This window comes from Pseudonocardia sp. N23 (genome assembly GCF_002583555.1).
Lineage (GTDB): Bacteria > Actinomycetota > Actinomycetes > Mycobacteriales > Pseudonocardiaceae > Pseudonocardia.
In genome coordinates, this window is record NZ_BEGX01000155.1 from 55,458 (window position 1) to 111,961 (window position 56,504).

Sequence of the window (56,504 nt, forward strand, 5' to 3'; positions counted from 1 at the left end):
TCTTGTTGATCGCCTGCGCGTAGTACTGCGCGAAGAGCCCGTCGGCCGGCACGGTGACCTGCCAGGTGAACGACGCCTTGACCTTCTCGGCCTGGGCGACGTTGGTGTAGTCCCAGTCCAGGACGATCGGGGTCTGGCCGGACTCGATCGTCGCCGGGGTCGGGTCGATCTTGAGGAGGTTGCCGCTCTTGGCCAGTTTCCCGAAGAAGTCGACGCCGGGCTGGATGTTGTCCAGCGACCCGCCGTTGGCCAGCGCCGCTGCCCACACCGACGCGAAGCCGGCCGCCGCCTGGGTCGGGTCACCGTTGATCGCGACCTTGCCCGAGTAGTCGGGTTTGGCCAGGTCGGCGATCGTGGTGGGGCAGACGGGGACGAGCTTGGTGTTGCAGCCGATGGAGATGTAGCCGCCGTAGTCGTTCACCCACGCGCCGGACGCGTCCTTGTTGCCCGCGGGGATGTCGCCGAACGTGGCCACCTGGTACGGCGCGAACAGGTCGACGTTGCCGTTGGCGAACGCCTGGCCGAGGTCGAGCACGTCGGGCGCCCGGTCCTGCGTGCCGAGCTGCTTGACGGAGTTGATCTCGTCCTGGCTCGAACCCTCGGGGTTGGCCGACTCGACCTTGATGCCGTACTTGTCGCCGAAGCCCTTGATGATCGCGCCGTAGTTGGCCCAGTCCGGGGGCAGCGCGATGACGTTGAGCGTGCCCTCCTTCTTGGCCGCGGCGACGAGTGCGTCCATGCCACCGCCGGCCTGCGCCGACGTGGTGGTCGCCCAGTTCGTCCCGTCGGACGACGACGCGGTGCCGCCCCCGGACCCGCTCGACGAGCTGACACAGGCGGTGGCCAGCCCGAGCACCGCGGCGAGCGCGACCCCCGCCGCGGCTCTGTGCATCCTCTTCATCGTTCTCCTCGGTCTGCGTGGGCCGTGCCGTCACGAGCCCGGGGAAGCCTCGCCGCCGAGGGTTGCCGGACGGTGTACGTCACCCGTCCGGGTGGTGCAGCGCCGAGGTCCGGGCCGGTACACGGCACGGTGCGGTCATCATCGCCCGTCGCGGCGCGGTCCGCCCGGGCCGATACCGAGGTGTGATCGGAGACCGGACTCACCGAGGCCGGTCTGTCGGGCGAGCACGATCGCCTGGGCCCGGTCGGCGACCTGGAGCTTCGACAGCACGGTCGAGACGTTGTTGCGGACCGTCTTGGACGACAGGACCAGGCGCTGGGCGATCTGCCCGTTCGACAACCCTGCGGCGACGAGCTCGAGCACGTCGCGCTCGCGCGCGGTGAGCTGGGGGAACGGCTGCGTATGCAGGCGCCTCCCGGCGAGGTGGCCGAACTGGCGGGCCACGGTGTCCGCGACACCCGGACCGAAGATCACCTCGCCCGCAGCGACCGCGGTGATGGCGCGCAGGATCCCGTTCTGGTCCGCACCCTTGACCAGGTAGCCACGTGCGCCCGCGAGGACGGCGGCGACCACGTTCTCCTCGTCGTCGTGCATGCTCAGGACGAGGACGCCGGTGCCGGGCACCCGGGTGACGATCCGGCGGACGGCCTCCACCCCGTCGGTCCCCGGCATCTGCAGATCCATCACCACGACGTCCGGGCGCATGTCGACGACGGCATCGAGCGCGGCGTCCCCGTCGGCGACCGTGCCGACGACCTCGACGGAGCCCGTGGACTCCAGCAGCATGCGCAGCCCGTCGCGGTAGACCGGGTGGTCGTCCGCGATCAGCACACGCGGAGCGGCGGTGTTCGTCATGGGAGCGCTCCATGTCGGCTCGGTGCGTCGCGGCCGGCGGGATGGCACGGCAGCACCGCGCGCACCAGCGTGCCACCCTGGGGCGCCGCGCCGATCGTGACCCGCCCACCGAGCTCCTCGGCCCGCTCACGCAGCGACACGAGCCCGACCCCGGAATGGGCCCCGTCCGGAATGCCGACCCCATCGTCGGCGACGACGACCTCCAGCCGTTCGCCGGCGGTTCGTGCGCAGACGCGCACCCGGGTGGGCGCGGCGTGCCGGACCGCGTTGGCCAGCGCCTCCGCGACGATGTGGTAGGCCGCCTCCTCCACGGCCGCCGGCAGCGCATCCGTGCCGCCGACCGTCTCGACCTGCACGTCGGTGGCCCCGCCGAAGCGGCCGGCCAGCCGCCGCAACGCGCCGTCGAGGCCCAGCTGGTCGAGGGCCGGTGGCCGGAGCAGGTGCGTCACCCGGCGCAGGCCGGCGACCGCTGCGGCGAGGTCCTCGCCCACGAGGTCGAGCGTTGCGCGGGCCGCCGCGACGTCGGTGGCGGCGAGGTTGGCTGCGGCCTGGGTCTTGAGGGCGGCCGCCGCGAGCAGGGGCCCCAGACCGTCGTGCAGGTCGCGGCGCAGCCGGCGTCGTTCCTCCGCAACCCGGGTGACGAGCTCCTCACGGCTGCGCTGCAGCTCATCGGCGAGAGCGGCCGACCGCACGGCGACCGCCGACTGGCGCACGACGTCCGCCATGAGCCGCTGACGCGCCCGGGGTGGGGTCACGGCGGGCGCCACGAGTGCGAGGCGGCCGATCGGTACCTCGCGATAGGCGAAGGGCAGCACCACGACGTCGGGCGACGGGTGCCCGGACTCGGCGGTGACCGTGGCGCCGTCGGCGCGGTCGAGCTCGACCCGGACGTAGGGGCTGCTGACCGCCATCGCGACCGTGCGGGCGACGTCGGCGAGCTGCGCGGCGGGGTCCCCGGCTCGTTCGAGCCGGTCGGCCAGGTCGGCGACGACCGCGTAGGGCTCGATGCGTCCCGGCGCGAAGCGGGCCACGACCCGCTCGATCCTCGAGCGGAGCGGGGCGTAGGCGACGGCGACGACACCGGCCGCCACGACCGCCGCCATCGGGTCGCCCAGCGCGGCCCCGGCGCCGAGGAACACCGCGAGGTCCAGCGCGATCACCGTGGCCGCGAGGACGCCGTAGACCAGGACCCGGCCGACGACGACGTCGATCTCGTAGAGCCGGTGCCGGGTCACAGCGACGAGCACGGCGGCGGCGAGCGCGACCAGGGACACGGCGAACGCTGCGTCCGTCGCCCATCCCGGCCCCACGACTGCCGGAACCACCATGAGCGCCAGGTTCACGACCGCGGCGAGCATCATCCACCGCAGCTGCGCGCGCCGTTCGGCCCCCGCCGAACGGAACCGCGCCATGAACACCAGTGCCGGGACGACCGGGCTGGTCGCGATCAGCCACGGCAGCGCGCTCAGCGCGACCATCCACACGTCGTCGGGCAGCGTGACGGGGAGTACCTCGTCTGGCACACCGGCGTCGGTGACACCGAGCAGGTGCCAGGGGACGACGGCAGCGACCAGGACGGCGACGGCGGACGCGATGAGCGAGAGCATCACCGGGACCCGCCACCGGCGTGACGGTAGCCGACCGTCGGGGAACCCGAGCAGCATCAGCGGGGGCACGAGGTTCAACAGGGGACCGATCCGGGCGCCGAACTGGGCGACGACACCGGTGCCGGGCCACTCGCCACCGTGGCGCAGCAGGGACCATGTCGCGTATCCGACCGTCACCCCGCTGAGCCAGGTCAGCAGCCCGCCCGCGAACAGGACCCAGGTCATCGGGTGCCGGGGTGCGCGGACGGACAGACAGGCTCCCACCACGACGAGCACCGCACCGGGCACCGCCGACGACCAGATCGTCACGTCGAGGAGCGCGGGACGTGGCGTCGAGCCGAGCGTGATGTCGACCCCGACCGCCAGGACTGCGCCGAGCACGCAGAGCCCGGCGACGACGGCGACGAGGAAGGGGAGACCGAACGCGTCGGGCCGCCGGTCGGTCACCGGCGCTGGACGAGAGGGATCCTGCACGCGACGAGCATCGCCCACAGGAGCGCCGGTGCGTCAGGGGTCCTTGTCCCGCGGACCGTCCCGGAACAGGGACCCCACCCGGGACCATGTCCGGGACGGCGGGTCCCGGTCATGGGGCCGGCGGGTTCGGGCCGATCGGGGACAACGCTCCCTGGGCGACCGGGACGGTCGTGGCGGACGGTCGAGACGTCCATGAGTGAGACCGTCCACGACCGGAGGAGCACCGTGCCCGATCCGTCCCACACCCCTGTTCCGACGTCCGACGCCGCGTCGCGGGTCGTCGTCCCGCCGCCCGGAGGCAGTCCCTCCTCGGCGACCGTCCGGGCGGCAGGCGCCCTGCTCGCCGGCGGAGCCACGGCATGGGCCGTCGGGACGCTCGTCGTCGGTGACGCCGTGCTGGACGGTGTCCAGGTTCTCGACACCGTGACCGGCCTGGCCTACGTGGCCGGCCTGGTCGCCCTCGTCCTCGTCCTGCGGGCGGCACGGCTCACTGGCAACCGGTTCGGCCGGATACTGGCGGCGGTGACCGTCGTCGTGCTGGCCGGCGCGTTCCTGGTGAACGTGCTGTCCCTGGGCTACGACCACTACGACGAGTTCCCGCAGGCGCTGATGGCGCTCGACGCCTGTTGGCCGCTCGGGCAGCTGCTGGTGCTCCTGGTGGGTGTGGTGGTCGCCGTCGCCGGTCGGGTGCGGGGTCTCCTGCGGTGGCAACCCCTGCTGTGTGGGCTGTGGTTCCCCGTGTCGACGCTCGCCCAGATCATCCTCGGGCCCGCGGACTCGGTCGTGGTCAGCGCGGCGTGGCTGCTGCTCGCCCCGACGGTGCTGGGTGTCCGGCTGGTGCTGCGCCCGCGCGACCTCGTGAGCTGAACGACCCGGGGCGGCCGGGCCCGGCTCCGGCGTCGGTGAGTCGGGCCCGAGAGGGGTCCTCCGTCTGTCCAACGAATGAACCACGAGACTGCGCGACGTGCGGTGTGTCACCCACGGTGGTCGGGTCTGCGCCGGCCGGGCTGCTCGGGGCGGGTCATCGCCAGGACGTCCAGCGCCGCGTCCAGCTGCTCGAGCGTCAGCCTCCCCGCCTCGACGTGCCCCCGCTCCAGGACGACCTCGCGGATCGTGCGGCGCTCCTTCAGCGACTGCTTCGCGATCGCCGCCGCCTCCTCGTAGCCGATGAACTTGTTCAACGGCGTCACGATCGACGGCGACGACTCCGCGTACTCCCGCGTCCGCTCGACGTCGGCCACGGCGCCGTCGACGACCTTGTCGGCCAGCAGCCGCGCCACCGCCGCCAGGAGCCGCGCCGACTCCAGCACGTTGCGCGCCATCACCGGCATCATGACGTTGAGCTCGAGGTTGCCCTGGCTGCCCGAGAACGCGACCGTCGCGTCGTTGCCGATGACCTGCGCAGCGACCATCATCGTCGCCTCGCAGATGACGGGGTTGACCTTGCCCGGCATGATCGAGCTGCCCGGCTGCAGGTCGGGCAGGTGGATCTCCGCCAGCCCCGTCCGCGGACCCGAGGACAGCCACCGCAGGTCGTTCGCGATCTTGTACAGCGACACCGCCGCGGTGCGCAGCGCCCCCGACGCCTCGACCAGGGCGTCCCGCGCGCCCTGGGCCTCGATGTGGTCGGGCGCCTCCGACAGCACGGCGAGCCCCGTCGCCGTGCGCAGCTCGTCGACGACCGCTGCGCCGAACCCCGCAGGCGCGTTCAACCCGGTACCGACGGCCGTCCCGCCGATGGGCAGCTGCGCCAGCCGGGGCAGGACGTCACGCACCCGGGCCGCGCCGTTCTCCGCCTGCGTGGCCCAGCCACCGGCCTCCTGGCCCAGCGTGATCGGGACGGCGTCCATCAGGTGCGTCCGGCCCGCCTTCACGACGTCGGCCCAGTCCGCCGCGCGCCGGCGCAGCGACGCGGCCAGGTGGTCTAGCGCGGGCGCGGCGTCGCGGGCCAGAGCCTCCGTCGCGGCCAGGTGGATCGTCGTCGGGAAGACGTCGTTGGACGACTGCGATGCGTTCACGTGGTCGTTCGGGTGGACGTCGACGCCCGTCCCCGAGGCCAGCGTCGCGATCACCTCGTTGGCGTTCATGTTCGACGACGTGCCCGACCCGGTCTGGAAGACGTCGACGGGGAAGTGGCCGTCGTGGCGGCCCTCCGCGACCTCGTCGGCCGCGGCGGCCACCGCCTCGGCGATGCCCGCGTCGAGCACGCCGATCCGGCCGTTCACCCGCGCCGCGGCCGCCTTGACCAGGCCCAGGGCCCGGATCTGGGCCCGCTCGAGGCCACGGCCGGAGATCGGGAAGTTCTCGACGGCCCGCTGGGTCTGCGCACGCCACAGCGCGTCGGCGGGCACCCGGACCTCGCCCATCGTGTCGTGCTCGATCCTGAACCCGGCGTCGGCGTCGCTCATGGTCCCAGTGTTCCCCGTTCCCGGCCGACCTACGACGAGACGGCCACCACGACCCGTCCCCGGTCGCGCGACCCCGCGTCGAGCCCGACTCGTCGCCGTGGGCGTCAGGACTCGACGCCGGACCCGACTCGTCGCCGTGGGCGTCAGGATACGACCTGGACCGGCTCGCCCTTGCTCAGCGCCGCGAAGAACGCCTGCGCCGCGGCCTTGGACAGGTGGATGCAGCCGTGCGACTGCTGGGACAGGCTGCCCTGGTGGAAGGCGATGCCGCCGTTGAAGAACACCGAGTACGGCATCGGCGCGTCGTTGAAGAGGCTGCTCTTGTGGTTGATGTTCTTGAACGTCACCGCGAACATGCCCGGCGGCGTACGCCAGCCCGCGCGGCCGCTCGTGATCGGCACCGGCCCGTAGGCGACCTTGCCGCCGCTGACCAGCCACGCCTTCTTCGTGGACAGCTGCACGCACGCCGAGACCGTCGCCTTGCAGGGGGTGCCGTCCGCCAGACCGACGGGCGTGGCCGGCCGCGTCGTCGTCGGGGCAGCGGGCTTCGTGGTCGGGGGCGCGGTCGTCGGCGCGACGCTCGTCGGCGGGACCGTCGACGCTGCCACCGCGGGCTCCTGCGACACGGGCGCCTCGGCGGTGACCGCGGGCGGGACCCGGTCGGGGAACTTCGACGGCTCGGCGCCGGCGTGCGCGCACCCGGCGAGCACGATGACACCCAGCAACAACGCCGACATCACCCGAAATGCGCGCATCCCGCACCCCCTGTCACGGCCCCCGGACGCAGGATGATCACACCACGACGACCCGCCCCGACCGTGTCGCCGAATGTTCACGATTCGGTCACGTCGAGGCGGATCGCCGGGTCGTCATGGCAGGGGCGGGGCGTCGCCCGTGCCGTCGGACCCGAGGTCGATCGAGGAGTACTCGCGCAGCTTCGTGAGCCGGTGGTAGCCGTCGATCATCCGGACCGTGCCGGACTTCGAGCGCATGACGATCGACTGCGTCGTGCAGCCGCCCCCGCCGTACTGCACGCCCTTGAGCAGGTCACCGTTGGTGACACCGGTCGCGCAGAAGAACACGTTGTCGCCACGGACCAGGTCGTCCGTGCCGAGGACCCGGCTCAGGTCGTGCCCGGCGGCGATGGCCTTCTCGCGCTCGGCGTCGTCGGTCGGCCAGAGCCGGCCCTGGATCGCGCCACCCATGCACTTCAGCGCGGCCGCCGCGATGATGCCCTCCGGCGTGCCGCCGATGCCGTACAGCATGTCGACGCCGGTGTTGGGCCGCGCCGCCGAGATCGCGCCGGCCACGTCGCCGTCGGAGATGAAGTTGATCCGGGCGCCCGTCGCGCGGACCTGCTCGACGATGTCGGCGTGCCGCGGCCGGTCCAGGATGCAGACCGTCACGTCGGCGACCTCGTAGCCCTTCGCCCGGGCCACCCGGCGGATGTTCTCGCCGACCGGCGCGGTGATGTCGATGACGTCGGCGGCCTCGGGCCCGACCGCGATCTTCTCCATGTAGAAGACGGCCGACGGGTCGAACATGGCGTCGCGCTCGGCGACGGCCAGCACCGCCAGCGCGTTGGTCATGCCCTTGGCCATCAACGTGGTGCCGTCCACCGGGTCGACGGCGACGTCGCACCACGGGCCCTCGCCGTTGCCGACCTCCTCGCCGTTGAACAGCATGGGCGCCTCGTCCTTCTCGCCCTCACCGATCACGACCACACCGCGCATCGACACCGTGCCGATCAGCTGGCGCATGGCGTCGACCGCGGCGCCGTCACCGCCGTTCTTGTCGCCCCGGCCGACCCAGCGCCCCGCGGCCATCGCCGCCGCCTCGGTGACGCGGACGAGTTCCATCGCCAGGTTGCGGTCGGGCCGCATGCGCTGCTCGGTGGACATGGGGGCGCCTCCAGGTGTCGGGGGTGTCGGATTCCGATCCTCGCAGATCGGCGCCCCGCGCCGGTCCGCCGAGGGCCTGAGACGATGGTGACGTGAGCAGTGCACCGCCGCCCGAACCGCAGCGTCCCGAGCCGGACCCGACCGGGGCCGGGCCCACGGCCGGTCCGGACGCGAACGACGTCGCGACGCCCGCGGCCGAGGCCACGCCCGACCGGTCCGCCGACGCCGTCGGCGCAGGTGAGGCCGCTGCCGACCCCGGCGCACCGACCGGGCAGGGCGCCGCCGTGGGCGAGCCTGCCCGCACCCGGGTGCCCGTCGACACCGGGGAGGAGCCGCCGGTCAAGCCGTCGCGGGCGGCGCTCTCCATACGCGACCTGCTCGTCGCGATGGGCGTGATCATCGTCATTGCGGTGCTGTTCACCAGGTCCTGCTCGTTCAGCCCGGCCGGGCCGACCGTCGATCCCGGGTCCGCCCCGACCGTCGACGCCGTCGCCCGCCTGCAGGACGCGGCACCGGTGACACCGTTCGCGCTGCACGTCCCGACCCTCCCCGCGGGCTGGCGGAGCAACTCCGTCGACACCGGGCCCATCGAGGGTGGCGGCCGCGCCGTGCGGGTCGGCTACCTCACCGACGGCGGGTCCTACGTGCGGCTCGTGCAGAGCGACGCCTCGGAGGAGAACCTCGTCGCCGCCGAGGCGGGCGGCCCGCAGACCGCGACCGGAACCGTCGACGCCGCCGGCCTGAGCTGGGTCGTCTACCGCGTCGGGCCCCGCAACGAGGCGATGTGGGTGGCGGCCCTGCCCTCGGCCTCGCCGCCGTCGCGGCTGCTGCTCACCGGCAGCGCGACCGAGGCCGACTTCCGCGTGCTGGCTCAGGCCGCCGTCGACGGCCGCCCGCTCGCCGTGGGCCGCACGCCGTCCTGAACCCGGGTCAGCCGTCCTGCTCGCGGGCCTGGTCGAGCGCCTTCTCGACGCGCGCGCGCGCCCCCGCCAGCTGCTCGTCGCAGCGTCGGGCCAGCGCCTCGCCGCGCTCCCACAGCGCCACCGACTCGTCGAGGCCGAGCCCACCGACCTCCAGCGTGCGCACGACCTCGGCCAGCTCGTCGCGGGCCTGTTCGTAGCCCAGGCTCTCGACCGGGGGCCGTGCGTCGCTCATGACGGGTCATCCTTCCCGGCGGGTGCCGCGTCGGCCGCCGGGGGTTCCTTCTTCCGGGGCCTCCGTGCCGCCGGCTTCCGCGTGGCCGGCCTGCCGGTGGCCGCCGCGCCGTCGACGCGGGCGGTGACCGCGCCGTCGGCCACCCGGATGCGCAGCCGGTCACCGTCGCCGACCTCGCCCGCCGACCGCAGCACCGGCCAGGCCACACCCCGGTCGGCGGTGTCGCCGGTCGACCCCGGCACCCGCTGCACGATCGCGTAGCCGCGGGCGAGCGTGGCGGCAGGGCCGAGCGTCGTCAGCCGGGCGCGCAGGTGTGCGACCTCGGTGGTCCGCCGGTCGAGCCCCTGCTCGACGGCCCCCCTGGCACGCTCACGCATCCGCTCCAGCTCGTCGTGCCGCGACCGCATGGCGTGCAACGGATCCGCCAGCACCGGACGGGCGCGCAGCGCCGTCAGCAGCCGCTGCTCCCGGTCGACCCAGCCGTGCAGCGCCCGCCGGGCCCGGTCGCGCAGACCGGCGATCCGCGCGGACTCCTCGGCGAGGTCGGGGACCAGCCGCCGGCCGGCCTCGGTCGGGGTGGAACAGCGCAGGTCGGCGACGTGGTCGACCAGCGGGGTGTCGGGTTCGTGACCGATCGCCGACACCACGGGGGTGCGGCAGTCGGCGACCGCCCGGCACAGGGTCTCGTCGGAGAACGGCAGCAGGTCCTCGACGCTGCCGCCGCCGCGTGCCAGCACGATCACGTCGACGCCCGGGTCGCGGTCGAGCACCCCGAGGGCGTCGACGATCTGCGCGACGGCCAGCCCGCCCTGCGTCGCGGTGTGCTCGATGCGGAACCGCACCGACGGCCAGCGCGCCGTCGCGTTGCTGACGACGTCGTGCTCCGCCGCCGACGCCCGGCCCGTCACCAGACCGATGCAGCCCGGCAGGAACGGCAACGGCCGCTTGCGCGCCACGTCGAACAGGCCCTCCGCGGCCAGCAGCCGGCGCAGCCGCTCGATGCGGGCCAGCAGCTCGCCGAGGCCGACGGCCTGGATGCGGTCGACCCGCAGGCTCAACGTGCCACGTCCCAGGAAGAACGAGGGCTTGCCGTGCACGATCACCCGGTTGCCCTCGGCGACGGCCGGCCCGCCCTCACGGACCAGCGCGACCGGGCACGTGAGCTGCAGGGAGACGTCGGCGGCGGGGTCGCGCAGCGTCAGGAACGCCGTGCCGGTGCCGGGACGGGCCGTGACCTGCGCGAGCTGCCCCTCGACCCAGACGGCGCCGAGCCGGTCGACCCACTCCGAGATCTTGCGTGCGACCGTGCGGACCGGCCACGGCGACTCGGGCGAGGTCGGGGCCTCGCTCACCCCTCGGTGACCGTCACGATGCGGTTGCCCAGCATCGTCACGTACGGGGGACGGTTGCTGTGGCTGATCTCCCACTGCAACAGGGAGCGCAGGTCGTCGACGCCGAGCCGGCGCAGGTGACCGCGCAGCTGCGGGATCGTCATGCCCGTGTAGCCGGGCAGCACGGCCGGGCCGTCGGCGTCCTCGTCGGCGTGTGCGGCGCGCCGGGTCCCGGCAGCGACCTCCGCGGCCGGGTCGGCGACGTCGATCGGGTCCGACGGATCGGCGGGCAGCACGTCGTCCTCGTGCACGGTGGTGCTGTGCACGGCGTCCTCGTGCACGGCGTTCTCGTGCACGGCGTCCTCGTGCGTGGCGTCATCCTGCGCAGCGCGACCTGCGGGGGCGTCGTCGAACGTCGCGCGGCTGCGCATCGACGTCACCGACGCGCCGTTCGTCGTCGGCGGTTCGTCGTCGTCGAACGTCGCCCAGCTCGGCGTCTCCGGGACCGGACGCAGTGCACCCAGCGCACGGTCGCCCTTGATCGCCAGCTCGGTGACCCGCTGCTGCACCCGCATCGAGGCCTGCAGCGCCTGGCTCACCGCCGTGACGGGCAGCTCGGTGACGAGTCGTGGTAGGTCGCGGGCCTGCTCGACGGCAGTGGCGACAAGGCCGGCGGCGATCCGCACCGGCATCGGTAGCGGCTTCATGCCCGCATCATCCCCTGCAGAGGCGGGTGCGTCACCTGGGGGAGGCGCTGCGGCACAGGCTCGCAGGGCCGGCGTCGGCCGCGTGGGTCACGTCCGGCGGCCGAGCCGCGCGCACGCCCGTACCCTGGGGGCATGTCCGGACCCGAGACCAAGCGAGTTCTGCTGGCCAAGCCGCGCGGATACTGTGCCGGCGTCGACCGGGCCGTCGAGGCCGTCGAGCAGGCGCTGGAGAAGCACGGCGCGCCGGTCTACGTCCGCAAGCAGATCGTGCACAACGTCCATGTCGTGCAGACCCTGAGCGACCGCGGCGCGATCTTCGTCGACGAGACCGACGAGGTGCCGCCCGGCTCGATCGTCGTGTTCTCCGCGCACGGCGTCTCACCTGCCGTCCGCGACCAGGCCAAGGAGCGAGAGCTTCAGACCATCGACGCGACCTGCCCGCTCGTCACCAAGGTGCACGGCGAGGTCAAGCGGTTCGCCCGCGAGGACTACGACATCCTGCTCGTCGGCCACCGCGGCCACGAGGAGGTCGAGGGCACCTCCGGCGAGGCGCCGGGCCACGTGCAGCTCGTCGACTCCGTCGCCGACGTCGACTCGGTCACGGTGCGTGACCCCGAGAAGGTCGTGTGGCTCTCGCAGACGACGCTGAGCGTCGACGAGACGATGCAGACCGTCGCGGCGCTGCGGGAGCGCTTCCCGACGCTGCAGAACCCGCCGAGCGACGACATCTGCTACGCGACCCAGAACCGCCAGGTCGCCGTCAAGGCGATGGCGCCGCAGTGCGACCTCGTGCTGGTCGTCGGGTCGGCCAACTCCTCGAACTCGGTCCGGCTCGTCGAGGTCGCCCTCGCCGCCGGTGCCGGTGCGTCGTACCTGATCGACTACGCCCGCCAGATCGACGACAGCTGGCTCGAGGGGGTGCGGACCGTCGGCGTCACCAGCGGTGCGTCGGTGCCGGAGGTGCTCGTCCGCGGCGTCGTCGACCGCCTCGCCGAGCACGGCTGGAACGAGGTCGAGGAGATCACGACTGCCGAGGAGACCTTGACGTTCTCGCTGCCCCGCGAGCTGCGCCCGAGCCGGGTCGCTCGCTGACGTCGCGCGGGGCCGGCGATCCCTCGGCCTCGGCGCGTTCGGCCTCGAGCCGCTTCTCCCGGGCGCGTTCGCGGGCGCGGTCGGCGACGGTCTGACCCGGCTTGCGTCCGTCGCGCCTGACGCGACCCGGCGCGGTGGTGGTGGTGCTCTTCGCGGTGCTCGGCTTCCGGGTGTCGGCTTTCGCGGCGCCCGTGCGCTCGGCCCCGGCGACGCGGCGCAGCCGTAGCTCCGGGTCGTCGTAGCGCTGCAGCAGCAACCGGCCGACCCCGATCGCGAGGACCACGGCGGTGGTGGTGGCCATCGTCGGGAACGAGTTGATCAGCGGGGCGCCGACGAGCAGCAGCGTCTCGGTCATGCCACCGCCTGAGCGCGGCGGGCCGACCAGCAGCACGATCACCGGGACGAGCACCGCGACAAGCAGTGGCGGCTGCACCATCGGCCCGAACAGGCTGCGCCGGCGCACCCACATCACCGCGAGCAGGCAGCCCAGGAAGAACCCGATCCTGAAGACGACCCCGACCGTGCCCATCCGCAGCACGTCGATCAGGGCGCCGAGGCCGGTGAACGCCACCGCGACGCCCAGCGCGGCGAACGGCGGGATGCCGAGGACGGTCCCGATGATCGACCGGTCGGGCATCGGCCACTGCCCGTTGGCACCCGTTCCGGCCGACGAACCCGATGCGGGGCGGCCCGACGTGCGGACGCCGGCGGGTCGGGGTGAGGTCACCCTCCCACGTTAGCCCGGGATCCCCCCTCGTCGTCGCCGACATGCGGCCGCGGGACCTCACGTCCCCCGTCGCGGTGTCCGTCGCGTGAGGACTCGCGGCCGAGCTCGTGCAGCGCGATCAGCGAGTCGGCCGCCGAGGCGACCAGCTCGGGCGCCGAGATGGTCCGCGGTGCGCGGTCGACCTGGCCGGGTGCGGGGATCTCCTCGTCGGCCACGCGGAGCTCGGTGAGCTTGCGCGCCGTCACGAGGACGCGGGACTCCAGCGACGACACCGTCTGGTTGTAGCTGGTGATCGCGGTGTCGAGGCTGCGGCCCAGCTTGGAGACGTGGCTGCCCATCGTCGCGAGCCGCGAGTGGAGCTCCTTGCCCAGCTGGTGGACCTGGGCGGCGTTGCGCGCCAACGCCTCCTGTCGCCACGTGTAGGCGACGGTGCGCAGCAGCGCGATCAGCGTCGTCGGGGTGGCGATCACGACGTTGTTGGCGAACGCGTGCTCCAGCAGCGACGGGTCGGACTGCAGCGCCGCCTCGAGGAACGGGTCACCCGGCACGAACAGCACCACGAACTCCGGCGTCGGTTCGAACGCCGTCCAGTACGTCTTGGCGGACAACGAGTCGACGTGCTGGCGCAGCTGCCGGGCGTGCACGGCGAGCCGCTCGGTGTGGACCTCCGGGTCGCGGCTCTCGACCGCGTCGAGGTAGGCCGCGAACGGCACCTTCGCGTCGACGACGATCTGCTTGTCGCCCGCCAGGTGCACGATCATGTCGGGGCGCATGCCCGCGTCGACGTCGCCGCCCGTGCCCTTGCCGGTGACCTGGGTGTCGAAGTCGCAGTGTTCGACCATGCCCGCGAGCTGCACGATCCGCTCCAGCTGGAGCTCGCCCCAGCGGCCGCGGACCTGCGGCGCGCGCAGTGCGTTGACCAGCTGCCGCGTCTCGCTCTGCAGCTGCTGCGACGACCGGTGCATGGTCGCGACCTGCTCGCGCAGCCCCGCGTACGCCGACTCCCGGTCCTTCTCCACCGACCGCAGCTGGCCCTCGACGCGAGCCAGGGTGGCCGTCATCGGGTCGATCAGCTTGTCGAGCGCGGCGACCCGTGCCGCGTCGTCACCGGTGGCCTTCGCCGTGAGCGCCGCAGCGGCCTCCCTGATCCGGCCCTCGGCCAGCGCGACGAAGTTCTCGTTGTTGCGCGCCAACGCATCCGCCGACAACGACTGGAACGACTCCTTCAGCTCCGCGTCGCGCCGGGTGAGCAGCTTCTCGCGGGCGATGCTCGCCTCGCGCTCGCTGCGCAGCGCGGCGCCGCTGGCCGCCGCCTCGCTCTCCGCGCGGCGCAGCCGTTCGACCGCCGTGTCGACCTCTTCGGACAGATCCTCGATCCGTTCCAGCAGCCCGGACCGTTCGGCACGCAACGCGGCCGTGTCGGCCCGCGCGGTGGCCGAGACCTCCGCGACCCGGCGCGCCGCCTCCGCCGTGGCCACCTTGTGCCGCGAGCCGAGGAACAACCAGGCCACGCCACCGCCGGCCAACAGCCCGATGAGCAGGCCGATGAGCAGCACGTTCAGCGCGGTCACGAGATCCACACCGTCAGGGTGCACCCGGGGTCCGACAGAACCGGCCAGGCTCGCCGGTCACCCGACGGAGTGGACGGTCGGCGGCGCCCGGACGTCGGCGAGCGGTCGAACAAACGGTCGAACCGGGGTCAGGCGGCCTTCGCCTCGTGGTCCAGCAGCGCCCGCTTGACGTCCACACCCCAGCGGAAGCCACCCAGCGACCCGTCCAGGCGCAGCACCCGGTGGCACGGCACGAACAAGGCCGCCGCGTTGCGCGCGCACGCCGACGCCGCCGCCCGCACCGCCGCGGGCCGACCGGACCGCGACGCGTACTCGGTGTAGGTCACCGGCTCGCCCGCCGGCACCGTCCGCAGCACCTGCCACGCGTGCTCCAGGAACAGCCCGGACCGCTGCCGCACCGGCACACCGTCGATCACTCCGACGTCGCCGTCGTGGTAGGCGGTGATCGCCTTCCCGACCGGCCCGAGGTCGGTCACCCGGCGCACCTCGACGGGCCGCAGCGACGGGTGGATCAGCGGCAGCAGGTCGTCGACCTCACCGGTCCAGCCCGACGCGAGGACCGCGCCCTCGTCGTCGACGACCGCGGTGAACGGGCCGATCCGGGTGTCGAGGGTGGACCACGTGCTCATGACGTCTCCTTCGTGACGGCGGGGCGCGCCGCGGAGGCACGCCAGAGATGGGTGGCCGCGTAGGAACGCCACGGACGCCAGCGCTCGGCGTGGGCGGTGAGCGCGGCCCGGTCGGAGGGGAGGCCGAGCGCAGCGGCGCCGCGGCGGACCGCGAGGTCCTCGGCCAACAGTTCGTCGGGATCGCCGAGCAGGCGCATCGCGAGGTAGCCGGCGCTCCACGGCCCGATGCCCGGCAGGGCCAGCAGCTCGGCGCGCAACGCCGCGGGGTCGCGTCCCGGGTCCAGCACGAGCTCACCCGACGCGACGGCCGCCGCGAACCCGAGGATCGACTCCGTGCGCCGCACCGGGCCCGTCAGGACCTCGGCCCCGCGCTCGGCGACGGCCGCGGCGGTGGGGAACAGCAGCCTCGGGCCGTCGTCGGGGGCGTCCTCCGCGGTGACGGGCAGGCTCTCGCCCAGTGCCGCCACGAGCCGCGACGTCGTCGTCCGTGCGCCCGCCACCGACACCTGCTGGCCCAGCAGCGTTCGCATCGCCAGCTCGAACGCGTCGACCGTGCCCGGCACCCGTACCCCCGGGACCGCGGCCACCGACGGCGCGAGCGCCGGGTCGGCACCCAGCACCGCGTCGACGGCCACCGGGTCGGCGTCGAGGTCGAGCAGCCGGCGCAGCCGCGCCACGGCCGGGCCGAGGTCGCGGGGATCGGTGGGGCGCAACGTCGCCGTCACGTGCCGGGCGTCGGCGGGCAGGTCCAGCGCCACCGTCGCCGGGCCGTGGGGCAGCCGCAGCGTCCGACGGTAGCGGGTGCCGTCGAGCGACTCGACGGCGTCGATCGCCCGCTCGCGCAGGAACCCCAGCACCCCGGCGGCGTCGAAGGGCAGCCGGTGCGGCAGCCGCAGCACCAGCGCACCCGCGACCGGTGTCGGCCGGTGCCCGCCGCGCGCGGCCGCCTCGGCGCGCAACGTCCGCGGCGAGACCGCGTAGACCTCCCGCACGGTGTCGTTGAACTGTCGGACGCTGGCGAACCCGGCCGCGAACGCGATGTCCGCCATCGACATCATCGTCGTCTCGACGAGAATCCGCGCCGTGTGCGCCCGGTGCGCCCTGGCCAGCGCCAACGGCCCCGCCCCCAGCTCACCCGTCAGTACCCGGTTGAGGTGGCGCTCCGAGTAGCCCAGCGCCCGCGCCAGGCCCGGCACCCCCTCGCGTTCGACGAGCCCGTCGCCGATCAGCCGCATCGCGCGGCCCGCGAGGTCGGCGCGGCAGTTCCACTCCGGCGATCCCGGCACCGCGTCCGGCAGGCACCGGCGACACGCCCGGTAGCCCCGCTGCTGCGCGGCTGCCGCCGTCGTCAGGAACTCGACGTTGCGGCGCAACGGGGTCGTCGCCGGGCACGACGGACGGCAGTAGATGCCCGTCGTCCGGACGGCGGTGACGAACTGCCCGTCGAACCGCGCGTCACGCGACGCGACGGCGCGGTAGCAGAGGTCCTGATCGAGCAGCATGACATCGATCGTGCCAGTGTCCACCGGCACGGTTCCGGCGGGAATCGGACACGTGCGTCAGCGGTCCACGGGCCGTCACTGCCCGCACATCGGACCGTTCAGATAGCCCTGCGCGCAGGCGAACCGCACCCGCTCGTCCGTCGATGCGGTCGCCGGGGGTGCCTGCACCCGGGTCGGCGGCGTCGACGACCGCTCCTGTCGGTCCTGGGGCTCCTGCGTCGGCACCGGCGTCGGCGGAGCTGTGGTCGTCGTCGGTTCCGCGGTGCGGCGCGGGGCCGGTGCACGCGTCCCGACCGGCACCGCCGGAAGCGGCGGCAACGTCGGCGGAGCCTCGAACGCGGACGGCGGGGCGTCGGCCGTCGGCATCACGAACGACGACCCCGGCGGGGACGGCGCGAACCGCGGCAGCGCCACCGCGCCCTGTGGGCTGCCCGTCAACGTCACCGCCACGACCGTCGTCACCGCGAGCGCGGCCGTGACGGCCCCGACGAGCAGGACGCGAGAACTCGGGACACGCACCTGGACCACCGTTCGTGATTGATCTTTTCGGCTCATCGTATTGCGCCGAACGGTGGTGTCGGAAGAAGCCGTGACGTCGGCGACTACGCTGGTCCGTCGTGTCCCTCACCCTCGGCATCGTCGGCCTGCCGAACGTCGGCAAGTCGACCCTGTTCAACGCGTTGACCCGCAACGACGTGCTCGCCGCCAACTACCCGTTCGCGACGATCGAGCCCAACGTCGGTGTCGTCCCGCTGCCCGACCCGAGGCTGGACGAGCTCGCGAAGATCCACTCGTCCGCCAAGGTCGTGCCCGCCGTGGTGTCGTTCGTCGACATCGCGGGCATCGTCAAGGGCGCCTCCGAGGGGGCGGGCCTGGGCAACAAGTTCCTCGCCAACATCCGCGAGTCCGACGCCATCTGCCAGGTCGTGCGCGTCTTCACCGACGACGACGTCGTGCACGTCGACGGTCGCGTGGACCCCGCGGCCGACATCGAGACCATCTCGACCGAGCTGATCCTCGCCGACCTCCAGACGCTGGAGAAGGCCGTCCCGCGACTCACCAAGGAAGCGCGGATGCAGAAGGACCGGCGCGTCATCCTCGAGGCCGCCGAGGCCGCCGTCGAGATCCTCAACACCGGGAAGACGCTGTTCCAGGCCGGGGTCGACCCCGAGCCGCTGCGCGAGCTGACGCTGCTCACCACCAAGCCGTTCCTCTACGTCTTCAACGCGGACGAGGGCGTCCTCACCGACGACGCGAAGCGCAAGGAGCTCACCGACCTCGTCTCCCCCGCCGACGCCGTGTTCCTCGACGCCAAGGTCGAGTCGGAGCTGCTGGAGCTCGACGAGGAGTCCGCTCGCGAGCTGCTGGAGTCGATCGGCCAGCCCGAGCCCGGCCTCTACTCGCTGGCCCGCGCCGGGTTCCACACCCTCGGCCTGCAGACCTACCTGACCGCCGGGCCCAAGGAGTCGCGGGCCTGGACGATCGCGCAGGGCGCCACCGCCCCCCAGGCCGCCGGCGTCATCCACACCGACTTCGAGCGCGGCTTCATCAAGGCCGAGATCGTCTCCTACGACGACCTCGTCGCCGCCGGGTCGATGAGCGCCGCCAAGGCAGCCGGCAAGGTCCGTATGGAGGGCAAGGACTACGTCATGGCCGACGGCGACGTCGTGGAGTTCCGCTTCAACGTCTGAGCTCGGTGTCGGCTCTCACTTCGATCCGGCGGCCACCAGCGTCGCGGTGATGGGCTCGAGCTCGGCCTGCAGCTCGGCCAGCTCCTCGGGAGACAACCCGTCGTAGGGCGGGGTGGCCAGCTCGTCGGTGAGGGCCTCGATGCGGCGCTTGGTCTCGCGGCCGGCGTCGGTGAACCGGCCGTCGGCGTCGACGAGCCCGCGCTCGCGCAGGCCGGCCATCACCGCGGCCAGCCTGTCCGTCGGCAGGTGGTGCACCCGCCCGAACGACTCCGCCGGGTGGATGCCGTTGTCCAGGGCGCTGAGGATATGGGCCTCCGTGCCGCCGATCTGAGCGCCGAGCAGCGCGGCGACGTGCCCGTCACCGCGGTGCTCGCGCAGCACGGTCGCGGAGTGCCACAGCCGGTCCAACGGCTCCACCGGGATCGGCAGCGTGCGCATCCCGGCGTACATCACCCGGCCGTTCGTCGGCGCACTCGTCGCGGCCTTTGTGGTGAGGTCGGCGGCGCGCACCAGGCCGGGCGAGCCGGCCAGTTCGGCACCGAGGATGCGCCGCAGGGCTCTCACGCTGCCCCGCTGCCACGCGGCGCGCGACACCTCGGCCGGGACCGTCTCCCACACGCCCGGGATGTGCCGGGCGACCTCGCCCTCGGCGAAGCTGTAGAAGGCCGCGTGCACCACCTCTGCCGCGACCCGTCCCAGCGGCGCGGCGCGGCTCGCGAAGTAGTCGTCCCAGTAGGTGCGGTGGCCGAGCGCGGACAGCTCCTCGCCGGGCTCGTCGGCGAAGTAGGTGACGAGGCAGATCGGCTCGAGCAGGTCGGTCATTCGGCGGGCGATGTTCGTGGTGGGCATGGCGATCCGACCGCGCCGAGGTCCGGGACTCATCGGTTCGCCGGGAAGTTCGCCACCCTGCGGGTCACGCCGCGCGCGCCGCCGACCCGCCCGAGGGTCCGGCGATGTGGCGGATCGTCACGATCTTCGGGGTCCAGGACGACAGCGGCGAGACGATCACGCCGCTGCGGGAGTCGTGGGCGTCGACGACCAGGCCGTGACCGATGTACATGCCGACGTGCCGCGGGTTGCGCGGTGACCCCAGTGAGCCGGGGATCAGCAGCAGATCGCCCGGCGCGACCCGGGAGAGCTCGACAGGGGTGCCCGCAGTCTTCTGGGTGACCGTCCCCGCCGGGACGGGCACACCAGCCGCCGCCCACGCCGCCGTCATCAGGCCGGAGCAGTCGAAGGCGTCGGGCCCTTTGGCTCCCCACACGTAGGGACGGCTGATCTTGGAGATCGCGTAGGCGACGGCGGCCCGCTGCCGCGGATCGGCCGGCAGCGTGAACCCCGCAGGCACCCGGTCCTTCGCGACGCGCGCCGGGGACCGTTGCGGTCCGCCGCGGGGCGTCGGGTCCTCGGCCCGTGCCGGGACGACGTCCGCGGCGCCCTGGTCGGCGCAGCGCAGCGTCGCCGCGGCAGCGGCCTGCGGATCCTCCGGTGTGCTCTCGTCGGGACCCGGCCACAGGTACGCGACCAGTGCGGCGGCGGCGCGCTCGGCCGGGGCGTAGCGGTGCGGGAACGCCGAGCGCTGCACCGTCTGCGCCGCAACGCCCGGCGCCATCGTCGCCCACCCCGGCACCAGCGTCAGCCGGTCGAAGAATGCGGCCGCCGCCAATGCCGGGTTGAGCACCGTCTCCGGCGGACCCCAGCCCTGCGAGGGTCGCTGCTGGAACAGACCCAGCGAGTCGGCGTGGCCGTGGGACATGTTGCGCAGCGCCGACTCGACGATCGCCGTCGACACCGCGACGACCGCAGCCCGCCGCGGCAGCTGCCGCGACACCGCGACCTGCACGATCGTCTGCGCGTTGTCGGTCTGCTCGGCCGACCACGAGCGGTCACCGAGCTGCCGGGCCCCCCCGCCCGGGCCGCCGTCGCCTGCGCAGCCACCGGCCAGTGCGCCACCGAGCACCGCGACCATCGACATGCCGGTCAACAGCGCCGTGGACGACCCCAGCCACACGGCGACGACCACGACGACCAGTGCCGCCAGGCGTGGCCGCCGGGTGCGCCGCACTCCCGTCACCGGTCGGCCGCGTCGAACAACGCGCGGGCACCCGCGCCGATCGCGACGGCGCTGAGCCGGCCGTTCGACTCGTCGACGAAGCTCGTGACCGCCGCGACCGTGCCGATGCCCGTCCCCACGTCGAAGCTGTGCAGCCACGGCCCACCCGACGCGCCGGGCGTCATCGAGCACCGCATCTGCAGTGCCCCGAAGGCTGCGCGGTTGACCGTCACGCCCGGGCTCGTGCAGCGCCGCAACGTGCGGCCGTCGAACGGTGTCGCGGCCGGGTACCCGAGCGCCGTCATCGGGGTGCCCGCCGCGACCGTGCCGAACGCGATGCGCTGCGCCTCGACGACCTCCTGGGCCACCCGGCCGCCGACCCGGCCCAGTCGCAGGAATGCGATGTCGTAGGTCGGTTCGCCCGACCCGGCCCAACGTGGGTCGACCTCGACGCGGTCGACCGGCCAGCTGCCGAACGGTGCCCGGTCGCCGTCACGGCCGGGCACGAACCCGGTCACCGCCAGCGGGCCGGGGGCACCGTCGCCGGGTAGCTCCATCGGCGAGCGCGCGGGCCGGTGCACGCAGTGCGCCGCCGTCACGGCCACGCTGCCGCTGCGGGAGTCGACGACCGTTGCGGTGCAAGAGGTTCGTTCGGTGCGTAGCTGACCGACGGTCGCCGAGAGGGGTGCCCGGAACACCGAACCGCTCGCGTCACCGGTGGTCGGGCCGTCGCCGTCGCGATGTGCGGCCGCGGCACGTCGGAGATGGCCGTCGAGGTCCGCGGTCTCGCTGAGGATCGCGGCCGGGGGAGGGCCCGCCGTCGCTCGCGGAGCGGCCGGTGCGGTCGGGACGGGGGCGGACAGGGCTACGGTGACCGCGCACAGGGCTGCGACCAGCGACGCGCGGCGGGAGCACGTCATCGGGCACAACGCCCGGAACCGAGGACCGCGCCGGTGACGGCCGGGACCGCGCCGGTCACGTTGTCGAGCGACGTCACGCCGTTCCGCCCGGCGGGGGCGTGGTCGCCCTCGCCGAACGTGTCGGCGCGGACGGTGACCCCGGTGAGCGGGCCGGCGTTGAACGTGATCGCGCCGCGGCCGTTGCCGCCGATGTGGTTCCCGCTGATCGTGACGTCGGAGAGCTCGCAGTCGCGCAGCACCACGTGGTCGACCCGGTCGCCGTACACACCCTGTGTCGGCGACCCCCGCACGTGGAGCCCGACCAGCTCCACCCAGGAGCGTCCGTCGAGAACGACGAGCCCGTTCCCCGAACGGGGTCCGCCCTCGACGACGACCTCCGCGCCGGGTGCGGCGGGGATGGTCAGCCAGCTGCCGGGGCTCGACGCCTCGACCGCGGCGCCGATGTCGCGGTACCGCCCGCCGGCGCCGACCGTGAGGGTGCGGCCGCGGCCGCGGGCGCCGTCGTCGATCCCCGTGACCGGGTCTGTGCAGGTCGCGTCATCGCTCCCGCGTGATCCCCGGTCGCGGGCGGTGCCGGGCTCGCGGTCGCCCGGTGACGTGGGCCGGCCGGTGCACCCCGCGGCGGGACCCGCTCCGATGCCGGCGACGGCGACGACCACCGCGACGACCACCGCGACGACCACCGCGACGACCACCGCGACGACCACTGCGGCGCGCCACGACCACGGCCTCACCGTGACGCTCCGACCGCTGATCCGTCGACCCGTGTGGGGCGTCGCGGAGCCTGCCGGGCCGGCGCGCGGAGCGGGGCGTCGGTGTCGAAGAGGCGCTGCTCCGTCGGCGACAGGACCGTCTGCACCTTGCGGCCCGGGTGGTTCTCGATCTTCCACAGCGCCCGCCCTCGGCGCTCCATCGCCCAGCCGGTCGTCGCCTCCTGCTCCCGTTCGGAGAGCGCCAGCTCCGCGGCCAGCTCGTCGGCGACGCGGGTCGACTGGCCCAGCAGGATCCGCGTCGAGCAGAGCGACAGCAGGTCCTTCGCGATCGCGACCTCCTGCGACCCTGCCTCACCGACCGAGAGCAGGTCCGACGGCTTGTGCATGACCAGCAGCTGGATGCGGCGCTCGGCGCGGGAGAGCCGCAGGTCGGAGTCGACGGCCTGGACGGCCCGCAGCCCGAGCCGCAGCTGCCGCCACACCTCGTCGCGCACCACGATGCGGACCTCACCGTCGTCCTGCAGGTCGGTGATCATCGACGACCAAGAGCCGAGGCAGGTCAACGCCACCGCGACGGCCTGGTCACCGCGGGAGCGCAGCCGGGACAGGTCCATCGACTGGATCGGCGCGTCCCAGTCGAGGTCGACGTTCGTGGGGGCGTCGAACAGGCCGGCGAGCGGCCCGTGGACGAGGTTGGACAGTGCGTCGGTGATCAGCCGGGTGTGGTCGAGGAACTCGCGTTCCCCGGCGAATCGGGCCGGCCGCCAGAGGTCCGGGTCGGGGTCGGCGAGGGCCTTCGCGACATCGGGGATCGTGATGGGCCGCAAGCGGGACGCGGCGCCGCCGTCGCCACCGACGAGCCGGCGCAGCACGACGGAGAGCACCAGCTCGTCGGTGACGGTCGGGCTGTAGCCCTGGGTCTCGGCGAGCGCCGCGAGCAGCCGGGTCCAGCGCGCGATGATGCCGGTGAGCTCCTCGCGGCGGCGGGCGGGCGACCAGCGGGCCCAGCGGGCGGCGAGCGGGCCGAGATCGAGGGCGTTGAGACGGGCTGCGCTGCCCTGGCCGAGCTCAACCGGGGTGATGCCGAGTGCACGCAGCAGCGGCGTGTACTCGCCCTTGACGTCGCCGGAGACCAGCGTCTTGATCCCGAACAGCATCATGCGCAGGCAGAACGCGACGACCGTCGACGACTTTCCGCGGCCGGGCTCGCCGAAGACGACCATGTTGGGGTTCGTGGCGAGGCCACGCAGCAGCCACTCGACGGGGTGGCAGTAGAACGCGCCGCCGGACAGCGCGTCGTAGCCCATCCGGGCGCCGACCGCCGGGACGCCCTCGGCGGCGAGCAACGGGAAGAGTCCCCCGACCTCGCCCGTCGTCGCGCGGTAGACCGGCACCCGGTCGACGGCCTCGACCGCGGCCCAGCCGTGACCGGGTTCGGCGCGACCATGTCGCGGGACCCGTGGCCGGCTCACGCGGCCGCGATGATCGTCGGACGCCGCGGCGGGGACGGCGGGGTCCCCGCCGCGGGCGCCGGCACCGAACAGCGCGAGCAGGTCGTCCGCGCCTCGCCCTCGCGGAGCCGCGCCGCCGGACGGCCGTCGGGACATGGCACTCATCCGTCCAGCCCTCCCCGCAGCCGCGGCAGCCCGATACCGACGGGCAGCACCGCCGCCACGAACGCCGAGTCCTGCGCGAGCTCGAGGCGCAGCAGCCGGAACCGGCCGGACGCGTCGTTCTCCAGCCGCGCCGCGTGGTCCTCCACGTCGCGGTCCGCGGGTACGGTCACCGAGGCCGCTACGGTGAACCGCACCATCGACTGACCTGCTGCGACCGCAGACTCCTGGTCGCGGGCGCCGTCGGAGCGACGCCGGTCCGTCGCGGTGTCGCCGACGCCGCGGGCCGCACGCCAGTCCCGCATCGCCGTGGAGCGGAAGCGGCCGGATCGCACCGCGCGGGCCGCCGCCCGCGCGGACAGGGCCTCGTAGTGGATCGCGACCGTTCGGCGCTCACCTTCGCTGCGGACGGCCAGCAGCGGCCCCAGCGAGCCGAAGACCGTGCCGGTCGGCGGCATCATCGCCGCGTAGGAGACCGTCGAGAAGCCGTCGTGGTGGTAGGCGCGCGCGGCAGGGGCAGGAGCGAGCGCCGGGCCCGCCGCGGACAGGGGGAGCCCGCTGCGCCCCGTCAGACGGTCGCGGGTCAGTCCGGCGGCCGCGGCAGGGTTGAACCCCGTTCGGATCGCCGCTGCCATCCCGCTGCCCGACAACCAGGTCACCGACTGGACGCCCAGCGTCGTCAGGGCGTCGTCGAGGCCGTCGAGGACCCGGTAGAGGACGCTGGCCCGGCCCTCGACGCCACCGCCCGCGGCGGCCGCCGGGCGGCGCAACGCCGTCTCCGGGCCGGACACCGTCACGAACAGCTCCGAGCGCACCGACGCCGCGCCGACCGTGCGGTCGAGCTCGTCCGCGGCCCGGCGGGCGAGCAGGGGCGCGTCGGGGACCTCGTGCAGCGACCGCCACACCCCGTACTCGGTGCCGTCGTCAGGAACGGTCCTGACCAGCAGCGACAGCCGGTCGACCACGTCCCGTCGGCCCATGGCCACGAGCAGGTGGCCCAGCCGCCCGGCGAGCCGCTCGCACTCGGTGTCCGAGAGCATCCCGACGCCGGAGTGCGCGAGCCGGGCCGTGGCGCCCCAGCGGCCGTCGCCGGTGTCGTGGATCAGGCACAGCCGGCCCTGGTCTCGGAACGGAGGACCGTCGGGGAACTCGACGCGGGTGAGGACACCCGGAAGGTCCGGTTCACCGGGCGGGCCGGCGAGGCCTGCGGCGGCCTTCGACTGCCAGAGCGACCAGCGCATCAGGACTCCTGTCCGGAACGAGACGAGATCGGCGAGCCAGCGCAGCGGCGGGCGACCACGCACGGGCACGACGACGAGGGCGACCAGCAGGCCGTCGACCGCGACGAGTCCGACGACATGGCCCCAGCTGCCGGAGGTGAGCGCGAGCAGTACCGGCACGACGAGCGCGAGGCACGCGAGGGCCTGCGGCGGGCTGAGGCCGAGGACCCAGCCGCCGCGTTCGCGGGCGTCGAGGTCGCGGTAGACGCGCGGCGCGTCGCCGGGGCGTGCGCTCACGTGACCGGCTCGCTGTCGGTGCGGACGACGACCAGGTCCGCGCGCGGCGGCAGCAGGGTCATCGGGGGCAGGGGCGTCGGGGGCGTCCGCTCCGGCTCGGGTTCGCGGTCCGGCACCCGGCCCGGCGCGACCGCGCCGTCGAAGCGTGCGACGTGGGTGTCCTCGGCCGCCGACCCGGCCGCCACGACGTCGTCGGAACCCGACGAGCTCCGGGTCAGGCCTGCGCGCAGCACCGCACCGGAAGCCGTGCCGGGTTCGACGAACGCGAGGAGCCGGAACACCGCGAACGGGCACGACAGAGCCACCAGCAGCACGCCCGCCGCGGCCAGCAGGCCACCGGGACCCGACGGCTCGCCGAGCATCGTCACCCCGACGACCAGCACCAGCGCGAGCGCGGGCTTCAACAGCACGGCCGCAGCCGTCCAACGCAGCGCGCGCCAGAACCAGCTCGCCGTCGTCCGGGTCATGAGCCCGGCCGCGGTGAGCGGCAGCGTCGCCACCAGGACGAGGACGACGACCTGCCGGAACACCGCCTGCAGCAGGAACCCGATCGCCGCCGGGACGATCGCGAACGCCGACACGATGCCCAGTACGACCGAGCGGGCCGTCGCGTCGACCTCGCCGCCCAGGTCGGGGGTCTCGGTCAGGACCCGCCCGAGCGGAGAACCGTCGAGCAGCCCGCGGAACCCGTCGACGCCGAGCCCCTCCCGCAGGAGCAGCCGCGCCAGGCCGTCGGCGCCGCCGACCGCGACCGTCACGACACCGACGCTGAGCGCGCACGCGACACCGAAGGCCAGGGGTCCCGTCGCGATGCGCCAGAACCCGGCGCCGCCACGCAGGACCGTCACCCCGAGCTGCCACAGGAACAGGCCGAGCGCGACGACGCACGCGACATGCGTCAGGGTGCTCCCCAGCGCCGCGAACGGGGTGGCGCCGGGACCGAACGCGAGCAGCCCGTCGACGAGGTCGAACGCGGTGCGCAGCAGGTACAGCGCGGCCGCCCACAGCGCCTTCATGATCGAGGCGAGAATCGTGTCGAAAGCCTTCGCGATCGCGACGTCGATGCCGGGCATCAGGACGTCCGGAGCGGCAGGTAGCCGGCGTCGAGGGCCTCGTCGCTGCCCGGCCAGGCCACGGTGGCAGCAGCGGCCTGGGCGCCCGGGCTGATCCGCCACTGGTCGCCGACGCGGCGCATCGCCTGGCAGTCAGCGCCGCCCGAGCTGATCGGGACGCCGTTCGCGACGACGTCGACCTGACCGAGCACACAGACGACGGCGTAGCGCCCGCCGTCCGCGGTGCCCTTCACCAGCCCGGCCAACGGCGTGAACGTCATCGACAGATCGGCGACTGTGCCGGTGCGCGGCAGCCCCGCCGCGGCCCGGATCCGGGTGAGGCCGCGGTGCATGACCGTCGACTCGACCTGCGGCGCCCCCGGCTCGGCGACGGCGCCGTAGGCCAGCTCGTACGCCTGCGGGTCCGCGCCCAGCAGTCCGGCCCGGGTGAACTCGGTGAGCCGGGCGAGCGCGCCCCCGGGCGAGCCGTCCGACGGTGCAGGCACGGTGATCCATCCGTCGGGGGCGCGGGTGCTCAGCGTGTGGGGCTGGGCCGCGGCGTCGGGAAGCCGCGGCATCGGGCGGGTGGCGAGCGCCGTCTCGGCGGCCGCGTCCCATGACTGATCGACGCCCGGCGCGGGAGCCGGGCCCGGTCCGGGGGCGCCCAGGCCGAGCAGCAGGGACACGAGTCCGAGGAGAAGCAGCGACGCCAGCACCCACAGGGTGGCGACGAGCAGTCCGCCGCGTCGCCGGACCCGCGGTGCGGGTGGCGCATCGGGAGCCGGCGCTGTGGTGTTCACCGTGGCCTCCTACGGGACCGTCCCGCGGTGTCGGGAACCAGGTTCCACCTGGTCAGCAGCGGGGTCACGGCCTCGAGGAGGCGGTCGGGCAGGAGCTCGGCCGTCACACCCGCGACCTGCACGTCGTCGTCGTGCGGGATGAACACGGCCGTTTCCGTCATGGGCTCGAGGCGTCGACCCGCGGCCCCGACCACGCCCGCGGGCCAGCGCTTGGCACCGACGACGACCAGTTGGTACGGGTTGACCGCCGCGCCGGCGGCGACCCACGGCTCGAGCCGGGCCAGCACCTGCTCGGCGTGGCGCAGCGACGGCCTCGTCGGCCGCACCACCAGCAGCGGACGTTGCGCCGGGGTGCCGAGCCGCAACCAGCCGCCGGGCCCGGCCAGTGGGTTCGCCGCGGCGCGCCAGCCGTCGTGGCCGATGTCGACGACCGTCACGTGCAGCGGGTCGAGCTCGGGCAGCCACTGCGGCGGTGGCGGGACCATCCCCGGAGTGATCACCGGCAACGTGCTCTCCAGCCGGGTGAGCAGGGCCTGTCCGCGCCACGAGAAGCGCAGCGACAGGTCCGGGGTCAGCGCGGAGGTCCACGGGCCCTCGACCTCCGCCGCCGCGGCGAGCCCCGACCGGGCCGGGTCCGCGGCGTCGACCATCAGCACACAGCGGCCCGCGAGCTGGAGCGCGTCGACCAGTGCCGTGGCGACGACCGACGCGCCCGCTCCGGGCGATCCCGACAGCACCGGGATGAGCGCGCCGAACCCGTTCCAGCTCACCGGGTCCGTGACGGCCGCGGGCAGGTCCAGCGCGGTCATCGCCGCGGCCGTGGCGCCCATCCGCGCGGCCGTCGACGCCGGGTCGGGCATCGTTCCGGCGACGTGGGCGCGGGCCGCGGACGCCGACACCTCTTCGACGTCGACGCGGTCGACCGGCACCGGGCCCGCGCCGCGCCGGGTGGCGTCGCCGAGGGCCGCGGTCAGCTCGGTGACCGTCGTGGGCGGTGTGCCCGGACGGCTGCCGACGACGAGCCGGCGCACCGGCCCGCGGCGCGACTGCCGCACGCTCGGTCGAGCGGGCGTGCCGACGGGATCGGGTCCCGGCTCCTGCCACTGCGCGGTCACGACAGGCCGAGCTTCCGGGAGCAGGCGGGCCAGGCGCCGTACCCGCCGCGATCGTCCCTGACCTTCTCGGCGACGGCGATCTGCTGCTCGCGGGTGGCCTTGTCGGCGCTGGCCCCGTACTGGTCGCCGCCGTAGGCCTTCCACGTCGCGGCGTCGAACTGGAGCCCGCCCGTGTAGCCGTTGCCGGTGTCGATCGACCAGTTGCCGCTCGACTCGCACTGCGCGAGCCGGTCCCAGTCGGAGCCGCCACCGCTGCGCGCGTCGGCCGGTGCGTCCTCATCCGGCGTGCCGGCGGTGTCGCGGTCTGCGGTGTCGGTGTCGGCGGCTGTGTCGGTGTCCGCACTGGTGTCGCTGTCGTCATCGGTGCTGTCCGCGGTGCTGTTCTCGTCGGCGTCGGCGTCGGCGTCGGCGTCGGCGTCGATGTCGGTGGGCGGCTCCGGTTCGGTCGATCCCGAGTCACTCGAACCGGCGTCGCGGCTGTCGGCGTCGCGTGTCGTGCTCCTGTCCGCGGTGATGCCCTGGGCGGCGAGCTGCTCGGAGAGGCGGCGGGCTGTCGGGTCGTCACCCGCGGCCTCGAGCTCGTCGGCGAGCGCCTGGGCCTTCGACTCCCACGCCTGCGTGCCCCCGGTCCGGGTGTCTCGATCCGTCTCGGCGCCGCGGTTAGCGCCGGCAGTCCCGGTCCCGGTCCCGGTCCCGGTCCCGGTCCCGCGACCGGTGGTGGTGCTGTCCGTCGCCGGGTCTGCGCCGCGGTTTCCCGCCCGCGTCCCGCCGGCCTCGACGGTGTTCGAGCCGTTGCGAGCCCGGGTGATCACCTCGGCGAGGTGTCGCGCGTCCGGGTCCGGATCGGCGTCGAGGCGTTCCAGGAGCCGGTCTGCCTGCGCCGACCAGCCGATGGCCTCGGTCCCGGCCCCACCCGAGGTGCCCCCGTCGATCCCGCAGACCGTGATGCCCTCGGTGGGCAGCGACGCGATCGCGGCGGCGAACATCCCGTCGACGACGAAGGGTGCGGCCCGGCCGGCGGACGCGGTGAACCCCTCACCGTCCTCGCGGCGTTCGTCGGTGTCCGCCGCGCCATCGGTCTCGTCGGCGCCGGCCTCGGTCTCGTACGCGACCGCATCCGCGTCCGCGTCGCGTTCGGCGGCGGGCTCCCGAGTGGCGTCGTCGTCGGTGGGGCCGGTGCGGCGCAGGTCGGCCGGGGTCGGGGAGTAGCCGGATCGCGCGAGTGCCACAGCGACCGCACTCGCTGCGGCGTCGGTACCCATCGCGGCGAGTGCGGTGTCGGCGAGGTCGTGCACGCCCTGACGCCAGCCCGTCGCGACCGCGGGCGTGATCCCCAGCGACCGGATCCCGGCCGAGAGCGCCACCGCACGGGTGTCCGGGCCCGCGAGCGTCAGCGACGCCACCAGCTCGCGTGTCTGCTCCAGCAGCTGTCGCGCCTCCTGCTCGGTGAGCTGCCGCCCGCCCGACGACTCGGTGCCGCCGGTCGTGACCGTGCAGGTAGAGGTGACCGGGACGACCGAGGCGGCGACGCCGGGTGCCGCACCCGCGGCCACTGCGGCGGCGACGGCCAGGACGCCGATCGTGGTGCTGACGGGCATCGTCGAACTCCTCGTGGAACGGCGGGCGGCGGACCGTGCCGCACCGGATCGGGATGTGGGGGAGAACGGGGTCATCGCGCGCACCCGGCGCCACTCGTCGTGGCGCCGCGACGTGGCGGGACCGCGTCGTCGCCAGGGGTGGGGGTGGTGCCGCCGCTCCAGTCGGAGAGGACGCGCAGCCGGTCCCAGGGGATCGCGCCGAGCGCGACGAAGTCGCCGGAGAGCCCGGCCTTCTGGTAGGCGTCGGAGTCGGGGGCGTACTCGGCGATGAAGGCCATCCGGGCGCCGCCGTTGTCGCCGACGTAGGCGCCGTACTCCTGCAGCGCCTTCGCGATCGTGGCCTCGCCCTTGCTGATGCCGGGGATGGCCTCGACGTCGATGGAGGGGTCGAGCTGGACGCGGGCGCCCTCGGGGATCGGGGAGCCGGCACCGTCCATGTTGGAGCCGTCGGTCTTGGTCGCCGGGTAGCGGACCTCTTTCGGCTTCACCACGTTGGTGGAGAAGAACAATGCGTGCGGGATGTGCCCGTCGGCGATCTCCTCGGCCCGCACGACGGAGGCGTAGCGCGCGATGCCCGCGCCGGTCGAGGAGCCGTTGTGCTCGCGGCCGTCGCCTCCCAACGCGGTTGCGGCACCCCAGTTCGCGGCCAGCCCGGCGCCCGACCTCCGGGCCACCCACAGGTTGACGACGGTGTCGGTCGCCCCGTCGGCGATCGCCACGTGCCCGTCGGAACCGGGTGGGATCCGCAGCGTCGAGGGGACGGGCACCCTCAGCCCGGCGAGCGGGTCGGGCCCCCAGTCGGCGGAGAGGGAGACCGCCGATCGCGGGGTCGACGTGGTGACCTCGTCCGCGTCGATGAGCGTGACGCCGAACTCCCCGGTGTTGAGGATGTGGTCGCCCGAGGCCAGCTCGGCCGCCATCGCCGAGGACTCCGGGTCGAGCGCCGCGCCGGCGGGGATCGGGTCCCACAGCCAGTCGGCCCGCGGGAAGTACGGCCGCTCGCACCCGTCGGCGCGCTGCCGGCCGCGGGCGTCGTTCCCGGTCGTGCAGCTGTCGAGGAATCCCGGTGTCCCTGCACCCGCCGCCGCGAGGCTCTCCCGGAGCCGTGCGCCGGCGACGTCGGTGGTGCGCACCAACGAGTCGTGCAGCTCGGACGCGGCCTGTCGCCATCCGCAGCCCGCGGCCACCCCGACGGATGCGCTGACGCCCGTGCCGGCGGCGGGGTCCACGACCGCAGGGCCGGCCGCGACGGCGACGACCGCGAGCACGGCCGCGACGGCAGACGCCCCCACGGTCACCGACCGCCCGCGTCGAGACCGGCTGCGGCCGGGAAGTCCCATGCGAACGCGTCGCCGACGAGCGCGGCGAGCTCGCGGGCCGCGGCGCGGGTGGCCGGTCGCAGCGCGTCGAGCCGGATACGGCCGCCCTCGGCGAGGTGCGGGTCGCGCGGGATCGCGACGACCGCACGGCAGCGTCGTTCGAAGTGGGCCCGCAACGCGACCGGGTCGACGCCACGCGCCTGCCGGTCGCAGCTGAGCACCACGATCGCGTCGCGGACCAGCTCGTCGAACCCGTGGGCGGCGAGGGAGTCCAGCGTCCGGTCGATGTGCCCCGCGGCGTCGATCGTGGGCGCCCCGGTGACGACGAGGGTCCGCGTCGCCTCAAGGGCCCCTGCCATCGCGGAGTGGACCAGGCCGGTCCCCGAATCGGTGACGACGACGGTGAAGAACCGCACCAGCAACGCCAGGACCCGCCGGTACTCGTCGCGGTCGAACGCCTCGGACATCGCGGCGTCCTGGTCCGATGCCAGCACCTGCAGTCGTCCGGCTTCGTGGACGAACCGGGACACCTCGGTGAACGACGTCGGCAGGTCGAGATCGTCGTGGTCGAGCAACTGGCGCAGGGTGGCGGTGGCGGGACGGCCGAGGAGGCGGTCGGCGAGGTTGCCGGCATCAGGGTTGGCGTCGAGCGCCACCACCCGGTCGGCACGGTGCTCGGCGAGGGTGAGGCCGAGCAGCGCGGACGTCGTCGTCTTGCCGACGCCGCCCTTCGTGCTCGCGACCGTGACCGTGTGCCATCCCGCGAGCGGGGTGCGGATGCGGTCGACCAGCTCCTGTTCGGCCAGCTCCCGCGGCGAGGTCCCGGGGTTGACGCGTCCGCCGGTGAGGCTGAACAACCAGCCACGCGGTCCGCGCCGGGGAATCGGGCGAACCGCCGCGGCACCACGCAGATAGCTGTCAGCGGGGGCAGGTGGTGTCGACGGGGCGACCGGCGGCCGGTCGGCGACCGGCGTGGGCGCGGCAGGTCGGCGACCCGGGGCGATGAGCAGACCGCGGGCTGTGCGGCCGGAGCGGGCGGGCCGCGGTTGCCAGGCGGGGTCGGAGGGGGCGGACGGTGGGCAAGCGGGGGTCGGTTGTCTGAGCGGCACGACGTCGGCCTCGGCGTTCGGTGGGCCGGGGCGGCCGGGCAGCGGGACCAGTACGGGCCGGGTGGCCGGGACACCCTGGTCGGGGACGTCGTGCCAGGGGGCGAGGCCGGGATCGTCGGCCCAGGAATCCGTGCGCTCGCTCATCGCCGCAGCCCCAGGTCGATCCGGAGCTCACCGGTGGGGAGCCGGACGACGGGCGGCGCAACGCGTGTCCACGTGGCCTCCGCCGGGGCCCAGTCGGTGGAGCAGGCCGGTGGGCAGCACGAGGCGTCGGTCGCGTGGGCGTCGGTGAGCGCGGGCGGCACCTCGGAGCGCGGTCCGATCCGCTCGAACGCCCGGACCCGCGCCGTGACCTCGACGATCAGGCCGCCGCACGGCGTGCGCAGCGTGCGGCCGGGCAACACCGTCTCGACGCGCTGCCTGCCGCAGCCGGACCAGCCGAGCGTCGCGCCGGACGGATCGCGCAGGAACCGGCGCAGCACCTCGGCACGGCGCGCCGGGTCGTCCTCGTCCCAGGACAGGAACTCGGCGACGAACCGGCCGGCGAAGGCCGCCGCCTCGAGCTCGGCGACGGCGCCGTGGACGTCGGTGCCCGGACGGACCGCCGAGAGGACGGGACGTGGCCGATCGGACCCGGCGCGGTCGGGCCGGCCGCTCTGCCCCCCACCGGCCGGGCACAGCTGCGCCAGGCGCTGCGCCGACCGCGCCGCCCGCCGGGTGGCCTCGATGCGCATCGTCGAGGGTGCAGGCGGGGGTGCGACGGGTGCAGCGCCGGGCACCCAGAGATCGGAGCCGCCGGGCACCGCGAACCGCGAACCGCCGTGCAGCGGGACGATCCCGCCGCCGGCCCCGGCATCCCGTGCCTCCGGGACGACCGTGGTGACCGGCGGCGCGGCTGCGCGCGCGGGAGCCGGCAGTGAGGGAACGGGAGGTGCCGGGCGCGGGGTCGGCGCCGGCACGGGTGGCAACGGCGGCGGAGCAGGCACGTCACGGATGAAGGCGGGCGGGGCCTGAGCGAGCGGGCCGTGGCCGGGCGGCGGCGCGGCGGCCGGGGGGAGTGCGGGGGGCGCGCTGACTCCTGGCGCCACGTGCCACGCCGGGGTGACGGCCGTGCGCGAGGTGCCGTTCGATGATCGGCCCCGACCCATCATGTCGTCCGTCCCTTCGTCGCACGCCGGGAGTCTCCCGATCGCGGTGGCGACTCTACAGAATCGCTATAGGAGTTCCAGTGAAACAGTGAAAGTGGCAGCAGATCGTTCACAGGCGTACCGTGACGGCAGTTCGAGGTCGGTGGTCGCCACATGCGTGTCGATGGACGAGGTCGAGGTGACGCGCGGTAGCGTCCGCGACGTCTGTCGTGTCGGGCGTCCGCTCCGGCGTTCGAGGAGAGGAGCCGGTGGTGTCGCTGACCTTCGCGGACCGGTTGAACATGCTGTTCACCGCGTTCCTGCAGCCCCCCAACGAGGTCGGGGAGCGGGAGGAGTGGACGAACACACAGGTCGTCCGCGCGATGGAGAAGCTCCACGGCAGGCCCGTCTGCACCCCGGGGCATCTGCGGTCACTGCGCAACGGCAACCGCAGCAAACCGTCGGCCGAGATCGCGAGCGGCCTCGCCCGGACGTTCGAGTATCTCTCGCGGGCGGAGTCCGAGCCCGGCAAGGCGTCGGCGCTGGTCGCCTACCTGATCCTCGACGCGGAGGGCGACGAGGACGACCTCGCCGCGGTCCAGGCGGTCCACGCCCAGCTCGAGGCGGCCGTCGCCGCGCGTGACAGCAGGCCGCAGGTCGTCGGGATCATGGCGCGCCTCGGTGATCTGCAGGACGCGGAGTCGCTCGACGCGGTCGCGCAGCTCGTCGACCAGTTGGGGCAGAAGGAGAAGGCCCGCCGCGGTGTGCTGCGGCGGCGCCGGTGACCGGAGCGGTCGACATCGCGGTCCGCGTCGTCGCGGTCGCGCTGTGGGGCGTGCTCGTCGTCGCTGCGTTCCGGGGACGCACGTCCGCCCGCACCCTGGTGACGACGGGCGCGCTCGCCGTCGCGCTCACGGTGCGGACGGGTGTGATCGGCGATGCCGTCGATCTCGTCACCGGCCGCGTCGCCGTGGCCACGCTGCTGTCCGACCTGGCGCTGCTCGCGGCCCTCGCCTCGGTGGTCGACGACCGTCTCCGGCGGCGCCGGCTCCCACGCCGGGCGTGGGCGACCTCGGTCGCGGCATCCGTGGCAGCGGCGGCGATGTGCGTGGCCTGGGCCGTCGGTGCGGCACCCGGGCCGGCGACGGTCGCGCTCGACGGTCTGTCCGCGGCTCTGCTGTCCCGGCCGGGCACCGCGGTGGCGGTGCTGGTGTTCGCCGCCGCGGTCGTCGGCACGTCGGCGGTGTTCGTCGCGGACGTCCGGACCGAGGTCGGTGAGCTCGCACCGGGCCGACGCCGCCGCGATCTCGTGGCGACGCTGCTGCTCGCCGGTGGCGTCGCGGGATGGGCGGCCGTCGTGGCCGGATCGGCCGTCGTCGCGTTGATCGGTGAGCCCTGGCCACCCGCGGCGACCGTGGGCGACGCCGTGCTCGCACTCCTGGTCGCTGCCGGACTCGCCGCGGTGGTCACGGGCGTCGTACGCCGCGACACCGAACGGCCCGAGCGGCTCCGCGACGACGTGCTCGCCCTGCACCGCTGGCTGCTCGACCGGACCAGGGCCCCGGTGTCCGACGGGGTCGTCGACGACCTGTTCGTCGCCGTCGTCGAGATCCGGGACCGGATCTGGACGCTCCAGCGGTGGGTCCGGCCCGAGGAGGCCGACGCCGCCGTCCGGCTCGGCCGGGAGCTCGGACTCGGCTCGGCGGCGGCTCGGGCGTTCGCCCTCGCGGTGTGCCTGGAGATCGGGGTCGCGGGAGTCGCGGCGGCCGACGAGGAGGAACTCGACGTCGCCGACCTCAGCGCCCTGGGTGGGGCCGCCTCCGAGGCGGAGGAGGCTGCGTGGCTCGCCCAGGTCCAGCGCGCACGTGTCGAACACGGCACGGCGGCCGCGGCGCGCGACCTCCTCACCGAGTTGTCCACAGGGGACTCGACGTTCGGTTCCGCGCGGAGCCCGCGCGTGTGATCATGGTCCGGTCGGTGACCTGCGGAGGTGACGATGACCGGCCCCGACGTGCTGCGCCTCGGCGCGGAGTCCGACGCCGACCTGCTCGCGTCGTGCAGACGCCGGCTGCGGGCCGTGCTGCCCGACCTCCCGTCGAGTCTCGACGACCTCCGCCGCCTGATGGAGACGGTCCGCGGGCGCCGTATCGAGCTGACCATGACCGATCCGGGCCGGCTGCGGCTGCCGTCGGGGCTGTGGGGGCAGGTCCGGTCGGCGGCCGGCGTCCACGACCTGGTCTGGGTGGACCGGCGGACCAGCCCGTTCGCGAGGACCGTCGTCGCCTGCCACGAGTTCGGGCACATGATCTGCGGGCACGAGCCCGACCCGGTGCCCGGGCCGCCGCCACGGCCCGTCGCCGCCCTCGCCGCGGACCTCGAGCTCGACCCGGCCCAGGTCGCGGCAATCGTCGGACGATGCGGCGAGTCCTGCGCCCCGGGCTCGCCGGAGTGGCGCCGTGAACGTGAGGCGGAGCTGACCGGCCGAATGCTCGCCCAGCACATCCTCGGGGTGCCCCCGCGGACGCGCTCCAGCCGGCGGGGCTGAGCCGGGCAGCGCCGCCGCGTCGAAGCGGCCGGACGTCTGCACGCCGGAGTCTCGGGAGTCCGCGCCCATGTCGGTCCGACTGTCGGTCCGACTGTCGGGCCGGTGACTTCGGCCGGTGACTTCGGCCGGTGACTTCGGCCGGTGACTTCGGGCCGGTGAGCTTGGACTGGTGAACTCGGGCCGGCGAGCTCGGGCCGGCGACCTGGGACCGGCGAGCTCGGACTGGTGCCTCGGACCCGCGAACGTGCGCGTCGAGATGCTGTCGAGGAGGTCGGTGGCCTGGGCAGGGTGTGGCTCGGGGACACGGTCGACCGGACCGGGAGCGTGGACTCGACCGAACCGGTACGGCGACACGGCGCGGTCGGCCGCACGGGATCGGAGACGCCCGTCGACGGTGACGTCGCGCTCCGGGCAGGTCGCGGGCCCCGGAACAGCAATTGTCGCCCGGCGTCGGTCGGCGCCGGGACTCTCGGCTCAGCCGCCCGACGCGCCCCGGATGAACTGGTGCATCCGTCCGCCCGGGGTGTTCATCGCGGCGTCGTAGGCCTGCTGCGGCGTCATGCCCGAGCCGCCCGACCCGTCCCCGGATCCACCCGAACCACCTGATCCGCCGTCGTCGGAGCTGCCACCACCCGTGCTGCCACCACCCGAGCCGCTGGGCCCGGAACCGCCGCTGCCGGAGCTGCCGGAGCTGTCCGTGTCGGCCGAGTCATCGCGGGAACCGCCGCTCGACGACGAGTCTGTCGGGTCCGGTGTCGATCCGCCCCCGGCGCTGTCGTCGGAGGCGCGTCGCGCTGAGCCTGCGTCGGTCTCGGTGACCTCGGCAGGCGGCCGGACAGCGGCCGCGGCGCGCACGCCGCGGGTGGGCTCACGCACGGCGTCGCCGCCGTCGGCCAGCACGGTCGTGTCCCGCCGATCGGGTGCGGTCGCGACGGGTGGCGGGGCCTGTGGCTGCAGGGGCGGCACGGCCGGGCGGTCGCGCAGGTCGAGGACGCGGCGGGTCAGCGGCTCGGTCTGGTCGGTCGGGTCGGGCACCGGGCTGCTCTCGGCGACCGCGACACCGTCCTGCAGACGGGTCACGTCGCTGTGCCGGGCCGCGCGCTCCTCGACCAGCAGCCCGCGGCGGGACGTGAGGGAGTCGCGGACGAACTGCTGGTCGGGGTTGAGGGCTCCGCGGGGCAGACTCCCCAGGGTCGCGTCGATCTCCGACAGCTGCCGGTCGACCCCCTCCAGCACGGCTCGTGCGTGGGCGAGCTGCTCCGCGGTCGCAAGCTGCCCCTGCAGCGCCGCGCGCTGCTGCTCGAGCAGGGTCTTCCGCGCCAGCAACGCCGCGACCTCGGTGGGGACCCGGCCGTCGTAGTGCGGAGCGATCTCGCTGTCCCACAACGCCTTTGTCGCCGCGATCGACCCGAGCTGGGTGTCGATGGAGGTCAGCGCGATGCGCGCCTGGGACTGCCAGTCGGCCCGGGCGACGATCCGCGGCACGTGGTCGGGGTCGAACCAGTCGGGCAGGTCCTTCACGACGAACGTCCCACCCGCTGCGAGGATGCCCGCCGCGCCGACGATGCCGGCCAGGCGCCGGGTCCGACGGGTCCGCGCAGCGCGGGACGCCTTCCAACGCTGGAAGGCGTCGTGGTCCTCGGGGGACACGTCGATGTGGCGCCGGCGCCGCGGCTCGCGGGTCGAGGGGAGCCCGGTGAGCGCGTCGACGACCAACGCGGTTCCGATGTGGACCGGCGCATCGTCGGCCGCGGCGCGCTGGGCCGCCTCCGCGTGCGAGCCGGATGAGCTGAGCGGGCCGGAACCCGGCCTCGGCTGCAGCGCAGCGGCGTCGGTGAGCAACGCGGCGGCGGTGACGGAGGCGGCCGGACCCGTGTCCGGTGCGGACCGTTCGGACTCCGCACCGGACGTGACCGCGCCGACAGCCGCCGGCTCGGCCCGCTCCGCGTCTCGGGAAGGCCGCGCGCCGACGACCGGGGCGGACACGACCACGTGCGCAGCGATCGGCTCGACGACGACCGGCTCGGCCAGGATCGGCTCGGCGAGGATCGGCTCGGCGAGGATCGGCTCGGCGAGGATCGGCTCGGCCGGGGTCGGCTCGACGGGGGCCGGGGCGACGTGCCGTCGGGCCCGGTGCGCCGCGTGGTGCTCGGGGCCGCAGTACCGGCGCGGCGGGCGGCCTTCGGGCACGCACGGAACGATCGTCGTGCACCCGGGCAACGCGCACTGCGGCCGATTCACGGTCCCCACCTCGCCATCTCGACGTCACGACACATCGCCGGGAGCCTCGTCCTGGCACCTGAGTGATCATCTTCGCGAGGAAGGTCGACCGGCAGCAATCACGACCTTTCGTGTGCGAATGCAAACGTCGCGTCCGAACAGGACGCTCTGCGACGAAGGGCACGGACGATGGGGGCGCGGCCACCCGTTCGGACCGGCTCGGGGTGGAGGTCGCGGACGCGCCGCGATCGCGCGCGCGGAGACCGCCGCGGATCGGGTGATCTTGGCGTCAGTCGGGGAACAGCCGCAGCCAGAGGCGGCGCAGGACGCCGCGCAGCTCGTCGTCGGGTAGATGGGTGAGGCGGCGGGTCAGGGGCTTGAGGTCGTTGACCATCCAGAACCCTGCCTGCTCGTCGACGGTCGGCTCGTCGCCGAAGAGAGCGTGCAGGAAACGGGCGGAGAGCGCGTCGAGGCTCTCGGCGACGTGGGGCCGCCGCGCGGGCCCGGGTCGGCGAAGTCGACGGGGGCGATGGTGCGGTGTGCGCGGACGACCTCGTCGACGAGGAGCTCGGCCGGATGCCGGGGGTGCAGCGGATCTGCCTCGACGTCGTCGACGTCCGGGATCTCGCCGATCTGCACGTCCGCGCCGCGACCGATCCTCGGGCAGCGGGGGAGTGGTTCGTCGCGGTCGGGGAGTTCCTGTGGATGGCCGAGGGTCAGCTCGCACAAGGAATCGCGTAGCTCCGCCGCCGGGCGCCCGAGCTTCGTCGGTCGGGCAGCCGGCGGTCCGCGGCGTGGAGACCTACTCCGCGGCGGGCGCACCCGGCAGGGCGCCGAGGACGGTGCCGACAACGGCGTTGGGGTCGACGGGCAGCGGCACGGGCAGTGCCGGCAGCGCGGGCAGGTTGCTCGTCACGAGGCCGACGACGGCGCCCGGGTCGGCCGGGAGGGCGCCGGTGGCGACGTCGAGCGGGCCCGCCGCGGGGGCCTCGTCGGCGAACGCGAGGCCGGGGGTGAGGACGGCGAGGGGCAGGGCGGTGCCGACCAGGGCGTAACGCGCGATCTTGCGCATGGGGAACTCCTCCTGTGAGGCGCTGCGTCCCCGACTCGGTGACGAGGATTCGCGAGCGTCCTGGTGTTCAACGCGCGCTGCGCAGTCGGCGACGCGATCTTGCACCGGAACGAGTGAGCAACCGACGCTCGGCGGGACGACACGGTCTTGATCGAGTGAACTCTCCGTCACCGCGGGTCGTGACGAACAGTGATCGATCACCAGCCGGGTTGTTGACCTCGTCGGCGCTGTCCACTAGGCCGTTCGAGGGTGCTCCGGTCCCGGGGTGGCGCCGCCGAAGGCGAGCACGACCCCCGGAGATCGTCCTCGTGGCGGTCGGCCCGGGTGGTCGGTGGGCTCCCGACGTGCCCCGGGCATGGCCCGGGGCCGGTCCCCCGGGCCACGGCGCGGCGGGCACCGCGATCAGGCCGCGGTCAGGCTGACCCGGCGCCGGGCCAGGTCGAGCGCGAGCACGCGCACCGGCACGGTCTCGCCGACCGCCGGTTCGCGGCCCACTCCGAGATGTGCAGTACACCGTCGATACCGTCGGCCAGGCGCAGGAACGTCCCGAACGGCAACACCGACACCGCGACGCCATGGATCGGCGTGCGTGCGCACTGGTCGGTGAGGAACTGCAGCCACGCCGGCTCGGGCGTGGCGTCATGGGATTCGCTCACGTGATTCACCTCCTTCCACCACGGAATCCGTCGATCCGCGGTGGGTGGCGGGTCCCTGGCCCGCCCGGTGGTCACGACGCTGCCGGGACTCCGTCTCGTGCATGGCGCAAGGCCGGCCCGACAGTCACGCCTCCGACGGCAACAACGGAAGGGACGCTCACCTCGTCGAGCAGCCCGGCGACGAGGCACTGCTGTGTGATGGCGGCGCTCGCGACGCTGACGACCCCGTCGCCGGCGGCCTCCTCGGCCGGTGCGACCGCCGACGCCACCCCGTCGGTCACGAACGTGGCCCCGGGGGCGAACGGCTCCGCGGGGGCCTCGTGCGTCACGACGAAGATCGGCGCCCCGGTCGGGTGGCTGCCGCCCCAGCCGTGTGTCAGGTCGTAGAGCCGCCGCCCGCACACCAGCGCGCCCACGTTCTCCAGTGCGTCACGCAGGACCGCGGCGCTCGCCCCGGTGGTGCGGAAGGTGATCGCCTCGTTGTGCGTCGTCGTCTCGACGTCGCCGTTGCCGAACCAGCCGAACAGCTCCCCGATGCCGTCGGCAGGGTCGGGGATGAACCCGTCCAGTGACATCGTCATGTCCGCGATCACTCGTGCCATGTCGGTCTCCTCGGTGTGCGGCCCGCCCTGCAGGCCGTTCGAACCGTGGCACCGTCGCCGGAAGTCATCGGTGGCGTCAGCGGCGGGTCCGCACCGCCGCGGCGAGCTCGTCGAGGACCGTGGCGGTGGTGTCCCAGTCCATGCAGGAGTCGGTGACGCTGCAGCCGCGCACCATGTCCGGGCCAATCTCCTGGCGCCCGGCGACGAGGAAGCTCTCCAGCATCACCCCGACGACGCCCTTCTCCCCGGCGGCGATGCGTTCCGCGAGGTCGGCGGCGACGATCGGTTGGCGACGGTGGTCCTTGCCGGAGTTGCCGTGGCTCGTGTCGACGATCAGGCGTTCGGGCAGCCCGGCCCTGGTCAGCGTGCCGAGGGCGTCGGCGACGTGCGCCGCGGAGTAGTTGGGGCCGTTGCTGCCGCCGCGCAGGATGACGTGGCAGTCGGGGTTGCCGGTCGTCGTGATCAGTGAGGCGAGGCCGTCGGGGTTGATCCCCATGAACACGTGGCTCTCGGCCGACGCCCGTGTCCCGTCGACGGCGATCTGCACGTCGCCGTCGGTGGAGTTCTTGATGCCGATGGGCATGGACAGGGCGCTGCACAGCTGGCGGTGCACCTGGCTGGCGGCGGTCCTGGCGCCGATCGAGCCCCAGGACACGAGGTCGGCGATGTACTGCGGGGTGATCGGGTCGAGGAACTCGCAGCCGACGGGCAGGCCGAGCGCGCAGATGTCGCGCAGCAGCGAGCGGGCGATGCGCAGGCCCTTGTTGACCTGGAAGGTTCCGTCGAGGTCGGGGTCGTTGATGAGCCCCTTCCAGCCGACGGTGGTGCGCGGCTTCTCGAAGTACGCCCGCATGACGACGACCAGGTCCCCGCGCAGGGTCTCGGCCTTGGCGGCGAGGAGCCGGGCGTAGTCGAGGGCGGCGTCGGCGTCGTGGATGGAGCAGGGGCCGACGACCACGACGAGCCGGTCGTCGCGGCCGGCGAGGATGTCGACCGCGGCGTCCCGGCCGGCGGTGACGGTGGCGGCGACGGAGTCGTCGACGGGCAGCTCGGAACGCAGCAGCGCCGGTGAGATCAACGGGCTGATCCCCGCGGTGCGCCGGGCATCCAGGTGCGAGGTGGTGAGGGTGTTCATGACGGGGGGTCGTCCTCTCAGGGATGGACCCGCCCGTCGTCACCGCGAGCCGGTCCGTCCGGCTCGGGGTGGTCGATGGTCAGCGCAGCAGATCGCCCGCCGACCCGTCCCGGGCCGGTCGCGTAAACCAGTACTGACGCTGCACGGCGGCGACAGTAGCCGACGGTCCCGCCGCGCCGCCAGCGACCATGGTCACGTCGTGCGGTTGCGGGCGTAGTGCCGCGCGGCGCGGGCCCGGTTGCCGCACCCGTGCGAGCACCATTCGCGGCGGCCGCTGCGGATGAAGTGCAGGACGCAGCCGGGGCCCTGACAGGCGCGCAGGTCGTGGCGGCGGGGCCCGCCGAAGAGGTCGACGGCGTCGGCCGCGATCTCCGACAGCGCGGTCGCGACGTCCCCGCCGGCGCTGCGGGCCACGGTGTCGGGCTCGGGGTCGGCGCGCAGCTCGCGCCAGCGGGCCGGGGTGGCGGCGTGCCTGTTGACGACGGCGACGGCGTCGGCGGGCAGGGGCTCGGCGTCGACGGTCGCGTCGGCGAGCCTGCGGATCGCATCGCGGAGGGCGAGGGTCGCGGCCAGGTCGGCGGCGTCGACGTCGGCGGTGGCGAGCCGGACGTCACGGAGCCAGCTGCCCAGGTGCTGCGGGACCTCGAGGCCCTCGCGGGGGTGTCCGCGCACCGCGTAGCTGGTGTTGGCCAGCTCGATCGAGAGCGGCTCGCCCAGGATCGGGGCGCCACCGGAGACGTCGGTCATGTCTAATGCTAACTCTCCTTGACCCCGTTAGATGCGAGTCGCTACGTTCTAATGGTCACCTTGCAATATGAGCATGAGAACGGAGCCACACGATGGCAGCCCTGAAGACCGGCCACGTCGGCGTCAACGTCACCGACCTGACCCGGTCCGTCGCCTTCTACCAGCAGGTCTTCGGCTTCGAGGTACTCGACGGGAAGCTGACCGGCGACCGCCCGTTCGTCTTCCTCGGTATCGACGGCGAGCTCGTCGTCACCCTCTGGCAGCAGAGCACCGGTGAGTTCGCGGGCGACCGCCCCGGCCTGCACCACCTGGCGTTCCTGGTCGACGACGTCGACGCGGTGAATGCCGCCGAGGAGCGCGTCCGTGCCGCCGGTGCCCACTTCTTCCACGACGGCGTCGTCGCCCACGCCGAGGGCGCCTCGTCCGGCGGCATCTTCTTCGCCGACCCCGACGGCGTCCGCCTGGAGATCTACGCCGGCTCCGGCGTCGACGGCGCGCCCGTCCCGGTCTCCGACGGCCCGACCTGCGGCTCCTTCTGACCCCTCGGTCAGCCCCCGGCCGCGGAGACCCGCGAGGAGATCTCCGCGGCCAGTGCGGTGTCCTTGGCGGTCAGCCCACCCGCAGAGTGCGTCGAGAGGCGGAACGTCAGTGTCCGCCAACGGATGTCGATGTCGGGGTGGTGGTCGGCGCGCTCGGCGTCGTCACCCACCTCGCCGACCACGCGGATCGCCGTCGGGAAGTCGGGCAGCTCGGCGGTCCGCACGATCGAGTCGCCGTCCCGGTCCCACCCGGGCAGGTCGGCGAGGGCTGAGGTGATCGCGGCGTCGTCCAGGAGATCGGCCATGGGCGACATCCTCGCGCAGAACGCGCTCAGGCGTCGCGCGTGAGCATCCGGCTCGTCGTGATCCCGCCGCCGATCGCCATGTAGCACAACGCCCGAAGCGTGCTCCCGCCCAGATCGCCCCACGTCATGGGGTCGCGCAGGACGTCGGCGCCGGCGGAGAAGCCCGTCGTCAACAGGTAGGGCGAGAGCCAGTCGAGCGCGGGGATCGCGCCGAGCACCCCGAACACGATGAGCCCGCCCAGTACCGACGCCAGCACGACCAGCGGATGCTCGGTGAACGCCGAGATCGCCAGCGCGATCGCGCCCACCGCGGCGAGCTGCCCGACCGTCCACAGTGCCGCGATCCCGACGCGGCCCATGGCCTCGCCGAACCCGAGCGTCGTGCCGGACAGCGTGACGAGCGTGCCGTCGGCGCCGCCCACCACGACGAGCCCGGCCAGCACCCCGACGACGGCGACGATCACCGTCGCCACCACCGCCACGACGAGCACCCCGAACGCCTTCATCACGACGAGCCGGCCACGGCCCACGGGCGCCAGCAGCAGGCTGCGCAACGTGCCGTGGGCGGCCTCGCCGGCGATGGCGTCGGCCGCGGCCATCGCGACGGCCAGCGGGAGCAGCAGGGCCAGCATCAGGGTCATCGCCGCGACCGGCAGGACGAGCCCGTTGCCGGCGATCGCGCCGATCAGCCCACCCCCGCCGTTGCGGTCGGCGACGACGACACCGATCGCGACCAGGATCGGGACCAGCGCGAACAGGCCCAGCATCACCAGCGTGCGGGGCCGCCGGAGCACCCAGCGCAGCTCGGCGCCGAGCAGGCGGCCCATCGGTGCGGACCCCCGGTGCGGCGTCGTGGCGCTCTCGACCAGCGTCATGGCGACTCCTCGGTCAGGCGCGCGAAGAGCTCTTCGAGCCGGGCGCGACGGCGGCGTGCCTCGTGCACCGCCACACCGGCCCGGACCAGCAGCGCGACGATCTCCGGCGCGGGCGGCCCACCGTCGGAGACGACGATCCCGTCGCCCTCGCGGAACGCCGTCGCACCGACGCCGCGCAACGCCTCCAGCGCCACGTCGACATCAGGGGTGGTGACGACCAGCCCACCCGTCCCGGCCTCGAGCAGCTTCCCCAGCTCTCCCGACGCGACGAGGCTCCCCGACTGCAGGACCGCGACGTGCGTGCAGGTAGCCTCCACCTCGGCCAGCAGGTGCGACGACACCAGCACGGTCGCGCCGCCCGCGTGCAGCTCGGCGATGATCCGCCGGACGTCGCGGGTGCCGGCGGGGTCGAGGCCGTTGGTCGGTTCGTCGAGGACGACGAGCCTGCGCGGCACCAGGAGCGCCGACGCGAGGCCCAGGCGTTGCTTCATGCCGAGGGAGTAGCCGCGGAACCGGCGGTCGGCGGCGTCGGCGAGCCCGACACGCTCCAGCGCGGTGCCGACGGCGTCGGGGATCGCCTTGGTGGCCAACAGGGGCTCGGTGGCGGCGACCCGGCGCAGGTTCTCCCGGCCCGACAGGAACGGGTGGAACCCCGGCCCCTCGACCAGGGCACCGACGTGCGGCAAGGCGTGCTCCGCGGCGTCGGGTACGGCATGGCCCAGCAGCTCGGCGGTGCCGGCGGTGGGCCGGGTCAGGCCGAGGAGCATCCGGATCAGGGTCGTCTTGCCGGACCCGTTGGGGCCCAGCATCCCCAGCACCGCGCCGGTGGGCACCTCGAGGTCGATCCCGTCGACGGCGACGGTCTTCCCGAACACCTTCCGGACTCCCCGGACGGCGGCTGCGGGAGGGGCGCCCGCGGTCGCGGTCGCCCCTCCCGGTTCGCCGGCGCCGTGCTCCCCAGCCCGTTGCCCCGCAACGGTGGCGCCCTGCTCGGCGGGTGCGGTCACCGTGATCCCGGAACTGTTGCGGTCGTCGGGCGGGTCGTCGTCGTGTGGGTCACTTCGCTAGGGGTGTGGGTCACTTCGCGAGGGCCTCGGTGAGGACCTGGGCGGGCACGGCGCCGACGGCGACGCGGCCGTCGGAGGTGATGATCGCCGTCGCCACGGCGGTGTCGATCTCGCGGCCGGTGCCCCAGGGGCCGCTGACCTCCTTGCCGATGGACGAGAGATCGGGGGCGTCGCCGCCGCCACGAGGGCCCCGCTGCTGGTCGGCCGGCGTCTGGGCGGGCATCGACGCGATCACGACCGTGTCCCAGCCGTCGCCCACGACCTTCGGCTCCGGCCGCTGGGCCTTCTGTGCGTCGCCGGGGCGGTCGGGCGCCTCGGTCACCGTCGCGCCGGGCGGCGGGGTGAAGGTGAACATGCCCGCATCCTGGGCCCCGAACTCCAGTTGCGTGAAACCGACCTGCAGCGCCGGGTCCGACGAGCCGTTGGCCAGCACCGTCAGCCGCAGCGGCACCCGCTTCTCCGAGTCCACCGCGACGCGGACCTCACGCAGCAGGGTCCGCTCGGTCGGCAACGGGCGCAGCACCAGCTCGTACGCCGGGCGCCCCGCCACCTCGGCGGTGCCGTCGACCGCGACGGTGCTCGTCGCCCGCAGGTCCGTGATCGCCTTCTGCGCGGCCGCGGCCGGGTCGGTCGCGTCGGCCTCCGGCGGCTTCTGCCCCGCGCCGACCGCCTTCCTGGTGACGGTCTTGTCCGCGGAGTCCCACGCCCACACGGTGGTGCCGTCGTCGACGATCGTCTTCTCGCCCTGGCCGCTCGGGACCGACAGCCGGCCCTTGCCCGCACCGTCGGACCACACCCGCGCGGTGGACGAGCCGTTCGCGGCCTGCGGCACCCCCGCGAGCGCGGGCAGCCCCAGCTGGTTGTCGAGCGTGACGGTGCCGTGCAACGGCCCCGGGTCCTTCGCCTCGATCACCGAGGTGACCAGGTCCTCCGCGCTCACCGGGGGCAGCTCGGGGGCCGCGCCGGCGCCGGCGGGAACGGCCAGCAGACCCAGCCCGACCGCCCCTGCGACGGCGATGCCCATGCCGACCCGCGCCCAGCCACGTCGTGATGCCATGCGCTCAGCCTGACGCATCCGCCCTGAGAAGCCCCTGAGCCCGCTGAGAGTCCGCTTAGCCCGACCTGTGGACATCCACGCCCGCTGTCGGTGCGGACCAGTAGCGTCCCCACCCGATGGCACGAGTGCTGGTGGTCGACGACGAGCCCGGGGTGCGCACCGCACTGCACCGCGGGCTCACCGCCGAGGGCATGGAGGTCGTGTCCGTCGGCGACGGGCAGTCCGCCCTGCGCGCCGCGCTGACCGGCAGTTTCGACGCCGTCGTCCTCGACATCATCCTCCCCGGTCTGTCCGGCTACCGGGTCCTCGAACACATGCGGGCCGCCGGGGTCGACACCCCGGTGCTGCTCGTCTCCGCCAAGGACGGCGAGATCGACCAGGCCGACGGCCTCGACCTCGGCGCCGACGGCTACCTGGTCAAACCCTTCTCGTTCGTCGTGCTCGTCGCCCAGCTCAAGGCCATGCTCCGCCGCCGCGACGCCACCCTCGGCCGCACCGGGCAGCGGGTCCGGCTCGGCGGGCTCGTCGTCGACCCCGCCGCGCGCAGCGCCTCCTACGAGGGCAACGCCATGGAGCTGTCGCCGCGGGAGTTCGCACTGCTGCACGCGCTGGCCAGCCGGCCCGACACGGCCGTCGCCAAGGACGAGCTGCTGCGCCTCGTGTGGGGCGACGCGCAGGCCGCGAGCCGCAACGTCGTCGAGGTCTACGTCGGATACCTGCGACGCAAGCTCGAGGCCGTCGGCGCCGGGCACGTGCTGCGCACCGTCCGGGGCTTCGGCTACCTGGTGGGCTCGGGCACGTGACCCGGCTGCGCCGCTGGTGGACGCGGCGGTCGCTGCGGTTCCGGATCACCCTCGCCGTCGGGGTCGTCGCCGTCGTCGCGCTGGTCCTGCTGTCCCGGCTCGGCGCCGGGCTCGTCGCCTCCACCCTCACCGGCGCCGCCGACGCCGAGCTGCGGGCCCAGGCGGACTCGGTCGCCGCGACGATCCGCACCGGCGGCGCCGCCGACGGGGGACCGGCCGTCCGCGTCGTCGACACCGCGGGCGCACCCGCCGACGGCCGCCCCCCGCTCCCACTGGGCGACGGGGACGTCCGGCGGCTCGCGAGCGGCGCCGCGATCACCACGTTCGCCGCCGGGGAGTTCCGCCGCTGGCTCGCCGTCCCCGCCGTCGTCCCCGACGGGTCGACCCGGCTCGTCGTGGCGAGCGGCACTCTCGTCGGCGGCGCCACCCTGCTGGCCCGCGCGGCCGTCGGGTTCCTGCTCGCCGCGCTCGTCGTCGCCGGGGTGATCGCGCTGGCCGCGTGGGCCGCGACCCGCGCGGCGCTACGCCCCGTCGACCGCATGCGTGCCTCCGCCGCCGCGCTCCCGCCCGGGCAACGCCTCCCGCTGCCGGAGTCGCGCGACGAGCTGCGCGCCCTCGCGGAGGAGATCAACTCGCTGCTCGCCCGCCGCGACGAGGCCGTCACCCGCCTCGAACGCTTCACCGGCGACGCCGCCCACGAGCTCCGCTCGCCCGTCGCGTCCATCCGCGCCCAGGCCGAGGTCGCCGTCGCCCACCCCGACCCCGCGCTCTCGGACGACACCCTGCGCGCCATCGCCGGGGAGGCCGAACGGCTCACCACCATGCTGTCCGACCTGCTCGCCCTGGCCCGCGCCGACGCCGGCCGCCGACCCGCCGCCGAACCGGTCGACCTCGTGGGTGCCGTCCGCACCGCACTCGACCGGCTCCCCGGCGACGGCCCCGTCACCGAGCTCGTCGCCCCCGCCCCCGCGCTGGTCGCCGCCAGCCCCGGGGAGATCGCGCTCGTCCTCGACAACCTCCTCGGCAACGCCGGCCGCCACGCCCGCAGCGTCGTCCGCGTCGCCGTCCTGCCCGCCGGACGATGGGTGAGGCTCCTCGTCGACGACGACGGCCCCGGCATCCCCGCCGCCGACCGCGCCCGCATCTTCGACCGCTTCACCCGGCTCGCCCCCGAACACTCCGCCGACGGCGGTGGCGCCGGGCTCGGGCTCGCACTCGTCGACGGACTCGTCCGCGGCCGCGGCGGCACCGTCACCGCGGGCGCGGCCCCCGACGGTGGCGCCCGGCTGGAGGTGCGCTGGCCCGCCGCGCCCTGATCTTTGCAACGATCACCGGGTGCCGAGCGAGAGCCTGTCCTATGTCGTCGGATGCGCGCCGCGGACTGTCGCCGGGCTGCTGCGCGACACCGCGGTCGCCGCGCCTGCCCTCGCCCGCGCGGGCCACCGGTTCGCCGCCGACGTCCGGCTGCTCGCGCCGGGCGACCAGGTCACCCTGGGGGTACGGGGTGTGCCGTGGCTGCCGGTGCGGCTGCCCGCGGTCACGGTCGTCGACGAGGTCTCACCCACCCGGATCGCGACGTCGCTGGTCCGCGGCCCGCTGCGCGCCCTGACCCACGTCACCACGCTCGCCGACGCCACCGCCGGCACCCGCGTCACCGACACCCTCACGTGGCGGGCGCCGCTCGGGTTGCTCGCCGACCCGCTCGTGATCCGGCCGCTCCTGCGCGGTGTGCTCGTCGCGCGTGCCGCGGGCCTCACCTCACGGGTCGCCGCGATCGCCGGCGCTCGCGTCGTCGTCGCCACCGCGCTGATCGACGGCGGCCGCCTCCTCGCCGCCCAGCGCACCCGTCCGCCCGCGCTCGCGGGACGATGGGAGCTCCCGGGCGGGAGCGTCGAGGTCGGAGAGTCGGAGGCCGACGCGGTCGTGCGGGAGTGCCGGGAAGAGCTCGGCGCCGACGTCGAACCCTGCGGCAGACTCGGCACGGACCTGCCCATCGACGCCGGTCTCCTGCGCGTCCACCTGGCCCGCCTGCGTCCCGGCTCGCCGCCGCCCGAGCCCCTCGAACACGCGGCCCTGCGCTGGGTCGGGGCCTCCGAGCTGGCGTCGCTGCCGTGGGTGGCTGCCGACCGTGCCGTCCTCGCCGACCTGGCCGCCGCCCTGACATGAAGGTCTGTACCGGTGCCGCGGGTGTCACGGATGGCGCGCATGTCCCGGATCCGGCGCCCATCGCGGACGGCACGGCTGGTTGCGGGACGTCTGTGTCTACGTCGCGGGCCTGTTCGCACCTGTGACGGGTCGGGGTGCCGGTGGAACCGGGAGGGGAGGGGGGCCGTCGGAGGCGGCATGTGTCTCGAGGAGCTGGTGGCCCGGCAGGCCGGTGTGGTGACGCGGGCCCAGGCGTTGGCGGCGGGTCTGAGCATCGGCGACGTGGACCGTCGCGTCGCCCGCCGACGATGGCGACCCCTGCACCCGCGCGTCTATCTGGCCGGCGACGCCCCGCACACCGACGAGGTCCGGGTGCGGGCGGCGGTGCTGTGGGCGGGGGAGGGGGCGGTGCTGGCGGGGACTGCGGCGGCGTGGTGGTCGGGTTTTCCGGTGCGGGCGCCCTCGACGATCGCGGTGACGGTCCCGCGGCGGCGCGCGCCGGGGAGCCGGCCGGGGGTCGTGGTGCGCAGGCGCACGTTGCCGGTCCCGGACCTCGCGGAGCACCGGGGCCTGCCGGTCACGGCACCACCGTTGACGATCGTCGAGGCGGCCCTGGAGCTCGGGGCGGCGGGCGCGGCGTTCCTGGACGCGGTGCTGTGGCGCGACGACGCGGTGCGGTGGCGGGAGGTCGCGATGCTGCGGCGGGAGGTCGTGTTCGAGGAGGTGGTCGCGGCGTCGCGACGCGCGGACGGGACGGGGGAGCGGGTGCTGGCGGAGGCGTGGGCGCGGGCCACGGCCCGGTTGCGGCTGGCGGGGATGCTGCGGCGGGCGGGGGTGGCGGCGCACGTCGCGGGGACGGCGGTGGTGTGCCCGGTGGCCCGGGTGCTGGTGACCGACGACCCCGACCACCGGGAGCCGGCGGGCTGGAGTGTGCTCGCGGTGTCGGGGAGGGAGCGGCCCGAGGACATCGTCGCGACGGTGCGCGGGGTGCGCATCACGGCGTGATTCCGATCACCGGGGTGACGTCCGGGGGGAGGCGTCGGAGTCGATCACCGTGATGATCATCGAGGGTCGGGGCCCGGGTCGGGAGCGGGCGCGCGCAACGCGGCGGGGCACTGCTGCGGGAGTGGCGGTCGTCGCAGGTCAGCGGGTGAGTCGAATCAGTACACGCGTGCGATCTTGATCGCCCGCTTCAGCTGTTTACCGCTCAGTCCGTCGGCGGCGACGCGGCTCAGGCGCAGCGCGACGACCGGGCAGTTGCTGCACCGTTTGGGTTTCGAACGGCAGCACTTCTTCTTCACTTTGCCCATCGCGAGGGGAGCCTAACCTCACGCCGGGCGAAGGGCCAGGGGCGAGGCGGGATACCGTTAAGTGTGAGCACAGCTGGCACCACCCTCGACGCTGCACCGGCGACCGCGGACCGCGGCCTGCCGGATTCGCGCGGAGGGCTGCGCAACGTCGCCATCGTGGCGCACGTCGACCACGGCAAGACCACCCTCGTCGACGCCATGCTGCGCGCCTCGGGCGCGTTCGGCGAGAGGGCGGCGCTCGTCGACCGGGTGATGGACTCCGGTGACCTCGAGCGCGAGAAGGGCATCACCATTCTCGCGAAGAACACCACGGTCAACTGGCACGGGACGACGATCAACGTGATCGACACCCCCGGCCACGCCGACTTCGGTGGCGAGGTGGAGCGCGGGCTGTCGATGGTCGACGGTGTCGTGCTGCTCGTGGACGCCTCCGAAGGCCCGCTGCCGCAGACCCGGTTCGTCTTGCGCAAGACGCTGTCCGCGGGCCTGCCGGTGATGCTCGTCGTCAACAAGACCGACCGGCCCGACGCGCGTATCGCGGAGGTCGTCGACGAGTCGCTGGAGCTGCTGCTCGAGCTGGCCGACGAGCTGGAGCTCGACGAGGACCAGACCGCGCACCTGCTCGACCTGCCGGTCGTCTACGCGTCGGGCCGTGCGGGCCGCGCGAGCCGTAACCGCCCCGGCGACGGCGAGATGCCCGACTCCGAGGACCTGCAGCCGCTGTTCGACATCCTGATGGACACCGTCCCGGCGCCCTCGGACGACCCGGACGCCCCGCTGCAGGCGCACGTCACCAACCTCGACGCCACCAACTTCCTCGGCCGCATCGCGCTGTGCCGCATCCGGGCGGGCGTCATCCGCCGTGGCCAGCAGGTCGCGTGGATGCAGGACGGCGGGAAGATCACCCGCGTCAAGATCACGGAGCTGCTCCGCACGGAGGCGCTGACCCGGGTCCCGACCGACGCCGCCTACGCCGGTGACATCGTCGCCGTCGCGGGCATCGCGGACGTCACGATCGGCGACACCCTCGCCGATCCGGAGACCCCGGTCGCCCTGGAGCGCATCCACGTCGACGAGCCGGCGATCTCGATGACCATCGGCATCAACACCTCGCCGCTGGTCGGCCGCGACCCGCACCCGGGCGCCAAGCTCACCGCCCGCCAGGTGAAGAGCCGGCTGGAGTCGGAGCTGGTCGGCAACGTCTCGCTGCGGATCCTGCCCACCGAGCGCCCCGACACCTGGGAGGTCCAGGGTCGTGGCGAGCTGGCGCTGGCGATCCTGGTCGAGACGATGCGCCGCGAGGGCTTCGAGCTGACGGTGGGCAAGCCGGAGGTCGTCACCAAGGTCGTCGACGGGAAGCTGCACGAGCCGTTCGAGCAGCTGTCGATCGACGTCCCGACGGAGAGCCTCGGTGCCGTCACCCAGCTCGTCGCCGCCCGCAAGGGCGAGATGAGCCAGATGGTGCACGGCGAGAGCCGCGTCCGGCTCGACTTCCGGGTGCCCTCGCGGGGCCTGATCGGCTTCCGCACCGAGTTCCTGACCGTCACCCGCGGCGCCGGCATCGCCAGCCACGTCTTCGACGGCTACAGCCCGTGGGTCGGTGAGATCACGAACCGCCTGCGTGGCTCGCTCATCGCCGACCGGTCCGGCCCCGTCACCGGCTACGCCGTCGACGCGCTGTCCGACCGCGGCGTGCTGTTCGTGGGCCCGGGCACCCAGGTCTACGAGGGCATGGTCATCGGCGAGTACACCCGCAACGAGGACCTCGAGGTCAACATCGTGCGGGAGAAGAAGCTCACCAACATGCGCAAGTCGACGGCCGACGAACTCGTCAAGCTCACGCCGCCGACGCTGCTCACGCTCGAGCAGTCGCTGGAGTTCTGTGCCAACGACGAGTGCGTCGAGGTGACCCCGGAGAACGTCCGCATCCGGAAGGTGGAGCTCGACTCGCACCTGCGGGGCCGGGCCCGGTCGCGCGCGAAGGCTGCGGCCGCCAACTGACCCGCCGTCCCGGGCCCCGGCCCCGATGCGACGATGGTCGCCGGGGTCGGGGGACTCGGGCGCAGGAGGTTCGCGTGGCACGCAGGGGTCGAGGCGGGAGCCGGCGATCGCTGCGTGCTCTTGTCGTCCTGCTCCTCGTGGGTCTGCTCGCGGCGTGTGTGAACGAACCGGCGCCCCGGGTGGTGACCCCGCCACCCACGCCGACGACGACGGCCCCGGCCCAGCCGGAGCCGTCGACGATCACGGTCGGCGTGGAGTCGATCGGTGCCGGGTTCAACCCGCACCTGCTGGCCCACCAGTCGCCGGTCACGACGGCGCTGGAGACGTTGGTGCTGCCGTCGGTGTTCCGCCCGGACGTCGACGGCACGCTGCGCCTGGACCAGACGGTCGCGACGAGTGCGCGCGTGACGTCGACCGAGCCGTTCACGGTGAGCTACGAGCTCAACGTGCAGGCGTCGTGGACGAGCAACGCCCCGATCGCGGCGGAGGACTTCGTCTACCTGTGGGAGCGGATGCGCTCCGAGCCGGGGACGGTCGACGCGGCGGGCTACTCGTTGATCACCGACGTGCGCTCGCGGGCCGGTGGCAAAGCCGTCGACGTGGTGTTCTCGAAGCCGTACGCGCAGTGGCAGGAGCTGTTCGCGGGGCTGCTGCCCGCGCACATCCTCAAGGATGCGCCGGGATCGTGGACGGGTGCGCTGGCGGGCGGGTTGCCGGCGTCGGGCGGGCCGTTCCGGATCGCGTCGGTGGACCGGGCGCGCGGCGAGGTCGTGCTGGCGCGCAACGACCTCTACTGGGCGACGCCGGCGACGCCGGACCGGATCGTGCTGCGCGCCGTCGACGACACCACGATGGTCGACGAGCTGCGCTCGGGCGATCTCGACGCGGCGCTGCCGGAGGCCGACCCGACGGTGCGCCAGCTGCTGGCGGCGTTGGGCCCGACGGTGTCGGCGCAGGACGCGCCGCTGCCCGTCGTGACAGGGCTGGGCATGCGCTCGGACGTCGGACCGCTGGCGGACGTGCGGGTGCGGCAGGCGGTGGCGGCGATGCTGGACCGGGACGCGTTGCGTGCGCAGGTCGCGCCGGGCGCGTCGGCCGCGGACGCGTTCGGGCTCGCGCCGTCGGAGACCGGGTACGCCTCGACGGCACCGCCGGGGGCGCCGGCGAAGCCGAATCCTGCTGAGGCGCAACGGCTCTTGCTGTCGGCCGGGTACGTGCGCGACGCGCAGGGGCGCTGGGCCGTCGGCGGCCGGCCGTTGCAGATCGTGGTCGCGGCGGCGGCCGAACGTGCGCAGGACGTCCGGCTGGCGCAGGCGGTGGCCGCGCAGCTGACGGCGGGTGGGATCGCGACGACGGTGCTGGCACCGCCCGCGGCCGACCTGTTCGCCCAGCCCGACGTCCCGGCGACACCGCCGACGACGGCCCCCGGTGCTCCCGGCCCGACGGGCACCGCCACGACGACTGCGCCGCCGTCGACGACCCGCTCACGGGCGACCCGCACGACGGCGCCGCCCGCGACGACCACGACCGCGCCCACGACGGGCGGCACCACCACCGAGGCGCCGCCGACCGGCCGGGTGCGGGCCGACCTGATGGTGTTGCCGCGTCCCGTCGGTGGCGACGTCGGCGCCCGGTACGCCTCGGACTACGGCTGCCCGGTGGCACAGCCGGGTGGGGTGACGGTGGCGGCGAGCCCGACGCGGTTCTGTTTCCCGGCGCTGCAGGCCCTGCTCGACGGCCTCGTCGACGGCACGGCCGCACCGGGGACGCAGGCCGTCGTCGAGAAGGTGCTGTGGGCGCAGCTGCCGGTGCTCCCGCTGTACCAGCCGGTCTCCGTGGTGGTGAGCACCACCGCGACGGACGCGGCGACGGGCATCTCACCGGGTCCGTTGCGCACCGGTCCGTTCACCGGAGCGCAGCGCTGGAGTGTGCCCCCGGGTTGAGCGCGTGGCCGTCGGACGTTAAGTTACCCGGCGGTAGCATCGCCTGTCGCGGGCAGTCATCGGCCAGTCACCCTTTGGTCACGATCATGGGTGCGGCCGTGACGCGGCAGAACGCGCTTCCTAACGTCCGGGGAACGCGGGCCGTCCGAACATGGCGTGCTCCGGGGTTCCTCGACCAGGCGCCGCGGTGAACCCGCGGACCGGCAGCGTCAGCAGAGAGGCATGGAGTCGATGAGGAGATCGAGGGCGGCCCTTTCGGCCATAGCGCTCAGCGCGGTGGTCGGGATGGTCCTCACGGGGTGCAGCCAGAAGTCCAACACGGGATCGAACGGGGGCAGCCAGGCCTCCGTCGGCTTCCCCGAGACCCAGGACCTGCCGCCGGTGGCGGGCAAGCCGGGTGGGACGTTCCGGCTGGGCATCACGGAGCCGACGGCGATCGACCCGTACAACGCCCAGGAGTCCGAGGGCATCCTCGTCAACAAGGCGCTGTTCACCGGGCTGGTCAACGTCAAACCCAACGGCGACGTGTACGACGGTGTGGCCTCGAAGTGGGAGCCGAACGCCGACTGCACGGCGTGGACGTTCACCCTCAAGCCGGGACAGACGTTCTCGAACGGTGAGCCGGTCGACTCCGCCGCGTTCAAGCGCGGCTGGGAGCGCACCTCGGCCAAGGACTCCGCGTCCGACGTCGCGTACCACCTCAACGAGATCAAGGGCTTCGACGAGATGCAGGCCGGCACCGCGACGACACTCTCGGGTGTCGACGCGACCGACCCGGCGTCGCTGAAGGTCGCCCTCTCCAAGCCCGACTGCGAGTTCAACCTGCGCACCGCGGCCCCGCCGCTCGCGCCGGTGCCCACCGTCGCGGGTGCGGCCGACAACAAGGCCTACAACGACCAGCCGATCGGCAACGGCCCGTTCAAGATGGACGGCCCGTGGCAGCACGACCGCGGCATCAAGCTGGTCCGCAACGACACCTTCGGCGCCGGCCCGAAGGCGAACCTCGACGCGGTCGAGATCACGATCACCCCGGCCGACACCGGCATCCAGGCCGAGTACGACGGCTTCAACAACGGCCAGTTCGACTGGGCCCGCGTCCCGACGCCGCTGCTGTCGCAGGCGCGTTCGGCGCAGGAGCCGAAGAACCAGTGGATCTCCAAGAAGACGGCGGGCATCAACTACCTGCTCGTCTCGGTGACCACGAAGCCGCTCGACACCGCTGACGCCCGCAAGGCCATCTCGATGGCGATCGACCGGGCCGCGATCACCCAGGGCATCTTCCAGGGCTCGCAGGTCCCCGCCGACGCGTTCATCCCGGCGTCGTTCAGCAAGGTGTACCAGCCGGGTGTCTGCGAGGCGTGCACGTACAACGTCGACGAGGCCAAGAGCCTGGCGCAGAAGGCGGGCCTGACCCCGGGCACCGAGGTCAACTTCCAGTTCAACACCGGTGGTGGTCACGAGGAGTGGACCGCCGCGGTCAAGCAGCAGCTGGAGACGAACCTCGGCCTGAAGGTCACCTACTCGGGCGTCCCGTTCCGCGACCTGCTCAAGAACGAGCAGCAGCCGGGCGCCACCGGCCTGTTCCGCGCGGGCTGGACCGCCGACTACCCGACGGCAGGCAACTTCCTCACGCCGCTGCTGTCGACCGCGGCGATCGGTGCCGCGACGCCGCAGGACGTCGCCGTCGGTGACAACCGTGGCCGCTACAGCAACCCGAAGTTCGACGACCTGCTCGCCCAGGCCGCCGCGACCCAGGACGAGGCCAAGCGCGACGACCTCTACAAGCAGGCCGAGAAGATCGCGATCGGCGACGACCTGGCACTGATCCCGCTGTTCGCCCGCCAGCAGTTCCGGATGGCGAACACCGCGATGTTCGGCAACGTGCGCATGGACTTCTGGGAGAACCCGACGCTGTCGGAGATCACCCTGAAGTGACCCCACGGAGGTGGCTCCCCGGGCCGTGACCCGGGCCGGGGAGCCACCTCCTCCTCCGTG

Annotated in this window: 54 protein-coding genes (1 of these 54 only partly in view); 16 read left to right on the forward strand and 38 right to left on the reverse strand. The window is 74.1% G+C overall.

Annotated features, from left to right (window positions below):
- The 3 genes from TOK_RS30745 to TOK_RS30755 all read right to left on the reverse strand — a co-directional run.
- A protein-coding gene (locus TOK_RS30745) for an ABC transporter substrate-binding protein (protein WP_098961484.1) crosses the window boundary here: on the reverse strand, positions 1–901 show its 5' portion. It extends 248 nt beyond the left edge of the window; only the first 901 of its 1,149 coding nucleotides appear in the window; the start codon lies at positions 899–901; the stop codon falls past the left edge of the window.
- A gap of 138 nt (positions 902–1,039) precedes the next feature.
- Entirely contained in the window at positions 1,040–1,756 is a 717-nt protein-coding gene (locus TOK_RS30750) for a response regulator transcription factor (RefSeq protein WP_098961485.1), read from the reverse strand.
- The gene (locus TOK_RS30755) at positions 1,753–3,810 is read right to left on the reverse strand and encodes an ATP-binding protein (protein WP_098961486.1); all 2,058 of its coding nucleotides are present in this window, start codon (positions 3,808–3,810) and stop codon (positions 1,753–1,755) included. Before TOK_RS30755 ends, TOK_RS30750 begins: the two co-directional genes overlap by 4 nt.
- 252 nt (positions 3,811–4,062) lie before the next feature.
- Here TOK_RS30755 and TOK_RS30760 point away from each other — a divergent pair, with 252 nt between their 5' ends.
- Positions 4,063–4,704, forward strand: a complete 642-nt coding sequence (locus tag TOK_RS30760) for a hypothetical protein (protein ID WP_141566635.1) — start codon at positions 4,063–4,065, stop codon at positions 4,702–4,704.
- A 107-nt stretch (positions 4,705–4,811) separates the two neighbouring features.
- Here TOK_RS30760 and TOK_RS30765 read toward each other — a convergent pair whose 3' ends face one another.
- The 3 genes from TOK_RS30765 to glpX all read right to left on the reverse strand — a co-directional run bounded on the left by TOK_RS30765 (position 4,812) and on the right by glpX (position 8,146).
- The gene (locus TOK_RS30765) at positions 4,812–6,245 is read right to left on the reverse strand and encodes a class II fumarate hydratase (protein ID WP_098961488.1); all 1,434 of its coding nucleotides are present in this window, start codon (positions 6,243–6,245) and stop codon (positions 4,812–4,814) included.
- Between the two features lie 143 nt (positions 6,246–6,388).
- Positions 6,389–7,000 (reverse strand): L,D-transpeptidase, encoded by a 612-nt coding sequence (locus TOK_RS30770; RefSeq protein ID WP_098961489.1) that lies wholly within the window; start codon positions 6,998–7,000, stop codon positions 6,389–6,391.
- Between the two features lie 114 nt (positions 7,001–7,114).
- Complete coding sequence (glpX, locus tag TOK_RS30775) at positions 7,115–8,146, reverse strand: class II fructose-bisphosphatase (RefSeq protein WP_098961490.1); 1,032 nt, start codon at positions 8,144–8,146, stop codon at positions 7,115–7,117.
- Positions 8,147–8,238: 92 nt separating this feature from the next.
- Between glpX and TOK_RS30780 the strand changes: the two genes are divergently transcribed.
- Positions 8,239–9,069 (forward strand): DUF4245 domain-containing protein, encoded by an 831-nt coding sequence (locus tag TOK_RS30780; protein ID WP_098961491.1) that lies wholly within the window; start codon positions 8,239–8,241, stop codon positions 9,067–9,069.
- Positions 9,070–9,076: 7 nt separating this feature from the next.
- Here the strand turns inward: TOK_RS30780 and TOK_RS30785 are convergent, their stop codons facing one another.
- From TOK_RS30785 to TOK_RS30795, 3 genes are read right to left on the reverse strand one after another with little or no spacing between them, the layout of a single operon-like run.
- Positions 9,077–9,301 (reverse strand): exodeoxyribonuclease VII small subunit, encoded by a 225-nt coding sequence (locus TOK_RS30785; RefSeq protein WP_098961492.1) that lies wholly within the window; start codon positions 9,299–9,301, stop codon positions 9,077–9,079.
- Positions 9,298–10,653: an exodeoxyribonuclease VII large subunit gene (gene xseA / locus TOK_RS30790; protein ID WP_098961493.1), complete on the reverse strand. Its 1,356-nt coding sequence runs from the start codon at positions 10,651–10,653 to the stop codon at positions 9,298–9,300. The genes TOK_RS30785 and xseA overlap by 4 nt, the downstream gene beginning before the upstream one ends.
- The gene (locus tag TOK_RS30795) at positions 10,650–11,339 is read right to left on the reverse strand and encodes a lipid droplet-associated protein (protein ID WP_098961494.1); all 690 of its coding nucleotides are present in this window, start codon (positions 11,337–11,339) and stop codon (positions 10,650–10,652) included. Before TOK_RS30795 ends, xseA begins: the two co-directional genes overlap by 4 nt.
- A gap of 132 nt (positions 11,340–11,471) precedes the next feature.
- Between TOK_RS30795 and TOK_RS30800 the strand changes: the two genes are divergently transcribed.
- Positions 11,472–12,431, forward strand: a complete 960-nt coding sequence (locus TOK_RS30800; protein WP_098961495.1) for a 4-hydroxy-3-methylbut-2-enyl diphosphate reductase — start codon at positions 11,472–11,474, stop codon at positions 12,429–12,431.
- Here TOK_RS30800 and TOK_RS30805 read toward each other — a convergent pair.
- From TOK_RS30805 to TOK_RS32230, 5 genes are all read right to left on the reverse strand, one after another.
- Positions 12,361–13,158, reverse strand: a complete 798-nt coding sequence (locus tag TOK_RS30805) for a DUF6542 domain-containing protein (protein WP_098961496.1) — start codon at positions 13,156–13,158, stop codon at positions 12,361–12,363. The genes TOK_RS30800 and TOK_RS30805 overlap by 71 nt on opposite strands.
- On the reverse strand, positions 13,155–14,738 hold the full coding sequence (gene rmuC, locus TOK_RS30810; protein WP_253258764.1) for a DNA recombination protein RmuC: 1,584 nt from the start codon (positions 14,736–14,738) through the stop codon (positions 13,155–13,157). The genes TOK_RS30805 and rmuC overlap by 4 nt, the downstream gene beginning before the upstream one ends.
- Before the next feature lie 119 nt (positions 14,739–14,857).
- A complete protein-coding gene (locus TOK_RS30815) occupies positions 14,858–15,358 on the reverse strand; it encodes a methylated-DNA--[protein]-cysteine S-methyltransferase (protein WP_098961498.1) in 501 nt (166 codons plus the stop codon).
- Positions 15,355–16,860, reverse strand: a complete 1,506-nt coding sequence (locus TOK_RS30820) for an AlkA N-terminal domain-containing protein (RefSeq protein WP_098961604.1) — start codon at positions 16,858–16,860, stop codon at positions 15,355–15,357. Before TOK_RS30820 ends, TOK_RS30815 begins: the two co-directional genes overlap by 4 nt.
- A 75-nt stretch (positions 16,861–16,935) precedes the next feature.
- Positions 16,936–17,379 (reverse strand): hypothetical protein, encoded by a 444-nt coding sequence (locus TOK_RS32230; protein WP_141566636.1) that lies wholly within the window; start codon positions 17,377–17,379, stop codon positions 16,936–16,938.
- Positions 17,380–17,477: 98 nt separating this feature from the next.
- Between TOK_RS32230 and ychF the strand changes: the two genes are divergently transcribed.
- A complete protein-coding gene (ychF, locus tag TOK_RS30830) occupies positions 17,478–18,551 on the forward strand; it encodes a redox-regulated ATPase YchF (RefSeq protein WP_098961500.1) in 1,074 nt (357 codons plus the stop codon).
- A 15-nt stretch (positions 18,552–18,566) separates the two neighbouring features.
- Here ychF and TOK_RS30835 read toward each other — a convergent pair whose 3' ends face one another.
- The 13 genes from TOK_RS30835 to TOK_RS30895 all read right to left on the reverse strand — a co-directional run bounded on the left by TOK_RS30835 (position 18,567) and on the right by TOK_RS30895 (position 33,319).
- Positions 18,567–19,400 (reverse strand): MarR family transcriptional regulator, encoded by an 834-nt coding sequence (locus TOK_RS30835; protein WP_253258765.1) that lies wholly within the window; start codon positions 19,398–19,400, stop codon positions 18,567–18,569.
- A gap of 64 nt (positions 19,401–19,464) precedes the next feature.
- Entirely contained in the window at positions 19,465–20,616 is a 1,152-nt protein-coding gene (locus TOK_RS30840; RefSeq protein WP_253258766.1) for a C40 family peptidase, read from the reverse strand.
- A 5-nt stretch (positions 20,617–20,621) separates the two neighbouring features.
- Complete coding sequence (locus TOK_RS30845) at positions 20,622–21,524, reverse strand: serine protease (RefSeq protein ID WP_098961501.1); 903 nt, start codon at positions 21,522–21,524, stop codon at positions 20,622–20,624.
- Positions 21,521–22,258, reverse strand: a complete 738-nt coding sequence (locus TOK_RS30850; protein WP_141566637.1) for a right-handed parallel beta-helix repeat-containing protein — start codon at positions 22,256–22,258, stop codon at positions 21,521–21,523. Before TOK_RS30850 ends, TOK_RS30845 begins: the two co-directional genes overlap by 4 nt.
- Entirely contained in the window at positions 22,255–23,844 is a 1,590-nt protein-coding gene (locus TOK_RS30855) for an ATP-binding protein (RefSeq protein ID WP_253258767.1), read from the reverse strand. The genes TOK_RS30850 and TOK_RS30855 overlap by 4 nt, the downstream gene beginning before the upstream one ends.
- 5 nt (positions 23,845–23,849) lie before the next feature.
- Entirely contained in the window at positions 23,850–25,367 is a 1,518-nt protein-coding gene (locus TOK_RS30860; RefSeq protein ID WP_098961503.1) for an SCO6880 family protein, read from the reverse strand.
- On the reverse strand, positions 25,364–26,440 hold the full coding sequence (locus TOK_RS30865; protein ID WP_098961504.1) for a hypothetical protein: 1,077 nt from the start codon (positions 26,438–26,440) through the stop codon (positions 25,364–25,366). Before TOK_RS30865 ends, TOK_RS30860 begins: the two co-directional genes overlap by 4 nt.
- The gene (locus TOK_RS30870) at positions 26,440–27,219 is read right to left on the reverse strand and encodes a hypothetical protein (protein WP_098961505.1); all 780 of its coding nucleotides are present in this window, start codon (positions 27,217–27,219) and stop codon (positions 26,440–26,442) included. Before TOK_RS30870 ends, TOK_RS30865 begins: the two co-directional genes overlap by 1 nt.
- Positions 27,216–28,334 (reverse strand): hypothetical protein, encoded by a 1,119-nt coding sequence (locus TOK_RS30875; RefSeq protein ID WP_253258768.1) that lies wholly within the window; start codon positions 28,332–28,334, stop codon positions 27,216–27,218. Before TOK_RS30875 ends, TOK_RS30870 begins: the two co-directional genes overlap by 4 nt.
- A complete protein-coding gene (locus TOK_RS34635) occupies positions 28,331–29,932 on the reverse strand; it encodes a transglycosylase family protein (RefSeq protein ID WP_098961506.1) in 1,602 nt (533 codons plus the stop codon). The genes TOK_RS30875 and TOK_RS34635 overlap by 4 nt, the downstream gene beginning before the upstream one ends.
- A 71-nt stretch (positions 29,933–30,003) precedes the next feature.
- On the reverse strand, positions 30,004–31,224 hold the full coding sequence (locus tag TOK_RS30885; RefSeq protein WP_253258769.1) for a hypothetical protein: 1,221 nt from the start codon (positions 31,222–31,224) through the stop codon (positions 30,004–30,006).
- Positions 31,225–31,226: 2 nt separating this feature from the next.
- Complete coding sequence (locus TOK_RS30890) at positions 31,227–32,108, reverse strand: MinD/ParA family protein (protein WP_253258770.1); 882 nt, start codon at positions 32,106–32,108, stop codon at positions 31,227–31,229.
- 392 nt (positions 32,109–32,500) lie between these two features.
- The gene (locus tag TOK_RS30895) at positions 32,501–33,319 is read right to left on the reverse strand and encodes a hypothetical protein (RefSeq protein ID WP_253258771.1); all 819 of its coding nucleotides are present in this window, start codon (positions 33,317–33,319) and stop codon (positions 32,501–32,503) included.
- Between the two features lie 440 nt (positions 33,320–33,759).
- Between TOK_RS30895 and TOK_RS30900 the strand changes: the two genes are divergently transcribed.
- The 3 genes from TOK_RS30900 to TOK_RS30910 are packed head-to-tail and all read left to right on the forward strand — an operon-like array spanning position 33,760 to position 36,032.
- The gene (locus tag TOK_RS30900; RefSeq protein ID WP_253258772.1) at positions 33,760–34,272 is read left to right on the forward strand and encodes a hypothetical protein; all 513 of its coding nucleotides are present in this window, start codon (positions 33,760–33,762) and stop codon (positions 34,270–34,272) included.
- Positions 34,269–35,450 (forward strand): DUF6545 domain-containing protein, encoded by a 1,182-nt coding sequence (locus TOK_RS30905; protein ID WP_098961509.1) that lies wholly within the window; start codon positions 34,269–34,271, stop codon positions 35,448–35,450. The genes TOK_RS30900 and TOK_RS30905 overlap by 4 nt, the downstream gene beginning before the upstream one ends.
- Positions 35,451–35,483: 33 nt before the next feature.
- Positions 35,484–36,032, forward strand: coding sequence for a hypothetical protein (locus tag TOK_RS30910; protein WP_141566638.1), 549 nt, complete (start codon positions 35,484–35,486; stop codon positions 36,030–36,032).
- 474 nt (positions 36,033–36,506) lie between these two features.
- Here TOK_RS30910 and TOK_RS30915 read toward each other — a convergent pair whose 3' ends face one another.
- Positions 36,507–38,222 (reverse strand): hypothetical protein, encoded by a 1,716-nt coding sequence (locus tag TOK_RS30915; protein WP_098961511.1) that lies wholly within the window; start codon positions 38,220–38,222, stop codon positions 36,507–36,509.
- A 567-nt stretch (positions 38,223–38,789) separates the two neighbouring features.
- Between TOK_RS30915 and TOK_RS30920 the strand changes: the two genes are divergently transcribed.
- On the forward strand, positions 38,790–38,993 hold the full coding sequence (locus TOK_RS30920; protein WP_098961512.1) for a hypothetical protein: 204 nt from the start codon (positions 38,790–38,792) through the stop codon (positions 38,991–38,993).
- A gap of 61 nt (positions 38,994–39,054) precedes the next feature.
- On the opposite strand, the gene TOK_RS30925 is transcribed toward TOK_RS30920, so the two are convergent.
- The 5 genes from TOK_RS30925 to TOK_RS30940 all read right to left on the reverse strand — a co-directional run bounded on the left by TOK_RS30925 (position 39,055) and on the right by TOK_RS30940 (position 42,464).
- Positions 39,055–39,324 (reverse strand): hypothetical protein, encoded by a 270-nt coding sequence (locus tag TOK_RS30925; protein ID WP_098961513.1) that lies wholly within the window; start codon positions 39,322–39,324, stop codon positions 39,055–39,057.
- 413 nt (positions 39,325–39,737) lie between these two features.
- Positions 39,738–39,980, reverse strand: a complete 243-nt coding sequence (locus TOK_RS32235) for a hypothetical protein (RefSeq protein WP_141566639.1) — start codon at positions 39,978–39,980, stop codon at positions 39,738–39,740.
- Positions 39,981–40,051: 71 nt separating this feature from the next.
- Positions 40,052–40,582 (reverse strand): dihydrofolate reductase family protein, encoded by a 531-nt coding sequence (locus TOK_RS30930; protein ID WP_216362166.1) that lies wholly within the window; start codon positions 40,580–40,582, stop codon positions 40,052–40,054.
- Between the two features lie 76 nt (positions 40,583–40,658).
- The gene (locus TOK_RS30935; RefSeq protein ID WP_098961514.1) at positions 40,659–41,717 is read right to left on the reverse strand and encodes a 3-deoxy-7-phosphoheptulonate synthase; all 1,059 of its coding nucleotides are present in this window, start codon (positions 41,715–41,717) and stop codon (positions 40,659–40,661) included.
- Between the two features lie 192 nt (positions 41,718–41,909).
- A complete protein-coding gene (locus tag TOK_RS30940) occupies positions 41,910–42,464 on the reverse strand; it encodes an ABATE domain-containing protein (protein WP_098961515.1) in 555 nt (184 codons plus the stop codon).
- A 92-nt stretch (positions 42,465–42,556) separates the two neighbouring features.
- Here TOK_RS30940 and TOK_RS30945 point away from each other — a divergent pair, with 92 nt between their 5' ends.
- Positions 42,557–43,003 carry a VOC family protein gene (locus TOK_RS30945; protein ID WP_098961516.1) on the forward strand — a complete coding sequence of 149 codons (447 nt, stop codon included), beginning with the start codon at positions 42,557–42,559 and terminating at the stop codon, positions 43,001–43,003.
- 8 nt (positions 43,004–43,011) lie between these two features.
- Here the strand turns inward: TOK_RS30945 and TOK_RS30950 are convergent, their stop codons facing one another.
- From TOK_RS30950 to TOK_RS30965, 4 genes are all read right to left on the reverse strand, one after another.
- Positions 43,012–43,308: a 4a-hydroxytetrahydrobiopterin dehydratase gene (locus tag TOK_RS30950; protein WP_098961517.1), complete on the reverse strand. Its 297-nt coding sequence runs from the start codon at positions 43,306–43,308 to the stop codon at positions 43,012–43,014.
- Between the two features lie 26 nt (positions 43,309–43,334).
- Positions 43,335–44,183, reverse strand: a complete 849-nt coding sequence (locus TOK_RS30955) for an ABC transporter permease subunit (protein ID WP_098961518.1) — start codon at positions 44,181–44,183, stop codon at positions 43,335–43,337.
- On the reverse strand, positions 44,180–45,190 hold the full coding sequence (locus TOK_RS30960; RefSeq protein ID WP_374754953.1) for an ABC transporter ATP-binding protein: 1,011 nt from the start codon (positions 45,188–45,190) through the stop codon (positions 44,180–44,182). Before TOK_RS30960 ends, TOK_RS30955 begins: the two co-directional genes overlap by 4 nt.
- Positions 45,191–45,260: 70 nt before the next feature.
- A complete protein-coding gene (locus TOK_RS30965) occupies positions 45,261–46,307 on the reverse strand; it encodes a hypothetical protein (protein ID WP_098961519.1) in 1,047 nt (348 codons plus the stop codon).
- Positions 46,308–46,423: 116 nt separating this feature from the next.
- On the opposite strand from TOK_RS30965, the gene TOK_RS30970 reads away from it, so the two are divergent.
- The 4 genes from TOK_RS30970 to TOK_RS30985 all read left to right on the forward strand — a co-directional run bounded on the left by TOK_RS30970 (position 46,424) and on the right by TOK_RS30985 (position 50,260).
- Entirely contained in the window at positions 46,424–47,110 is a 687-nt protein-coding gene (locus TOK_RS30970; protein ID WP_098961520.1) for a response regulator transcription factor, read from the forward strand.
- Entirely contained in the window at positions 47,107–48,426 is a 1,320-nt protein-coding gene (locus tag TOK_RS30975) for a HAMP domain-containing sensor histidine kinase (RefSeq protein ID WP_098961521.1), read from the forward strand. The genes TOK_RS30970 and TOK_RS30975 overlap by 4 nt, the downstream gene beginning before the upstream one ends.
- Before the next feature lie 19 nt (positions 48,427–48,445).
- On the forward strand, positions 48,446–49,276 hold the full coding sequence (locus TOK_RS35180; RefSeq protein WP_306305182.1) for an NUDIX domain-containing protein: 831 nt from the start codon (positions 48,446–48,448) through the stop codon (positions 49,274–49,276).
- A gap of 177 nt (positions 49,277–49,453) precedes the next feature.
- Positions 49,454–50,260: a type IV toxin-antitoxin system AbiEi family antitoxin gene (locus tag TOK_RS30985; protein WP_098961522.1), complete on the forward strand. Its 807-nt coding sequence runs from the start codon at positions 49,454–49,456 to the stop codon at positions 50,258–50,260.
- A gap of 155 nt (positions 50,261–50,415) precedes the next feature.
- Here the strand turns inward: TOK_RS30985 and TOK_RS33135 are convergent, their stop codons facing one another.
- On the reverse strand, positions 50,416–50,565 hold the full coding sequence (locus TOK_RS33135) for a hypothetical protein (RefSeq protein ID WP_172457884.1): 150 nt from the start codon (positions 50,563–50,565) through the stop codon (positions 50,416–50,418).
- A gap of 63 nt (positions 50,566–50,628) precedes the next feature.
- On the opposite strand from TOK_RS33135, the gene typA reads away from it, so the two are divergent.
- From typA to TOK_RS31000, 3 genes are all read left to right on the forward strand, one after another.
- The gene (gene typA / locus TOK_RS30990; protein WP_374754954.1) at positions 50,629–52,566 is read left to right on the forward strand and encodes a translational GTPase TypA; all 1,938 of its coding nucleotides are present in this window, start codon (positions 50,629–50,631) and stop codon (positions 52,564–52,566) included.
- Positions 52,567–52,640: 74 nt separating this feature from the next.
- Positions 52,641–54,509 carry an ABC transporter family substrate-binding protein gene (locus TOK_RS30995; protein WP_098961523.1) on the forward strand — a complete coding sequence of 623 codons (1,869 nt, stop codon included), beginning with the start codon at positions 52,641–52,643 and terminating at the stop codon, positions 54,507–54,509.
- A 285-nt stretch (positions 54,510–54,794) separates the two neighbouring features.
- Positions 54,795–56,444, forward strand: a complete 1,650-nt coding sequence (locus TOK_RS31000; protein ID WP_253258774.1) for an ABC transporter substrate-binding protein — start codon at positions 54,795–54,797, stop codon at positions 56,442–56,444.
- Positions 56,445–56,504: the final 60 nt, after the last annotated feature.

What these genes read in the sequence shown, in the direction of transcription:
- TOK_RS30750 (WP_098961485.1), bottom strand. Translation starts at nt 1,756, where the DNA reads ATGACGAACACCGCCGCTCCGCGTGTGCTGATCGCGGACGACCACCCG.
- TOK_RS30765 (WP_098961488.1), bottom strand. Translation starts at nt 6,245, where the DNA reads ATGAGCGACGCCGACGCCGGGTTCAGGATCGAGCACGACACGATGGGC.
- TOK_RS30770 (WP_098961489.1), bottom strand. Translation starts at nt 7,000, where the DNA reads ATGCGCGCATTTCGGGTGATGTCGGCGTTGTTGCTGGGTGTCATCGTG.
- glpX (WP_098961490.1), bottom strand. Translation starts at nt 8,146, where the DNA reads ATGTCCACCGAGCAGCGCATGCGGCCCGACCGCAACCTGGCGATGGAA.
- TOK_RS30785 (WP_098961492.1), bottom strand. Translation starts at nt 9,301, where the DNA reads ATGAGCGACGCACGGCCCCCGGTCGAGAGCCTGGGCTACGAACAGGCC.
- TOK_RS30795 (WP_098961494.1), bottom strand. Translation starts at nt 11,339, where the DNA reads ATGAAGCCGCTACCGATGCCGGTGCGGATCGCCGCCGGCCTTGTCGCC.
- TOK_RS30800 (WP_098961495.1), top strand. Translation starts at nt 11,472, where the DNA reads ATGTCCGGACCCGAGACCAAGCGAGTTCTGCTGGCCAAGCCGCGCGGA.
- TOK_RS30815 (WP_098961498.1), bottom strand. Translation starts at nt 15,358, where the DNA reads ATGAGCACGTGGTCCACCCTCGACACCCGGATCGGCCCGTTCACCGCG.
- TOK_RS30820 (WP_098961604.1), bottom strand. Translation starts at nt 16,860, where the DNA reads ATGCTGCTCGATCAGGACCTCTGCTACCGCGCCGTCGCGTCGCGTGAC.
- TOK_RS30835 (WP_253258765.1), bottom strand. Translation starts at nt 19,400, where the DNA reads ATGCCCACCACGAACATCGCCCGCCGAATGACCGACCTGCTCGAGCCG.
- TOK_RS30845 (WP_098961501.1), bottom strand. Translation starts at nt 21,524, where the DNA reads ATGACGTGCTCCCGCCGCGCGTCGCTGGTCGCAGCCCTGTGCGCGGTC.
- TOK_RS30855 (WP_253258767.1), bottom strand. Translation starts at nt 23,844, where the DNA reads ATGTCCCGACGGCCGTCCGGCGGCGCGGCTCCGCGAGGGCGAGGCGCG.
- TOK_RS30865 (WP_098961504.1), bottom strand. Translation starts at nt 26,440, where the DNA reads ATGCCCGGCATCGACGTCGCGATCGCGAAGGCTTTCGACACGATTCTC.
- TOK_RS34635 (WP_098961506.1), bottom strand. Translation starts at nt 29,932, where the DNA reads ATGCCCGTCAGCACCACGATCGGCGTCCTGGCCGTCGCCGCCGCAGTG.
- TOK_RS30910 (WP_141566638.1), top strand. Translation starts at nt 35,484, where the DNA reads ATGACCGGCCCCGACGTGCTGCGCCTCGGCGCGGAGTCCGACGCCGAC.
- TOK_RS30925 (WP_098961513.1), bottom strand. Translation starts at nt 39,324, where the DNA reads ATGCGCAAGATCGCGCGTTACGCCCTGGTCGGCACCGCCCTGCCCCTC.
- TOK_RS30930 (WP_216362166.1), bottom strand. Translation starts at nt 40,582, where the DNA reads ATGGCACGAGTGATCGCGGACATGACGATGTCACTGGACGGGTTCATC.
- TOK_RS30935 (WP_098961514.1), bottom strand. Translation starts at nt 41,717, where the DNA reads ATGAACACCCTCACCACCTCGCACCTGGATGCCCGGCGCACCGCGGGG.
- TOK_RS30940 (WP_098961515.1), bottom strand. Translation starts at nt 42,464, where the DNA reads ATGACCGACGTCTCCGGTGGCGCCCCGATCCTGGGCGAGCCGCTCTCG.
- TOK_RS30945 (WP_098961516.1), top strand. Translation starts at nt 42,557, where the DNA reads ATGGCAGCCCTGAAGACCGGCCACGTCGGCGTCAACGTCACCGACCTG.
- TOK_RS30950 (WP_098961517.1), bottom strand. Translation starts at nt 43,308, where the DNA reads ATGGCCGATCTCCTGGACGACGCCGCGATCACCTCAGCCCTCGCCGAC.
- TOK_RS30955 (WP_098961518.1), bottom strand. Translation starts at nt 44,183, where the DNA reads ATGACGCTGGTCGAGAGCGCCACGACGCCGCACCGGGGGTCCGCACCG.
- TOK_RS30965 (WP_098961519.1), bottom strand. Translation starts at nt 46,307, where the DNA reads ATGGCATCACGACGTGGCTGGGCGCGGGTCGGCATGGGCATCGCCGTC.
- TOK_RS30970 (WP_098961520.1), top strand. Translation starts at nt 46,424, where the DNA reads ATGGCACGAGTGCTGGTGGTCGACGACGAGCCCGGGGTGCGCACCGCA.
- TOK_RS30985 (WP_098961522.1), top strand. Translation starts at nt 49,454, where the DNA reads ATGTGTCTCGAGGAGCTGGTGGCCCGGCAGGCCGGTGTGGTGACGCGG.
- TOK_RS33135 (WP_172457884.1), bottom strand. Translation starts at nt 50,565, where the DNA reads ATGGGCAAAGTGAAGAAGAAGTGCTGCCGTTCGAAACCCAAACGGTGC.
- TOK_RS31000 (WP_253258774.1), top strand. Translation starts at nt 54,795, where the DNA reads ATGGTCCTCACGGGGTGCAGCCAGAAGTCCAACACGGGATCGAACGGG.